This is a genomic window from Sphingobium sp. DEHP117 (assembly GCF_030867385.1).
Lineage (GTDB): Bacteria > Pseudomonadota > Alphaproteobacteria > Sphingomonadales > Sphingomonadaceae > Sphingobium.
The window spans coordinates 1-56,336 of sequence record NZ_JAPFBJ010000005.1 but is presented as its reverse complement, the minus strand read 5'-3'; the positions used below and the strand labels follow the sequence as shown (position 1 = coordinate 56,336).

General features: G+C 62.4%; 54 protein-coding genes and 3 pseudogenes. 33 read left to right on the top strand and 24 right to left on the bottom strand.

Annotation, left to right across the window (positions count from 1 at the left end; translation table 11 throughout):
- Window positions 1-139 precede the first annotated feature (139 nt).
- From OOT33_RS17725 to OOT33_RS17690, 8 genes are all read left to right on the top strand, one after another.
- Window positions 140-907, top strand: a complete 768-nt coding sequence (locus tag OOT33_RS17725) for a helix-turn-helix domain-containing protein (RefSeq protein WP_006954207.1) — start codon at window positions 140-142, stop codon at window positions 905-907.
- Between the two features lie 339 nt (window positions 908-1,246).
- Complete coding sequence (locus OOT33_RS17720) at window positions 1,247-1,660, top strand: antirestriction protein (RefSeq protein ID WP_006954205.1); 414 nt, start codon at window positions 1,247-1,249, stop codon at window positions 1,658-1,660.
- 104 nt (window positions 1,661-1,764) lie between these two features.
- The gene (locus OOT33_RS17715) at window positions 1,765-2,028 is read left to right on the top strand and encodes a hypothetical protein (protein WP_006954203.1); all 264 of its coding nucleotides are present in this window, start codon (window positions 1,765-1,767) and stop codon (window positions 2,026-2,028) included.
- A gap of 105 nt (window positions 2,029-2,133) precedes the next feature.
- A complete protein-coding gene (gene kleE / locus OOT33_RS17710; protein ID WP_006954201.1) occupies window positions 2,134-2,463 on the top strand; it encodes a KleE stable inheritance protein in 330 nt (109 codons plus the stop codon).
- 4 nt (window positions 2,464-2,467) lie between these two features.
- Window positions 2,468-2,755 (top strand): TrfB-related DNA-binding protein, encoded by a 288-nt coding sequence (locus OOT33_RS17705; protein ID WP_006954199.1) that lies wholly within the window; start codon window positions 2,468-2,470, stop codon window positions 2,753-2,755.
- A complete protein-coding gene (locus tag OOT33_RS17700) occupies window positions 2,752-3,498 on the top strand; it encodes a ParA family protein (protein ID WP_019053943.1) in 747 nt (248 codons plus the stop codon). Before OOT33_RS17705 ends, OOT33_RS17700 begins: the two co-directional genes overlap by 4 nt.
- Before the next feature lie 2 nt (window positions 3,499-3,500).
- Complete coding sequence (locus OOT33_RS17695) at window positions 3,501-4,523, top strand: ParB/RepB/Spo0J family partition protein (RefSeq protein ID WP_006954195.1); 1,023 nt, start codon at window positions 3,501-3,503, stop codon at window positions 4,521-4,523.
- Window positions 4,524-4,640: 117 nt separating this feature from the next.
- Window positions 4,641-5,273 (top strand): IncP plasmid survival protein KfrC family protein, encoded by a 633-nt coding sequence (locus OOT33_RS17690; protein ID WP_019053941.1) that lies wholly within the window; start codon window positions 4,641-4,643, stop codon window positions 5,271-5,273.
- Window positions 5,274-5,303: 30 nt separating this feature from the next.
- Here the strand turns inward: OOT33_RS17690 and OOT33_RS17685 are convergent, their stop codons facing one another.
- The 3 genes from OOT33_RS17685 to OOT33_RS17965 are packed head-to-tail and all read right to left on the bottom strand — an operon-like array spanning window position 5,304 to window position 6,846.
- Window positions 5,304-5,744 carry a hypothetical protein gene (locus OOT33_RS17685; protein ID WP_019053940.1) on the bottom strand — a complete coding sequence of 147 codons (441 nt, stop codon included), beginning with the start codon at window positions 5,742-5,744 and terminating at the stop codon, window positions 5,304-5,306.
- Window positions 5,744-6,469, bottom strand: a complete 726-nt coding sequence (locus OOT33_RS17680; protein ID WP_026149851.1) for an ArsA-related P-loop ATPase — start codon at window positions 6,467-6,469, stop codon at window positions 5,744-5,746. Before OOT33_RS17680 ends, OOT33_RS17685 begins: the two co-directional genes overlap by 1 nt.
- Window positions 6,466-6,846, bottom strand: coding sequence for a TraK family protein (locus OOT33_RS17965; RefSeq protein WP_158011146.1), 381 nt, complete (start codon window positions 6,844-6,846; stop codon window positions 6,466-6,468). Before OOT33_RS17965 ends, OOT33_RS17680 begins: the two co-directional genes overlap by 4 nt.
- A gap of 319 nt (window positions 6,847-7,165) precedes the next feature.
- On the opposite strand from OOT33_RS17965, the gene OOT33_RS17675 reads away from it, so the two are divergent.
- Genes OOT33_RS17675 through OOT33_RS17645 form a run of 7 tightly spaced genes read left to right on the top strand, consistent with a single transcriptional unit; the run spans window position 7,166 to window position 18,142 of the window.
- On the top strand, window positions 7,166-7,552 hold the full coding sequence (locus tag OOT33_RS17675) for an IncP-type oriT-binding protein TraJ (RefSeq protein ID WP_006954189.1): 387 nt from the start codon (window positions 7,166-7,168) through the stop codon (window positions 7,550-7,552).
- Window positions 7,553-7,568: 16 nt separating this feature from the next.
- On the top strand, window positions 7,569-9,887 hold the full coding sequence (gene traI / locus OOT33_RS17670) for a TraI/MobA(P) family conjugative relaxase (RefSeq protein ID WP_307751201.1): 2,319 nt from the start codon (window positions 7,569-7,571) through the stop codon (window positions 9,885-9,887).
- Window positions 9,888-9,908: 21 nt separating this feature from the next.
- A complete protein-coding gene (locus OOT33_RS17665; protein WP_145206858.1) occupies window positions 9,909-11,801 on the top strand; it encodes a type IV secretory system conjugative DNA transfer family protein in 1,893 nt (630 codons plus the stop codon).
- Window positions 11,798-12,331, top strand: a complete 534-nt coding sequence (gene traF / locus OOT33_RS17660) for a conjugative transfer signal peptidase TraF (protein WP_006954186.1) — start codon at window positions 11,798-11,800, stop codon at window positions 12,329-12,331. Before OOT33_RS17665 ends, traF begins: the two co-directional genes overlap by 4 nt.
- Window positions 12,332-12,335: 4 nt before the next feature.
- A complete protein-coding gene (locus OOT33_RS17655; RefSeq protein ID WP_019053936.1) occupies window positions 12,336-14,516 on the top strand; it encodes a DNA topoisomerase 3 in 2,181 nt (726 codons plus the stop codon).
- Window positions 14,513-14,764 (top strand): hypothetical protein, encoded by a 252-nt coding sequence (locus OOT33_RS17650; RefSeq protein WP_006954184.1) that lies wholly within the window; start codon window positions 14,513-14,515, stop codon window positions 14,762-14,764. The genes OOT33_RS17655 and OOT33_RS17650 overlap by 4 nt, the downstream gene beginning before the upstream one ends.
- A gap of 18 nt (window positions 14,765-14,782) precedes the next feature.
- Window positions 14,783-18,142, top strand: a complete 3,360-nt coding sequence (locus tag OOT33_RS17645) for a zincin-like metallopeptidase domain-containing protein (RefSeq protein ID WP_145206857.1) — start codon at window positions 14,783-14,785, stop codon at window positions 18,140-18,142.
- A 1-nt stretch (window position 18,143) separates the two neighbouring features.
- On the opposite strand, the gene OOT33_RS17640 is transcribed toward OOT33_RS17645, so the two are convergent.
- Window positions 18,144-18,545, bottom strand: a complete 402-nt coding sequence (locus OOT33_RS17640; protein ID WP_019053934.1) for a hypothetical protein — start codon at window positions 18,543-18,545, stop codon at window positions 18,144-18,146.
- 26 nt (window positions 18,546-18,571) lie between these two features.
- Here OOT33_RS17640 and OOT33_RS17635 point away from each other — a divergent pair, with 26 nt between their 5' ends.
- Window positions 18,572-18,817, top strand: coding sequence for a helix-turn-helix domain-containing protein (locus OOT33_RS17635; protein WP_019053933.1), 246 nt, complete (start codon window positions 18,572-18,574; stop codon window positions 18,815-18,817).
- 147 nt (window positions 18,818-18,964) lie between these two features.
- The gene (locus OOT33_RS17630; protein ID WP_006954178.1) at window positions 18,965-19,114 is read left to right on the top strand and encodes a hypothetical protein; all 150 of its coding nucleotides are present in this window, start codon (window positions 18,965-18,967) and stop codon (window positions 19,112-19,114) included.
- Between the two features lie 10 nt (window positions 19,115-19,124).
- Here OOT33_RS17630 and OOT33_RS17625 read toward each other — a convergent pair whose 3' ends face one another.
- From OOT33_RS17625 to OOT33_RS17615, 3 genes are all read right to left on the bottom strand, one after another.
- Window positions 19,125-19,289 (bottom strand): hypothetical protein, encoded by a 165-nt coding sequence (locus OOT33_RS17625; protein WP_019053931.1) that lies wholly within the window; start codon window positions 19,287-19,289, stop codon window positions 19,125-19,127.
- 217 nt (window positions 19,290-19,506) lie between these two features.
- The gene (locus tag OOT33_RS17620; protein WP_014194362.1) at window positions 19,507-20,211 is read right to left on the bottom strand and encodes a DNA adenine methylase; all 705 of its coding nucleotides are present in this window, start codon (window positions 20,209-20,211) and stop codon (window positions 19,507-19,509) included.
- A 148-nt stretch (window positions 20,212-20,359) separates the two neighbouring features.
- Complete coding sequence (locus OOT33_RS17615; protein ID WP_307751200.1) at window positions 20,360-21,274, bottom strand: hypothetical protein; 915 nt, start codon at window positions 21,272-21,274, stop codon at window positions 20,360-20,362.
- Window positions 21,275-22,265: 991 nt separating this feature from the next.
- On the opposite strand from OOT33_RS17615, the gene istA reads away from it, so the two are divergent.
- From istA to OOT33_RS17600, 3 genes are all read left to right on the top strand, one after another.
- A complete protein-coding gene (gene istA, locus OOT33_RS17610) occupies window positions 22,266-23,717 on the top strand; it encodes an IS21 family transposase (protein ID WP_307751208.1) in 1,452 nt (483 codons plus the stop codon).
- Window positions 23,714-24,481: an IS21-like element ISSsp5 family helper ATPase IstB gene (gene istB / locus OOT33_RS17605; RefSeq protein ID WP_063142326.1), complete on the top strand. Its 768-nt coding sequence runs from the start codon at window positions 23,714-23,716 to the stop codon at window positions 24,479-24,481. The genes istA and istB overlap by 4 nt, the downstream gene beginning before the upstream one ends.
- A 168-nt stretch (window positions 24,482-24,649) precedes the next feature.
- Complete coding sequence (locus OOT33_RS17600) at window positions 24,650-26,995, top strand: TonB-dependent receptor domain-containing protein (RefSeq protein WP_307751199.1); 2,346 nt, start codon at window positions 24,650-24,652, stop codon at window positions 26,993-26,995.
- 269 nt (window positions 26,996-27,264) lie between these two features.
- Here the strand turns inward: OOT33_RS17600 and OOT33_RS17595 are convergent, their stop codons facing one another.
- A complete protein-coding gene (locus OOT33_RS17595) occupies window positions 27,265-27,453 on the bottom strand; it encodes a hypothetical protein (RefSeq protein WP_307751198.1) in 189 nt (62 codons plus the stop codon).
- Between OOT33_RS17595 and OOT33_RS17590 the strand changes: the two genes are divergently transcribed.
- A complete protein-coding gene (locus tag OOT33_RS17590; RefSeq protein WP_373690599.1) occupies window positions 27,433-28,323 on the top strand; it encodes a hypothetical protein in 891 nt (296 codons plus the stop codon). The genes OOT33_RS17595 and OOT33_RS17590 overlap by 21 nt on opposite strands.
- A 10-nt stretch (window positions 28,324-28,333) precedes the next feature.
- Entirely contained in the window at window positions 28,334-29,035 is a 702-nt protein-coding gene (locus OOT33_RS17585) for a DUF6118 family protein (protein WP_307751197.1), read from the top strand.
- 263 nt (window positions 29,036-29,298) lie between these two features.
- Here the strand turns inward: OOT33_RS17585 and OOT33_RS17580 are convergent, their stop codons facing one another.
- Complete coding sequence (locus OOT33_RS17580) at window positions 29,299-30,021, bottom strand: IclR family transcriptional regulator C-terminal domain-containing protein (protein ID WP_307751196.1); 723 nt, start codon at window positions 30,019-30,021, stop codon at window positions 29,299-29,301.
- Window positions 30,022-30,148: 127 nt separating this feature from the next.
- Between OOT33_RS17580 and OOT33_RS17575 the strand changes: the two genes are divergently transcribed.
- The 6 genes from OOT33_RS17575 to OOT33_RS17550 all read left to right on the top strand — a co-directional run bounded on the left by OOT33_RS17575 (window position 30,149) and on the right by OOT33_RS17550 (window position 35,075).
- Window positions 30,149-31,399, top strand: coding sequence for a Rieske 2Fe-2S domain-containing protein (locus OOT33_RS17575; protein WP_307751195.1), 1,251 nt, complete (start codon window positions 30,149-30,151; stop codon window positions 31,397-31,399).
- The gene (locus OOT33_RS17570; RefSeq protein WP_307751194.1) at window positions 31,396-31,905 is read left to right on the top strand and encodes an aromatic-ring-hydroxylating dioxygenase subunit beta; all 510 of its coding nucleotides are present in this window, start codon (window positions 31,396-31,398) and stop codon (window positions 31,903-31,905) included. Before OOT33_RS17575 ends, OOT33_RS17570 begins: the two co-directional genes overlap by 4 nt.
- A gap of 11 nt (window positions 31,906-31,916) precedes the next feature.
- Entirely contained in the window at window positions 31,917-32,909 is a 993-nt protein-coding gene (locus tag OOT33_RS17565; RefSeq protein WP_307751193.1) for a 4-hydroxythreonine-4-phosphate dehydrogenase PdxA, read from the top strand.
- Window positions 32,906-33,919 (top strand): 2Fe-2S iron-sulfur cluster-binding protein, encoded by a 1,014-nt coding sequence (locus OOT33_RS17560; RefSeq protein ID WP_307751192.1) that lies wholly within the window; start codon window positions 32,906-32,908, stop codon window positions 33,917-33,919. Before OOT33_RS17565 ends, OOT33_RS17560 begins: the two co-directional genes overlap by 4 nt.
- A gap of 87 nt (window positions 33,920-34,006) precedes the next feature.
- A complete protein-coding gene (locus tag OOT33_RS17555) occupies window positions 34,007-34,771 on the top strand; it encodes an IS6 family transposase (RefSeq protein WP_006949122.1) in 765 nt (254 codons plus the stop codon).
- A gap of 61 nt (window positions 34,772-34,832) precedes the next feature.
- Complete coding sequence (locus tag OOT33_RS17550) at window positions 34,833-35,075, top strand: hypothetical protein (protein ID WP_307751191.1); 243 nt, start codon at window positions 34,833-34,835, stop codon at window positions 35,073-35,075.
- 243 nt (window positions 35,076-35,318) lie between these two features.
- Here OOT33_RS17550 and OOT33_RS17545 read toward each other — a convergent pair whose 3' ends face one another.
- Window positions 35,319-35,912, bottom strand: coding sequence for a helix-turn-helix domain-containing protein (locus OOT33_RS17545; RefSeq protein ID WP_307751190.1), 594 nt, complete (start codon window positions 35,910-35,912; stop codon window positions 35,319-35,321).
- A gap of 46 nt (window positions 35,913-35,958) precedes the next feature.
- Here OOT33_RS17545 and OOT33_RS17540 point away from each other — a divergent pair.
- Window positions 35,959-36,765: pseudogene (locus OOT33_RS17540) on the top strand (glycosyltransferase); the annotation flags it as partial.
- Window positions 36,766-36,777: 12 nt separating this feature from the next.
- Here the strand turns inward: OOT33_RS17540 and OOT33_RS17535 are convergent.
- The 14 genes and pseudogenes from OOT33_RS17535 to OOT33_RS17470 all read right to left on the bottom strand — a co-directional run bounded on the left by OOT33_RS17535 (window position 36,778) and on the right by OOT33_RS17470 (window position 49,376).
- On the bottom strand, window positions 36,778-38,184 hold the full coding sequence (locus OOT33_RS17535; protein ID WP_307751189.1) for a DUF3089 domain-containing protein: 1,407 nt from the start codon (window positions 38,182-38,184) through the stop codon (window positions 36,778-36,780).
- Window positions 38,185-38,207: 23 nt separating this feature from the next.
- Entirely contained in the window at window positions 38,208-38,333 is a 126-nt protein-coding gene (locus OOT33_RS17530) for a hypothetical protein (RefSeq protein ID WP_307751188.1), read from the bottom strand.
- Window positions 38,334-38,373: 40 nt separating this feature from the next.
- Window positions 38,374-38,547 (bottom strand): annotated as a pseudogene (locus OOT33_RS17525) (fatty acid hydroxylase family protein); the annotation flags it as partial.
- 229 nt (window positions 38,548-38,776) lie between these two features.
- On the bottom strand, window positions 38,777-40,132 hold the full coding sequence (locus tag OOT33_RS17520) for an IS1380-like element IS1247 family transposase (protein WP_006473457.1): 1,356 nt from the start codon (window positions 40,130-40,132) through the stop codon (window positions 38,777-38,779).
- A gap of 68 nt (window positions 40,133-40,200) precedes the next feature.
- Window positions 40,201-40,827, bottom strand: a complete 627-nt coding sequence (locus OOT33_RS17515) for a hypothetical protein (protein WP_307751187.1) — start codon at window positions 40,825-40,827, stop codon at window positions 40,201-40,203.
- The gene (locus OOT33_RS17510) at window positions 40,794-42,167 is read right to left on the bottom strand and encodes an MFS transporter (protein WP_307751186.1); all 1,374 of its coding nucleotides are present in this window, start codon (window positions 42,165-42,167) and stop codon (window positions 40,794-40,796) included. The genes OOT33_RS17515 and OOT33_RS17510 overlap by 34 nt, the downstream gene beginning before the upstream one ends.
- Before the next feature lie 122 nt (window positions 42,168-42,289).
- Window positions 42,290-43,054, bottom strand: coding sequence for an IS6 family transposase (locus tag OOT33_RS17505; protein WP_006949122.1), 765 nt, complete (start codon window positions 43,052-43,054; stop codon window positions 42,290-42,292).
- Entirely contained in the window at window positions 42,966-43,727 is a 762-nt protein-coding gene (locus OOT33_RS17500) for a sulfatase-like hydrolase/transferase (protein WP_307751185.1), read from the bottom strand. Before OOT33_RS17500 ends, OOT33_RS17505 begins: the two co-directional genes overlap by 89 nt.
- 18 nt (window positions 43,728-43,745) lie before the next feature.
- On the bottom strand, window positions 43,746-44,927 hold the full coding sequence (locus tag OOT33_RS17495) for a serine hydrolase (protein WP_307751184.1): 1,182 nt from the start codon (window positions 44,925-44,927) through the stop codon (window positions 43,746-43,748).
- 119 nt (window positions 44,928-45,046) lie between these two features.
- A complete protein-coding gene (locus OOT33_RS17490; protein WP_006949122.1) occupies window positions 45,047-45,811 on the bottom strand; it encodes an IS6 family transposase in 765 nt (254 codons plus the stop codon).
- Window positions 45,723-46,484, bottom strand: coding sequence for a sulfatase-like hydrolase/transferase (locus OOT33_RS17485; protein ID WP_307751185.1), 762 nt, complete (start codon window positions 46,482-46,484; stop codon window positions 45,723-45,725). Before OOT33_RS17485 ends, OOT33_RS17490 begins: the two co-directional genes overlap by 89 nt.
- An 18-nt stretch (window positions 46,485-46,502) precedes the next feature.
- Window positions 46,503-47,684: a serine hydrolase gene (locus tag OOT33_RS17480; RefSeq protein WP_307751184.1), complete on the bottom strand. Its 1,182-nt coding sequence runs from the start codon at window positions 47,682-47,684 to the stop codon at window positions 46,503-46,505.
- Between the two features lie 119 nt (window positions 47,685-47,803).
- Window positions 47,804-48,574 carry an IS6 family transposase gene (locus tag OOT33_RS17475; RefSeq protein WP_307751207.1) on the bottom strand — a complete coding sequence of 257 codons (771 nt, stop codon included), beginning with the start codon at window positions 48,572-48,574 and terminating at the stop codon, window positions 47,804-47,806.
- 37 nt (window positions 48,575-48,611) lie between these two features.
- Window positions 48,612-49,376 carry an IS6-like element IS6100 family transposase gene (locus OOT33_RS17470; protein WP_001389365.1) on the bottom strand — a complete coding sequence of 255 codons (765 nt, stop codon included), beginning with the start codon at window positions 49,374-49,376 and terminating at the stop codon, window positions 48,612-48,614.
- 28 nt (window positions 49,377-49,404) lie between these two features.
- Between OOT33_RS17470 and OOT33_RS17465 the strand changes: the two genes are divergently transcribed.
- The 4 genes and pseudogenes from OOT33_RS17465 to OOT33_RS17450 all read left to right on the top strand — a co-directional run.
- Window positions 49,405-51,969, top strand: a complete 2,565-nt coding sequence (locus tag OOT33_RS17465) for a Tn3 family transposase (protein ID WP_307751183.1) — start codon at window positions 49,405-49,407, stop codon at window positions 51,967-51,969.
- 142 nt (window positions 51,970-52,111) lie between these two features.
- Window positions 52,112-52,978: a recombinase family protein gene (locus OOT33_RS17460; RefSeq protein WP_006961816.1), complete on the top strand. Its 867-nt coding sequence runs from the start codon at window positions 52,112-52,114 to the stop codon at window positions 52,976-52,978.
- Between the two features lie 29 nt (window positions 52,979-53,007).
- Complete coding sequence (locus OOT33_RS17455; protein ID WP_307751182.1) at window positions 53,008-55,992, top strand: Tn3 family transposase; 2,985 nt, start codon at window positions 53,008-53,010, stop codon at window positions 55,990-55,992.
- 101 nt (window positions 55,993-56,093) lie between these two features.
- Window positions 56,094-56,336: pseudogene (locus tag OOT33_RS17450) on the top strand (IS110 family transposase); the annotation flags it as partial.

Sequence of the window (56,336 nt, the reverse complement as noted above, 5' to 3'; positions counted from 1 at the left end):
TTAGTGGGACAGTGCGCCAACACTGAACCTACAGACAATTTCCCACTTAGCGGTTTTCGGACTTCGGTTCAAGGGCGCTTGATTCGCGCAACGGGATTTTTTTGCCTGTCTCCCGGCCCTTCGCAAAGGAGGGACGACGATGAGTGACACCAGAAGAAAAGGGCCGCTGGCGATCGGGGAGCTGACCCAGCAGCTTTTCGGCCGAGCCTATGGCGACCGTAGCCGGGGCGGGAAGCACATCACCAAGGCCCGCGTGCGCGGCGGCAGCAAGGAAGCCGGGAGCGACGTAGAAAAGGGCTTCCTCGCGGCGCGAGACACCAAGACGCGCAAGGGATGCTGGCGTGCGATCAATCTGGCGTTTGAAAAGGGCCGCGCCCTGCGCGCGGAGCTGCGTCGCGAGCCGCGCGAGATAACGCAGTTCGAGCACTATTGCATGAGCATCACCAATTCCACGATCCGGGTGTATCAAGCCCTGTTGCGGATGGAGGAGCGTTTCAGGGGCAACGTGGTGCCCAGCTATGAAATGATAGCCGAATGGGCGACCGTCTCTAGGGCCACCGTCGCAAGGGCCTTGAACGCCCTTACCAGCATCGGCTTGCTGGCGCGCCTGCGGCGCTACGTCCACACCGTCACAGAGGACGGGGCGCGATCAGAGCAGACCTCCAATGCCTATCGGGTGGAATTGCCGAGGATGCTTCTCGAATTGCTCGACCGGCGCAAGCGCCCTGCCCCGGTGCCCGACGACGAGGCCCAGCGCCTACAGGACCGGCTTGAAGATGAGGCTTGGATGCTCTCCCGGTTGAGCAAGGCCGATTACATACGGGAGACGACGACATGCAAGGCCACAGCGGAGGCCCTAATCAGCCTATGGAACGGCATTTGCGCCCGTGATGGCGTTGTTGCCTAGCCGTGAGTCTCATAATGGTTCTGAACCTCCCCCTGAGTTTATTTATCTAAGGTGATGCGGAGTTGCGCTAGTCGCGCAACGCTTAATTGAGACTGTTTGAACACCAAAAAGGGGGTAAGGCTCCGATTTGGGGAGCTGACATGCGTGTCCATTCGGGGCGCGGATAGCGGCACTCTGTAAAACTGCGGGGCAGCGACCAAATATGCCTTGCGATGGAGGCCATTTTAGCGGCTAAAAGATTTTCATGGCGGGCGAGCGTAACTTGACAGCAACCGGGAAACTTCCAATATATCGGATATGGCCGGGCTATGGTGCCAAGGTCGAAACCGGAGAAGTCCGATGAGCAACAGAGAGAGAATTGCCGCCGTGCTGGTTGGCGAAGAAGACCGGATTATGTGCCTGCCCCGGCTGTTCGGGCTGGCGCGCATGATCGAGGTCGAGGCCGTCACCTATGGCTATATGTCCAAGCTATCCGCCGACTACACGGGCGCATATTGGCATTTCTACACCCTATCGAACGGCGGGTTCTACATGGCCCCCGGCGATCAGCCCCAATATCGTCTGGAATGGGACGGCAACGGCTTCTCTGGCGACGTTTCGGCCGACGCGGCGGGCCTTATAGCCACCCTGTTCATGCTGGGGCATATGCACGAAAAATACGGCGAGGATCAATTTGCCCAGCTCTATGCGTGGGCATCTGCCTATGCCGCCCAACATTCGGAAGCGGGGCCGATCGGTGCCGCGCTCGACTAGCGCCACAGGGGGGCAGCGTGCCCCCCTTCCCTTCCCTGCCTATCGGGCATATTCCTCATTCGGCCGCCATGAGGAGCAACGCCAGCGAAGGAACAGACGCGCGCATGATTGATGTTCGGCCAGATTGCCTATTGCCCGCCGATCAGGGGTGGCAGCAGCCGACGCCGGATGAGGTAAGGGCGGTCCTCAAAGCAGCGGACATGACAGGGGGCAGCGCGTCCAAGTTTCTAGGCTTGAGCAATACCCGCGTTATTCGGCGCTGGACGGGCGGCGACGATCAGATTCCCTATTCGGCATGGGCGCTGTTGTGCGCGGCTGCGGGCTTGGGAAATATTTGGGAACACCAGAACGACGATTTTAGCGGCTAAAATTATTGCCGTTCAGACTTTACGGGGGCTTGACACGGTTCGGGATGCTGTCATTATATCGGTTGTGACCGGGCAACCCGCCAAGGTCGAAACCGGAGTATTCCGATGAAGGCGAAAATTCCCCCGCTGCCCGCACGTTTTGCGGTCATGCGGCTTCCCAATCCTCCACCCGCATGGGAGGGCAACCGCGTGGATTACGTCATTGCGGCCGTTTGGACGTTCGGAGTCCTGATCTGGACCGTCGCGCGCTTCATCATCCCGCTTGTCGTCTTCTGGCAGTTCTGCCGGATGCTCTGGTATTGGAACACGCCGGATGTTCATGCCGGTTGGCAGTTCCTCGCCTATTATGCGGTCTATATCGCCCTCTACATCTTCCTTGGCGTCTATGAGCCGAAGCTATACCGCGAGAAGAATCGCGGCAGGCGCAATGGATAAACGCTTGAGCGCGTCGGCCTTTGAGCAAGCTGCTGGACGGCTCAATATCGCGGCGCGTCCGCTCGACATGGCGCGCGCCGTTCTGGTGGACGGCGAGGCCCAATCGGCCGTGGCGAAGCGCGAAGGCGTGTCCCGCAATGCCGTTTGTCTGGCGGTCAACCGGATTTGGAACGCGCATAGCGAGGTTCCCGAAGGTTTCGAGCGTGTGACGGCGATTTTACCGAAACATAAAGCCTTCCTTGTGCGGCAATGGCAGCGCGAGGCGGTGGAAAGATTGGACGCCAAACGATGAAAACACTTGTCATAGCGAACCAGAAAGGCGGCGTTGGTAAAACTTCGACGACCGTTCATCTTGCCTATTACTTCAAAGAACAGGGATTGAAGGTCGCAGTTATTGACTTGGACACCCAAGGAAATGCCAGCTTCACCCTTGGCGAATATGATAGCGGAGCCTTGGCGAGCGGCCTTTTCGATGCCGTGTCACAATTCGACCTGGCTAACGCCGGGGGGATCGCTGTCTTTTCCGCCGACGCGCGGTTGGCCGATCTTGAGAAACTAGATCTCGGTGCGGCTGCTGGCGCGTTCAAGCGCAGTCTGGCCGTGATCGAGGCGGAAGGCTTTGACGTGTGCCTGATAGATACCCCCCCTTCCCTTGGGGTCCGAATGGCAGCGGCGTTGCTATCGGCCGACTTCGCCGCCTCGCCCATCGAGCTTGAAGCCTACAGCTTGCAGGGCATTGAGAAGATGGTGACGACGATCGCCAATATCCGGCGCGCGAACCCGGCGCTGAAATTCCTTGGCATGATACCGAGCAAGGTTGATGGCCGGAATCCCCGTCACGGGCAGCACCTTGACGAACTGACCCGTGCTTATCCCCAGTTGGTCATTCCGACGCCGATCGGGAACCGGAGCAGCGTTGCGGACGCGCTGGCGTCGGGCGTGCCGGTTTGGTCGATCAAACGGACTTCGGCGCGGAAAGCGGCGCAGGAAATGCGAGCGATGGCCCGCCACATTCAGGAAAAGATGGAGATTTGACGATGGCCGACAACACCGAGGACAAGAAGCCGGGCAAATCGTCCACCAAAGCCGCGCAGAAGCCCGCGCAGAACGCGGGGCTAGGGTTGGAGGGGTTGGGCGACCTTTCGAGCCTCCTAGCCTCTCCTGCGGCCCCGGAGGGCGGTTCTGGCGCTCCGCTCGAATTGGAGCTGGCGCTGATTGACGAAGACCCGAACCAGCCCCGCAAGCAGTTTGACGAAAATTCGCTGGCGGAAATGGCCGAGACGATCAGGGAGCGCGGCGTGAAGACGCCTATTTCCGTTCGGCCCAATCCCAAGGTGGAGGGGCGCTATCTCATCAACCACGGCGCGCGCCGCTATCGCGCATCCCTGTTGGCCGAGAAAGTGACAATTCCGGGCTTCATCGACCCGGATTATACCGAGGCCGATCAGGTCATTGAGAATTTGCAGCGGGACGCTCTCACGGCCCGCGAGATTGCCGACTACATCGGCCGCGAGCTGGCCAACGGGAAAAAGAAGGGCGAGATTGCCAAGGCCATCGGGAAATCCCCGGCCTTTGTCACCCAGCACGCGGCATTGCTCGATTTGCCGGAGCCGATCGCCAAGGCGTTCCAGAGCGGGCGTTGCAAGGACGTGACGTTGATCTATGACCTTGTGGGCCTCCACAAGAAGCATAGCGAGGGCGTTGCGCGCTGGCTGGCCGATGCCGATCAGGAGATTACGCGCGGATCGGTGCGGCTCTTGAAGGAGTTCCTTGAGTCCGGCTTGAGCGGCGAGGCCGAGGAGGAATCGGGCGACGACGAGGGCAACGGCGGCGCTAGTGACGACGCCGGGGCCGGAGAGGAGAAGGAACCGAAGGAGGAAGACCCGCTAAAGCTGAAAAAGGCCATTGTGCAGGTTTCTCATAACAAGCGCCCTGCCCGTCTGATCCTGAATAAGCGGCCCTCGCGCGATGGCGTGGCGTGGATCAAGTATGAAGACAGCGGCGAGGAAACCGAGGCCGATCTTGGAAAAGTGCAGCTTCTTGCGCTTCTTGAAGGATAGTCCCCTCCCCTGCCCAGCCTTACAGGCCCCGCTTGTGCGGGGCCTTTTTTATGGCGCGAGAGGTAAGAAAATCGGATATAGTGCAAGCTAGAAATTTTAGCCGCTAAAGGAACGGCCATGCAGGACACGCCGATTGCAGACCCGGACAAGTTTTCGCTGGACGAGGGAACGGGCGACCCACAGGCCGACGCCGACCGGCTGTTAGACGAGGCGCGCACGCTGGATAGTCAGGAAACGGCAGCTATCGCCACCGCGCCAACCGAGGAAACCTATAACGCCCAGCTACAGACGGTCATTGAGGAGAAGGTTGAACAGGCGAACCAGATCGAGGACCGCCTAGAAAGCATGATGGAGCAGCAAACCGCCCGTTTGCAGCAAATCCAGCAGCAGCCCCCCGGCTTCCTGTCCCTGCCCGGCAAGCGCCAAGCATGGCAGGCGCGGATTGCCAACGCGCAAGCGGCCGTGCAGCGGATCGCTGTAAGGCTGGAAGCCGTGCGCGAAATCCGCGACGGCATGGCCGTTCATGGCCCGCGCGTGGAGACGATCGCAGCGGCGAAGCTCGAATATCGAGAGCCGAAACTTGTCGATGATTTCGAGGAGCTGATGCAGGCACGCCGGTTGCATGAGCTGCACATGCGCGCGGAGCGGGAGAAGGAACAGATCAGGGAAAAGACGGTCGAGCGCGGGGCGGACGATCGGAAACCGGCAGGGCGCACGCTCGCGCGCGGATTGGCGAGAGACGGGGGATAGCGCGACATGGGGGAGGGGCCTTCGCTGGCGTCAATGATGGAACAGGGCAGCGGCCAACACTACCAGCGCCGCGATCAGCGTCAGGCCCGACGCTAGGAGATTACGGTTAGCGACGGCCCGGCCATCGTTCAGGGGCTTTTGCAGCCCCGTCCCGATATGCTCCCCCACTTCCTTGATGATCGCCTTCGCTGCGGCCTCCATGCGCTCGTTCATGGCGGCTTCCGAGGCATCCAGCGCCGCGTTCAGCACCGATTCTGCCTTGTCGGTGATGGCAATCGACCAACGATTGCTCATGTCTTCCAGCTCGCTTTTGAACGCCTTTAGTTGCTCCTCCTGCGCATCGGCGCTTTCGCCCAGCAACATCGCGTTGATGGTTTGGAGGATCATCAAGGGATCATCGGCGGACAGCGTGACCCCGTGCTGGCGCGAGATTTCCGCGATCAGCGCCGCGATTTTTTCGTGATCGGCCATTACACGACCTTAGCCTTGTCGAGTTCGGCAAAGACCGCATCACGAACGCGGCCGAGGCGGTGACGCTGCATCAGGGCTATGTCGCCATCGGCAAGCGTTTCCTCAAAAGTCTTGCGCGCGGCCAGCATGTCCCGAACGTCCGCCCCGAAGGTTTCCTTTTTCAGATCGGGAAGGGTGACGATCGCGGCGACCCGATCCTTTAGCTCCCGGTAGGCTTTGAGCTGTTCAAAGCTCTTGCCCTCTGCCTCCACAGGCCCATGATAAGGGTTGAGCCACACGACGATTGCAGCCGGATCGGGGAAGGCTTCGGCTACCGAGGCGAAGCCTTGAAGCGTGTCGATCAGCGATTGCCCGCCCACGATAATAGTGTGCAGGATGAGCTTATGGCCCAGATCGGCAATCACGTCTGGCGCGCCGTTGTCGAACATATAGGAGGATAGGGCGCTGTAGCTGCTCGCGCCGCTGTCAATGACCACCGATTCCTTGGAACCGGCGATCATTTCCATCATCGCATCGAATTTGCGCGGGTTTATGTCGCCGTTTTCCAGCAGCTCGACCTTGGACACGTTGAGGGACTGGAACCCGGCGAGGGTGGCGTTGATCGGATCGGTATCAATGCAGAGCGGGCTTTCCCCCCGCTTGGTCAGATATTGGGCGAGCATCGAGGCGGCGAGCGATTTGCCGACGCCTCCCTTGCCCTGCAAAACTATGTGGACGTTACTCATACCAAATCCTCTTTGTTCGGAGTGGCCGGGTGATTGAAGCGCGCCGGTTTGGGCCGGGGCGGCGGATCAGCGTCGGCCGAGGCCGCCGCTGATCGGGAAGGGGAGGGGGGCGCTGGCGCTGCCTTGGGCGGTTCCCCGGTAGCTGGCGCGCGATACCGGCGAACGAATTTGGCGAACCACGCATAGCCGAAGCTAATGCGGCCTTCCTCCGTCAGCAGCTCCCATATGCCGCGCACCGGCCATCCTTCCGCAAGGGCTGCATCTATGTCCGATCGAGCCGCGAGGAATTGTGCGAGGTTCCGGTTTTTGCCCCCCGGCTCCCGTGAGGCCGCCCGTTCGCGCAATCGCTCCGTGAAGGATTTTCCGCTGTCTGTCATTTCCACCTACGATATTTTCGGCGCACAATCGGCTATAAAGCGTTCATAAACCGGCTACGATCCGATGAACTCCCGCTATATCCTATTTTTCTGCCAGATTGGGCCGGGTGGCGCTAGATATTTTCGGGGGTGAACGATATATGATCGTTCCAGCAACAGTTTCTATTTGGCGTCTAAACGTCGAAGACGGGGCAGGATAGGTAATGGAGGCATCCACGCAAGCGCGGACACCCCCATTACTCCCCTTATTCGCACCGGGGGCGCTCAACGGGAATCCTGCTCTGCGAGGCCCGCCGCTACCGCGTCGAAAGGGAGAGAGTTGAACGACAAGCCCAAGGCCAAACGCGAGCGGCACCACGTCAAGATATGGTGCAGCGCGGAGGAGAAAGCGGAGATCGAAGCCGCCGCGCAGGCAACCGGCTTGAGCGCATCCACCTATCTCCGCGTCCTTGGATTAGGGCATGAGCCGCGCCCTCTGATCGACATAGAACAGGGGCGCGAGTTGGTGCGCGTGAATGGCGACCTTGGCCGCCTTGGCGGCCTGTTGAAGCTATGGCTTACCGACGACGCCAAGTTGGAGGAGATGGCCCCGGAGCGGATGCCGGTTATCATCCGGGGCGTGCTGGCCAAAATCGAGGCCAATCAGGAGGAGTTATCCGGCATCATTCGGAAGGTCTTGCGCTCCCGGCAAGATTTTAGCGGCTAAAAAAGGGGCCGCGCCGGTGATCGCAAAACACGTCCCCATGAAGGCGACTTCCAAGAGCGATTTTGGCGGGTTGGTGCGATACATCACCAGCGCGCAGGGACGTGACGAGCGCGTGGGTCTGGTGACTGTCACCAACTGCAACGGCCATACGCCAGAAGATGCTGCGCAGGACGTTATGCTTGTCCAATCCGCCAACCAGCGGGCGGCGTCGGATAAGACCTACCACTTGATTATTTCCTTCCGGCCCGGCGAGAATCCCAGCGCCGAGGTTATGCGTGACATAGAGGAGGCGGTATGCGCCGCGTTGGGCTTTGCCGAGCATCAACGGGTTAGCGCCGTCCACCACGACACCGACAACACGCATATTCATCTAGCGATCAACAAGATTCACCCTGTCCGGCACACGATCCACGCGCCGTTGCGGGATTATCAAACCCTTGCCGCTGTTTGTGAGCGGCTAGAGGTCAAGCACGGGTTAGAGCCGGATAATCATGCGGCCCGGCAGCGCGCGGGAGAAGCACGCGCGCGCGACATGGAGCAGATCGCGGGCACGGAAAGCCTGATAGGTTGGGCGCAGCGGAATTGCGCCGAGCCATTGAAGGCCGCCGCGAGTTGGGCCGAGTTGCACCAGATCGCGGCCAATTTCGGCTTGTCGGTGCAGGCGCGCGGCAACGGCCTGATATTTGCGGCGATGGACGGAACGACCGTAAAGGCCAGCTCCATCGCGCGCGAGCTGTCAAAAGGGGCGCTAGAGAAACGCTTGGGAGCCTTCCAGAGCGCACAGGGAGGGGAGGGGGCACCGAAGGCCCGTCAGACCTATGAAAAGCGCCCCGTGCCCTCCCGTATCGACACCAGCGCCCTATTCTCCGCCTACCGCGAGCAGCAGGGCACACGCGCCAAGCGCCGAAAGGTCGAGCTGGCCGAGGCCGCAGCCAAGCGCCGCGCGGCCATTGAACAGGTGAAGCGCATCGGGAGGACGAAGCGGGCGGCGATAAAGCTGCTAGGTGGCGGCCCGGTTGTTAAGCGCCTCAATTACGCATTGGCGGCCCGCTCCACCAAGGCCGCCATTGCCAAGATTGTCGCCGCCCACGGGCGGGAACGGGAGCGCATTGCGTCGCGCAATTCCCGGCGCGGGTGGAATGACTGGCTACAGGAGCAGGCCAAGGCAGGCGACCAGACCGCCCTTGAGGCCCTGCGCGCGCGGGAGGGGCGGCGCACAGCCCCCAATGACGCGCTGCATATAGCCGCCATGCCGACCGCAGCGCATCCCGCAGCGATCAGGCAAGACCACATCACTAAGCGCGGGACGATCATCTACCGCACCGCCAATGCAGCGGTGCGCGATGATGGCCAGCGCCTGCATGTATCGCGCGGGGCGCAGATCGAGGGCGTTGTTGCCGCCTTGCGGCTTGCGCACGAACGCTATGGCGACAGGCTGGCGATTAGCGGCAGCGATCAATTCAAGGCCCTTGTGGTGGAGGCCGCCGCCCGTTCGGCCATGCCCATCACTTTCGCGGACCCCGATCTAGAGGCCCGCCGTCAAAATATCAGGCAAGAGGAGCGTGCGCGTGACAGACAAATCATTGGACGAGGAGATAGAGGCGGCGCTGGCGTTGTTGGGCGAAACGCCGTCAATGGCGCTGGACGAGACGCCAGCGCCACAGCACCAGGTCGAAACGGGACATTCCGACCCGGTGCCGTCAGCGCCGGAGGAACCAACGCCGGAACCGGACTTGCAGCCGGAGGAGCCAGCACCGCCGCCGTTGGAGTTGGTCACGCACAGCCCGCCAGAAATGGACATTCTAGCGCCGGAGGAGCCGAGGCCCCCAGCGAGCGCGCCGTTAAGCCCAACATTGGCCGCGTTGGACGAGAGCCGCCGCCCGAAAGCCGAGGTAGTTTGCGCGACCTGTCCCAACTCGGTCTGGTTCAGCACGCCGAGCGAGGTCGCTTGCTATTGCCGCGTGATGTTCATTCAGACGTGGACGACCAAAAAGCCCGGCCAGATCGTGTTGTGCGACGGGACGACGATCGGCCGCGAATGAGCGACGATCAGGCCATAGCAGCGGATAAATACATTGCGGAACGTAATGCGAAGCGTCACATTGGAATGGATATACCGGCGCATCGGCTGTTCACTGGCGATCATGGGCCGCTGATTTACGCCGGGACGCGACAAATCGAAGGGCAGAAATTGATACTCCTAAGAGATGGCGCTGACATGCTTGTGCTGCCCGTGGACGCGCGTAGCGCCGCCCGCGCGGGCAAGCTGGCGATTGGCGCGCCGATCGAGATTGCCAGCAATGGCACCGTCAAAAGCAAGGGGCGCAGCCGGTAACGGCCGCGAGAAGGGCAAAGCATGGCAAAGAAGCGCAACACAGCCATCGGGCCGCAAGTGCGGGAGCGCGGAAGCAAGGGCGATAATCGTCCGTTGCTGGCGGCCCTTGTGTCCGGTTCTGCCCTTGGAGGCTTATGGAGCGCAACGCAGATGTTCGCGCACCAGATGGCCTATCAGGCAACCTTGGGGCCGAGTGCGGGCCATATCTATGTCCCGTGGCGTTTCCTGCAATGGTTCAGCAAATGGAGCGAGGTTCCGGCGCTGAAACCCGCCTTCGGGCAAGCCGTGGGCGTGGGCACCGTGGTTTTCGGCGTGGGCGTCCTGATAACCGCCGCTGTCAAACTGGCGAAATCGAACGCCGGGAAGGGCAATGCCTATCTGCATGGATCGGCCCGCTGGGCCGACATGGAGGACATTCGCGCGGCCAGCCTCGTTGAAAATGATGGGGTCTATATTGGCGCTTATCAGGAGAAGAACGGGAAGACGGTCTATCTACGCCATTCCGGCCCGGAGCATTGCCTTACCTATGCCCCGACCCGATCGGGGAAGGGCGTGGGCCTTGTCATCCCGACGCTGCTTTCGTGGCCGCATAGCGCCGTCATCACCGATTTGAAGGGCGAGCTATGGGCGTTGACCGCCGGTTGGAGGAAGCAACACGCCAACCAGATCGTCATGCGATTTGAACCGGCCAGCTCGCGCGGCTCCGCCCACTGGAACCCGCTGGACGAAATCAGGGTAGGGACTGACAACGAAGTCGCAGACGTTCAGAATCTCGCTACGCTGATAGTGGACCCGGACGGGAAGGGGGTCGAAAGCCACTGGCAAAAGACCTCGCGGGCGCTTCTGGTAGGCGTGATCCTGCATGTCATCTACAAAGCCAAGCATGGCGGCAACGCGGCGACCTTGGCCGAAGTGGATGCCGTGTTGGCCGATCCGGTTCGGCCCGCGCAGGAAGTTTGGGAGGAAATGCTTACGTTCGGCCATTTGCCGGGCGGCAAAAATCATCCCGTTGTCGGCAAAGCCGCGCGCGCCCAGCTCAATCGTCCCGATGATGAGGGCGGATCGGTTCTATCGACCGCGCAGAGCTATCTAGAATTATATCAAGACCCGGTTGTGGCCGCGAATACCGCCACTTCCGATTTTCTCATTCGTGACCTGATGAACAGCGAGAGGCCGGTTAGCCTCTACATCATCACCCAGCCCACGGATAAGGACCGACTGCGCCCGCTTGTCCGCGTCATGCTCAACATGATGGTGCGTATCCTCGCGCCCAAGCAGGAGTTCGAGGAGGGCCGGGTGGTTCAGAGCTACAAGCACCGCGCGCTATTTATGATTGATGAGTTTCCCAGCCTTGGGAAACTTGGAATCATTCAGGAGTCCTTGGCGTTCGCCGCAGGCTACGGCCTGAAATTCTATCTCATTTGTCAGGACACCAACCAGCTTAGGAGCCGGGAAACCGGCTATGGGCCGGATGAGCTGATAACCTCCAATGCTCATATCCAGAACGCCTATCCGCCCAACCGCGTTGAGACGGCCGAGCATCTTTCCAAACTCACCGGGCAGACCACCGTTCTTAAAGAGCAAATCACCAAAAGCACGGGACGCGGGGGCGGGGGGTTCTTTGGTGGCACCGTGTCCAAGACCGTGCAGGAAACCCAGCGCCCGCTTTTGACGCCGGATGAGTGTATGAGGATGCCGGGGCCGAAGAAGACCCCGGACGGAGATATTTCGGAAGCGGGCGACATGCTGATTTATGTCGCAGGCTATCCCATGATCTACGGCCGTCAGCCCCTCTATTTCCAAGACCCGACCTTTAGTGCCCGCGCCAAGATTCCCGCGCCGGATCGGAGCGACACGATCAGGGGCAATCAAGCGCCGAAGCCGCCCGAAGGGGGCCGGAGGATCAAACTATGAAGCGGCCGAGCTTCGCCAAGGTCAGCCGCTATGCGGTTTGTGGCGTGGCGGGGGCCATGATCGCCATGCTTGGCGCGAAGGCGGCGGGCCTTCGCTTCAACGCTACGCCGAGCATCCCGCTAGGCGTCTATCGGGCGACGGGCGGGACCGCGCAAAAGGGCGATCTTGTGGCGTTCTGTCCGCCCGCAGCGCCGCCCTTTTTGGAGGCGTTGCGTAGGCGCTACATCGAACCCGGCGACTGCCCCAGCGGAAGCTATGAAATGATGAAGCGGATTTTAGCCGCTAAAGGCGACCGCGTTCAGATTGGCGGGCAGGGCGTGCGGATCAACGGCCGCCTTGTCCCCGACAGCGCCCCGCAACTTGCCGATGGGGCAGGGCGGGCCTTGCCCCGGCTCAATGCCGATTGGACGCTAGGCGACGGGGAAATCCTTGTCCTTGGCGATGGCGCGGCCTCTTTCGACGGCCGCTATTTCGGGCCGATCAGCGCGCGGCAAGTGACCGCCCCTATCAAACCCGTAGTGACGTGGTGACGGCATGAGCGGGGAGATCATTGTCATTGCTGAAAAGCCCGAACTCGCGCGGGCCATTGCCGAGGGCCTTGGGGGAGGGGCGCGACAAGACGGCTTCATAGATTGCGGCCGTCATTATGTGACATGGGCGATCGGCCACATGCTTGAGCTGGTGGACCCGCAAGACCCGTGGAACATGGCCGCGCTGCCGATCAGCTTCATCCCGTGGGAAAAGCGGCCCGTCGCCAAGACGAGCGCCCAGCTCCGCACGATCGGCAAACTTCTCAAATCGGCGCGGAGCGTCATTCACGCGGGCGACCCCGACGATGAGGGCCAGCTTATTGTTGACGAGATTCTGCAATGGGCCGGGAGCCGGTTGCCGGTCCAACGCCTGCTAATCAATGACAACAATCTAAAGGTTGTGCAGCGGGCCTTGGCGTCCATGCGGGATAACCGTGAATTTGCCGGGTTGTCCGCATCGGCCGAGGCGCGCAGCGTGGGCGACTTGCTCTATGGCGTGAACATGACCCGCGCTTATACCCTCGCGGCGCAGGCGCGGGGGTTTCAGGGCGTTCTTAGCGTCGGCCGCGTGCAGACCCCTATCTTGGGCCTTGTCGTCCGCCGTGACCGCGATTTTGAGGCGCACACCAAGAGCTATTATTACACGGTTTCGGGCCAGTTCAGTTTCGCCGGGCTGACCTTTCCCGCGCGCTACCAGATCGGGGAGGGCGACCCGGTTGATGAGCAGCGCCGCTTGATCGACCGCAATTTTGCGACGGCGGTAGCCGGGGCGGTGCAGGGGCAACCGGCTCGCATCGCCAGCGCCAAGACCACGGCGAAAGAGGCAGCGCCGCCGCTGCCCTACAACCTCTTGAAGCTGCAAACCGATGCCGCACGGAAATTCGGCTATAAGCCCAATCAGGTGAAGGACATTACGCAGGCGTTGCGGGAGAAGCATCGCCTTATCACCTACAACCGCAGCGACAGCGAATATTTGAGTGATGAGCAGCACGCGGACGCCCCCGGCGTGCTGGCGGCCGTCGCCGCGACGGTCCCGATGCTGGCGGCGATCGCGCAGCGCGCGGACCCGGCGATAAAAAGCCGGGCCTTCAACTCGCAGAAGGTTTCCGCGCATCACGCCATCATTCCGACCGAAGCCACGGCCGATTTTGCCGCGCTGACAGAGCCGGAGCAGCGAATCTATATGCTGATCGCGCGCGCCTATGTCGCGCAGTTCTGGCCCGCGAACCAATATGACCAGACCGAAATCGAGATAGAGGTTGCGGGTCACGCCTTTGCCGCGCGGGGCAAGGTTGTGACCAAGCCGGGTTGGACGGTTCTCTATAAGAACGATGTAGGCAATGAGGACATTGCCGAGGACGAGGACACCCTTGCGGCCGATTTGCGTTCGATCGCGTCGGGCATGGCCGGGCAATGCCTTTCCGCCAGCGCCGACCAGCAGGAAACCAAGCCCAAGCCGCTCTATACGATGGCCACGCTTTTGACCGACCTAACGCGGGTGGCCAAATATGTTCGGGACGAGCGGCTTAGGAAACTCCTGATCGAGAAGGACAAGGGGAAGGCGGGCGAGCATGGCGGAATTGGAACCCCGGCGACCCGCGACAGCATCATAGCCACGCTTTTCGATCGCGGCTTTTTGATCGAGAAGGGCAAGAATATCGTCAGCTCCCCGCAGGCGCGCGGCTTCTATGACGCCTTGCCGGATCAGGCGAAATTTCCCGACATGACCGCCATTTGGCACGAACAGCAGCGCGCGATTGCCGAGGGCAAGAGCGATGCCATGACATTCGTTCGCGGACTGGCCGATTATGTCGGCCGCGAGGTCGCGCGGGTGAAAGAGCAGGGCCTTGCCATAGCGATCGACGCGCCGCCTTGCCCGTCATGTTCCAAGCCGCTGCGCCGGATCAAAGGGAGCAAGGGCTATTTTTGGTCCTGCACCGGCTATGCCGACGGCTGTAAATTCACCGCCAATGACAAGGCGGGCAAGCCGGAGCTGGTGAAGGCTCCCGCGCCCGTGCCGTCGCAGCAGCACAAATGCCAAGCGTGCGGCGCTGGCCTAGTGCGGCGTCCTTCCGCGAAAAAGAAGGGGGCCTTCTGGTGGAGTTGCAGCGCCTATCCCGGTTGCAAACAGACCTATTTCGACAACAAGGGACAGCCCGATTTCAGCAAAGGAGAACGAGCATGACGGATCAACCCAATGCGCAGGACGTGCCCACCCTTGACGAGCTGGTGACGCGCAAACTTGCCGACGCCGAGACGCCCGGCGCGGTTGTGGAGTTCGACCCGGAGGAGGCGGAGCGGGCGGGGGCCTTTGTTGAGGATGCCATGAGCGAGGCCGACGCGCGCGAGGCCGAGGAAGGGCTTGATGGTGACGCGGAGCCGATCGCCACGGGACGCGGCGAATTGATCGCGGCAGCGCGCAACGCCGACTAATCGGGAGGAGGCGAGGATATGGCCGAGGGCAAGATACCTTTTCACCAGCGCGTTGCCGACAAGCTGATAGAGCAGTTGAAGCAGGGCACCGCCCCTTGGCAAAAGCCTTGGGAGGCGACGGGCAGCAGCGGGTTGCCGTTCAACCCCACCACGGGGAAACGCTATCGCGGCGTCAATGTCCTCAATCTCATGTCCGAGGGCCGGGCTGATAATCGCTGGCTGACATACAAGCAGGCCGCAGCCCAAGGCGCACAGGTGCGGAAGGGCGAGAAAGGCTCCCTTGTCCAATACTGGCAGTTCGAGGAGGAGCGGGTAGTTCGGGACGAGAGCGGTAAGCCCGTTCTGGATGCCGAGGGTCGCCAGAGGAAAGAGAAGGTCGAGCTTGAGCGGCCCCGTGCGTTTTATGCCGTGGTGTTCAACGCCGAGCAGATCGACGGGCTTGCCCCGATCGTCACCACTACGCACGAATGGAATCCGGTGGAGCGGGCCGAGGCCATCTTGCGGGCGTCGGGCGCGAAAATCACCGAGGAAGCGGGCGACCGCGCCTATTATCGGCCTTCGACCGACAGCATCACCTTGCCGTTGCGGAGCCAGTTTCCGAGCGCGGATCGGTTCTACGCCACGGCGCTGCACGAGCTGGGGCACTGGACTGGCCACCCCAACCGCCTTGACCGGGATTTGGCGCACCCGTTCGGTTCGGAAGGCTATGCCCGCGAAGAATTGCGGGCCGAGATTGCGAGCCTCATAACCGGGCAGGAATTGCAGATCGGCCACGACCCGGAGCAGCACGCGGCCTATGTCGGATCATGGATCAAAGTCCTTGAGGAAGACCCGCTTGAGATTGTCCGTGCCGCATCGGACGCCGAGAAGATTCATACCTATGTTCTGGCGCTGGAACAAAAACAGGTTCAGCAGGTCGAGCAGGCACACGACCATACGCAATATTTCGTCAGCAACGAAAATACGCTTTGCTATCAGCAGCCGGGCATGGCGATGTTGGGCGTTCTTGCCAGCAATATAGACGGGCGCAACCCGATTAACGGGCCATTCTATGCCAGTCCGCTAGATCAAATCCGGCCTGCCACGCGCGAGGATTTTGACAGGTTCCGCGTTACTCTACCGCCAGACTTCCAGCAGGCGCAGGAGTATCGCCAGAATGATCTTGATGAGGGCGATCGGCTTGCGGTCGCGGACATGGCCAAGACTGTTCAAGCCTATGAGGAGTGGCAGAACGGCCCCCATTTCGAGGGGAACGAGGAAGCGGACCTAGTAATATCCGACGACCTCAATATGGAGCTGGACGAGCGTATAAAGGCCGCCTTCGCCAGACCGGGGCTTGCGGCGGCGCTCAATGCCTCCGGGTTTACGGTCGAGCGGCTGACAGACCATAGCGGCGACAGATGGGCCGCCGCAGCCGGGGCCGTTGCCGCCATAGGCGATCCTATACCGGAGCCGCAGCAGCACTATTCCGACCGCACTTTGCGCGCGCTGATCGACAAGCACGGTTGGGAGCCGGTTGATAGTGGCGGGCCGATGCACACCGTTCGACGGCAATTTGAGGGCGTCGGGCCGATCGGCACGATGATAACCCCGAACGGCGAGCGAAACCTTATGGCGGGCTATTCCGCAGATAGCGAACGCCGCCGCTATATCGCCTTGTCGCTTGGGCCGAACCAGATCACCGATTTTGACGGCCGCGACCAGAACCCGGAGGACGTTGCCCGCCTTGTCAATTTGAAGGCCGAGCAATATGCCGATGAGCGCCGCGAGCGGCAGGGCTTGGCCCCTCTCTATGCGGTCAATTCGCCGCCCTTGGGCATCGCCGCGACCGACCAGCGGGACGCCGCGCCAGAGCCTTCCACCCGCACATATCTTGCGGTCCCCTATCGGGAAAAGGACGAGGCGAAAGCCTTGGGCGCGAAATGGGATAAGGCCGAAAAGTCATGGTATGTTCCGGCAGGCGCTAATGTCGAGCCGTTCCAGAAATGGCTTTCAAGCGCCGTAGAGGCACCCGCAGGAGATCTAGGCCAATCGCTCCCCGGCGAGCGCGCGCAGCGCCCCACGGCCCCGGAGCAGCCGCAGGAAGGGCAAACGATGCAGGAAACCCCGCGACAGGCACGCGAATATCTGGCGGTGCCTTATGGCGAACGAACCCTTGCCAAAGCCAACGGCGCGAAATGGGATGCCGCTCGCAAGAGCTGGTATGCGCCGGAGGGCGCGGACCCGGAGAAGCTGGCGCGCTGGAAAATAGACAATCAGCCGCGCCAGAAGGAGGCGAAAAGCCCGGAGGTCGAATTTGCCGACGCGATGAAATCTCTTGGCCTTGAGGTTCCCGCAGGGCACCCGATGATGGACGGCAAGACCCACCGCGTTCCGGCACAGGGCGATGGAAAGGGCGAGGCGGCGGGTTTCTATGTCGCCTTCACCGATGGCCACCCAGCGGGCTACATCAAGAACAACCGTTCGGGGCTGGATATGCGATGGAAAAGCACCGGCTACACGTTGAGCGAGGAGGAAAAGGCCCGGTTGAACGCCGAGGCCGCCACCAAGCGAGAGGAGCGCGAGCGGGAGCGGGCGGCGACATATGATGCGACGGCCGAGCGCGTGCAGCAGCGCGCCGCGCAATGCCGTCAGATCGAGCAGGCAACGCCCTACATGGAGAGGAAGGGTATTGCGCCGACGATCGGCGCGCTCGCCAGCGCCAGCGATACTACAATCCACCTTCCGGCGATCGACACCAGCGGCAAGCACTGGACGACGCAATATATTCAGGAAGACGGCACGAAGCGTTTTGCGAAGGAGAGCCACAAGGAAAGCTGTTTCCATGTGGTCAACGGGGGCGTGACGCCGCAGGCCGCACTAGCCGCGCTCGACAAGGCCCCGCGCATTATGATTGGCGAAGGCTACGCGACGATGGCGACCGTCTCTAGCGTGGTGGACCATGCGACCGTCGCGGCGTTCGATTCCGGCAACCTCCCCGCCGTCGCAGCCGCGTTGCGCGAGCGTTACCCCGACAAGCCGATTTTCATCATGGGCGAGGACGATCAGCGCGTCTTGGAGAAATTCGGCTACAATCCCGGCAAGGAGAAGGCGACCCAAGCGGCGCAGGCCGTGAACGGCGTTCCGGTCTTCCCGACCTTCGCCCCCGGCGAGCAGCAGGCCGACCCGGCACGCTTCACCGACTTCAACGACTTGCAGCAGAACAGCCGCTTGGGCCGTGAAGGCGCGGTGCGCCAGATCAGGGCGGCGATCGAGAACCCGCGTCAGCAGGAGCGGGAGGCTCCCCGGATCAAGCTGGACGACGAACGCGAAAGGAAGCGTTCCGGGCCGGTTATCGGAGACGATCAACCGGCCCAGCGCCGCAGCGTTCGACGCTAGATCAAGCGGAAACCAACTTCCTAGAATAGTCGAGGGAACGGAGCGCGGTTTTGAGATGGAAGGCGGTTATGTCGTCGTCCATCTCCACCGCGATAACGAGGCTTTCCCGTGCGAGGTCTATAGCGTGGAGGAGGCGGCGATATTGTTCATCGCTCAAGTCCGTGTCTCGCATTGTTCTCGCAGTTCGCGGGGCCTTCGCTTCATCCACGGTCAGGGTGACAGGCTCCCGATCGTCATGGCCTTCGGCCTCTAGCTCGCTAATGTAATGCAGCGAATGGAGCGCGTGTTTCAGTTGGAAGGCTGATAGATCGTCGCCCAGCTCCGCCGCGATAGCGAGGCTTTCGCGCGTGAGGGCTATAGCATGTTGGAGGCGGTGATATTGTTCGTCGTTCAAGTCCATCATCACCCGACTCCGAAGCAGGTTCCAGAATGGCAATATACCTACGTTTGGACGATATGGCGCACCCGTTGAGCAAATTATTCGGGAAGCGGTTGAGGGCGCGGAGGCAGGCCCTCAAAATGTCGCAAGCGATGCTGCATGAGCAAACCGGCGTCACGGCTTCCTACATTTCGTTTATCGAGAACGGGAAGGCCAATCCGACCTTGGATGTTATGGCGCAGCTCGCGGACGCGATCGGGTGCCCTGTCTCGGAAATGTTGGCCGCTGAAGCATAGTCGCCGCTGTCTATGTGCTGCAGCATAGCCGCCCGCGTCTATGTCGCCGGTGGCATAGACGTTCCCGTCTATGATGCGGGCCGGTGAAGCCTCCTTGCTGGCTTAGGAGGTTGCAGCATCGAGCCGGAGCCGTAATCATCCGGTGCCATGAAGGAATGGCCCGATCCGAACGACGATACCGGCAGCGACTTGCTTATCCACATCGAGTTTTGGGGATTGCTGGCGCTTACCGGGCTTGCCTTCCTCGCGGGCGTTGGGCCGCCGATCGTCCGCTTTGTCCGTTCAGTCATCGGATAGGCGCGCACGCCTATGATGCTGTCCCGTGGCGGGGAACAATGTAGGCCCATATGCCGCCTTGGCTCGCCCACTCTGGATGCGAATAATTATAGGCCATCATGGCGAGCGTGAACAGCAGCAGCAGAAGCGCCGACAAATCGCCGCGCGAAAAGGGCCTGTTGTTATCGCCGTTCATCGCCTCTTTTGACACAGGAGCGGTAATCGGACCCTTGCCCGCCTTGGTTAAATGTTGGTGGACGAGCTGGGGGCGCAAAAAGATGGACCCGACAGCTAATGCAGCCGGGTCCAGTGAAAGAACCTAAATGATCGAGAAAGGTTCTTCGGGTCGCAGGGCTGATCTAGGATGCTTTGGTTAATCATTTCACAACGGCAACGAGTGCGGTGCTGGCCTGCTATGAGTCCACTTCCAGCAGCGCGGCGAGGATCGCAATTCGCTCGCCCGCAGGCAGCTCGCTAAACATGCGTTTCCAACGTGCCGCCTTGCGCTTGATCCTCTGGCGATCGGTGAAATCCACCCCGGCATGGGTGGCCCAATGCGCCGCATCGGGCGCATAGTTCATCCATAGACATTCGGTGCGCGGCCCGCCTCGCGTCATGGCCTGATAGGACAGGACGCGCCAGCGCGGCGCGGGCAGCAGCTCGCTATACAGGGACGAGGGATAGCCTGAAATCATCACCGAGGCGGGCAGCGCATCGAGGACGGCCAGCAGTTCCCTATGGTCCGCGTCCGTATAGTCATAGCGGTAGCGCGTGCCCGGATGGGAGCGCGTGGCGAGGACATAGGGCGGATCAGCATAGATCAGCACGCGCCCAGCGGCCGAAAAGTCGAAATCGCGCAGGAAGGCGAGGCAATCGACGTTGTAGGTTTCGACGGCCGCGCCATCGAACGCGCTCGATTCCTCTGCCGCGATCGAGCCGAAGCACTCAAAGGTAGCCGGATCAATTTCGAGGCCGATCGAGCGGGCAGCGGGAGGCTTGCGCCGGAGGACGATGCCGGAGCCTAGATGCGTCTCAATGTAGGTATCGTGCGGCGGCATATTGGCAATCACAGCCTGATATGCGCCCGAAACCTGTTTCGAGCCGAGATAGCCGGTCATGGCACCTACTGGAAAAGAAGGGGCAGGCGGGGGAAGCGTCCCCCTGCGATCGGGCCGCCCAGCGTCCCGCTCGACCCCCACAGCAAGGGGCCAGCCCCTCGCAACGCTCCCCGGCTAACACCAAACGGAAGGTTGGGGCTGGGGGCGTTCATCTGGAACGCCGGGGCGACGGCGGCTTAGGCAGGCCGTGGCCGATTTCGTTGGATTTGGTTTTGCCGTCGCCTTCGCTCTGGCCTGTTTTGAGGGCGTCGGAGAGTCCGGCGAGCGAGCTTCCCCGCGCCGCGTTCAGGAGAGACGTTCGGCCACTTTCCGGCGTAGCTTTTCGTCCGTCGCCATGTGCGAGGCTCCCACCAACATCAGGGCCTCCAATCGCGTAAAGTTGCCCGTGGGGAGACTGTCCTTTGAATTGGAGGGCGCAATCGGCGCTGACGCGGCCGAGCTGGTTGAGCCGGTCGAACTCTCTTTCAAGCCTTTCTTGGACAGGTCCATTTTCCAATTCCTTCCGCCAGATATTTACACCGTCCATGCCTTCTAGGCGATGAACATTCGCACGATCGCGCACGTCATGGACCGCAACCGAAATCTGATCGCCAAAGCGACCTAGAAGGGCCTCTAGGCCGTCAGGCGTGCCCTCCTGAATACGCACCATCACGGCCGCGCTCGCGCCCCTGCCCAGCTCCTCAAAGCGTTGGAACGTGTGCGCAAGCGCCTCCTCTGGCCGAGGCAACACCGCTATTACCCCGACTCTGCATCCGGCGCTCAATGCCTGTTCGACCTTGGCGATGCTCGCTTGCGGATCGACAAGCTGGCCCTCAAAGATCGCGCGCACGTCACGGCCGAGCCGGTTTCCTTCATGCAGCGCCGCATACTGGATTTCAGAGGTTTTCCCGGCCCCCGGCATCCCGGTTACGAACAGCACCAGGTTGCGGGCCGGATCGGAGCTGTCGGCTACTACGCGCCGGTATTGTTCGGCCGCCAGAACGGCCGCGGCATTGTGGACGGGCGCGTTGTATCGGCCGCGGGCCTCTCTTGAGGCGGTATATTCGGGAAGCAGCTCCTTCATGGCGTCCGCACAGACGTAGCGCCCCCCGAAAGTGCCGGGTCGGGCCGCATAGTCTGTCAGGAACCGTTCGGGCGCAGCTTGCACGGCATCGACCACGCGCCGTTGCACGTCCGCGCGATCGGCGTCCGCGAACTCCAATACCCTGATAGGTTCCAATGCCATCCCGCTTCCTCTGTCAGATCCGGCATAGACGCAGGCGTCTATGAGAACCAGAACTATTTGTTGGAGCGTGGTCTAGCACGAATATAAGAAAGCCCGACACAGGGCCGGGCTTTCGCACTTTCGGACACAACGGCGGGTTGTGCGCGACCCGAAAGCAGAGTTGTTGCAGATCGGCGCAGGATCGCGGACACGCCATGACGTTGCGACTTCGTGGCCCTTTCGACCTGTGAGGTTGCTAAGCCATGACAGACCGCAGGCATGGTCCGCTCCGCACGACGCTTGCAATCACGCGGTGCTGCCTCCAGTCGAAGGCGACGTGCTCACGATGCTGCAGCGAAAGGACGGGTGCGAGATGACCGATGCCAACCGGATCGCTGCCGCCATTAACCTGCGGGTCCGCCAGCTTGAAGCGCAGGGAATCACCGGGATCGCGCTGGCCAATCATATGATCGGCCACATGCAGGACCTGCACGCCATCTACACCACTGCAAGCGACCGGGCGTTACGCGATCTGTGTGACCGCTTTCCCGGGTTTGAGCGTTATGCCAGAATCATGGAGGAGGTTTCGGAACGGAACCAGGCCATGATGGCCTCCGGCAGCCATCCCCATGGCGATTTACCCGAGTTGCCTGAGCCCATGAAAGCAAAGCTCGTGCACGTGCTGCGCGCTGCCGCCGAACTCGAGCGAGAGGCCCAGGCAGCCGTTGATGGTCGCACAGGCGACCTGTCGGAGCGATTGACGGAGTTGAGGCGAAGTTGGGCCGACGGCTGCGCGCGATTAGTATCCGAATTCAAATCCTCGGATTTACCGCTCGGTTCCCAGGCTTTGGTGGAACAGGTGCTCAAGGCGAAGCGTTTCAATGTGTCGCGCGAAACGGTACGCAAGATGCTGTCGTTTTCATCGCCGCCGGGTTACCGGCGCCAGTCCGTACCGCAGCGCCCGAAGCTGGACGGGTTTGTGGCGATCATTGATGGATGGCTTGAGGGTGACCGCAGTGTCCCGCGCAAGCAACGCCATACGGCGAAGCGGGTATTCGACCGTTTGCGCACCGAGCATGGTTTCACCGGCGGCTATACGATCATCAAGGATTACATCCGGGAGCGCGAACAGCGCAGCCGGGAGATGTTCGTGCCGCTGGCGCACCCTGCGGGAGATGCGCAGGCCGATTTCGGGGAAGCGCTGGTGGAGATCGGCGGGGTGGAGCAGAAGGCCTACTTCTTCGCGCTCGATCTGCCGCACAGTGATGCCTGCTATGTGCGGGCCTATCCGGCGGCGGTGGCGGAGGCCTGGGTGGACGGACACGTGCATGCCTTCGCGTTTTTCGGCGCGGTACCGCGCTCGATCGTCTATGACAACGATCGCTGCCTTGTGACGAAGATCCTGCCCGACGGCACGCGGCAGCGTGCCACGCTGTTCAGCGCTTTCCTGTCACATTACGTGATCCGCGACCGCTATGCTCGCCCGGGCAAGGGGAACGAGAAAGGCAATGTGGAGGGGCTGGTAGGCTATTGCCGGCGCAACTTCATGGTGCCGATCCCGAAGTTCCCGACCTGGGAGGCGTTCAACCTGTGGCTGGAGGAGCAATGCCGCAAGCGCCAGCAGGACAAGGTGCGCGGGCAGAGCGAGACGATCGGTGAGCGGCTGCAGCGCGATCTCGCGGCCATGCAGCCTCTGCCCGCTACACCCTTCGAGGCCTGCGATCAGAAAGGCGGGCGGGTCTCCTCGCAATCCCTGGTGCGCTACAGGACCAACGATTATTCGGTTCCGGTGGCCTGGGGCCATCAGGAGGTCTGGATCAGGGCCTATGTCGATGAGGTGGTGATCGGCTGCCGCAGCGAAGTCATCGCCCGTCATCCTCGTTGCTATGCCCGCGAGGAGGTTGTCTTCGACCCGCTCCATTATCTCCCGCTGATCGAGCAGAAGATCAACGCATTCGACCAGGCTGCGCCTTTGCAGGGCTGGGACCTGCCCGAAGCGTTCACGACACTGCAGCGGTTGATGGAAGGGCGCATGCACAAACATGGCAGGCGCGAATATGTGCAGGTACTGCGCCTGCTGGAAACGTTCACCCTCGCCGATCTCCAGGCGGCGGTCGAACAGGCCATCGATCTTGGCGCCATCGGCTTCGATGCCGTCAAGCACCTCGTCCTGTGCCGGATCGAACGCGTACCGCCCAGGCTGGACCTGGACGTCTATCCCTTCCTGCCACGCACCACGGTCGAGAAGACCTTTGCCAGAGCCTATCTGAGCCTGCTCTCCGACCGGCAGGAGGCCGCATGAGCGATCAGGCCCCGGAGATCCTTCTCGCTCACCATCTCAAGGCGCTCAAGCTGCCTACGTGCCTGCGTGAGCATCACAATCTCTCGCGGCAATGTGCCGCTGAAGGCGTCGATCATATCCGCTTCCTCGCCCGCCTCGTCGAGATGGAAATGATCGACAGGGAGCGTCGCATGGTCGAGCGGCGCATCAAGGCCGCGCGCTTCCCCGCCGTCAAAAGCCTCGACAGCTTCGACTTCGCCGCCATCCCCAGGCTCAACAAGATGCAGGTGCTCGAGATGGCGCGCTGCGAGTGGATCGAGCGGCGTGAGAACGCCATCGCTCTGGGGCCATCAGGCACCGGAAAGACGCACGTAGCGTTGGGGCTCGGACTGGCAGCATGCCAGAAAGGACTGTCGGTGGGCTTCACCACCGCGGCAGCGCTGGTCAGCGAAATGATGGAGGCCCGCGACGAGCGCCGTCTTCTGCGCTTCCAGAAGCAGATGGCCGGATACAAGCTGCTCATCATCGACGAACTGGGCTTTGTGCCGCTCTCCAAGACCGGCGCCGAACTGTTGTTCGAGCTGATCTCCCAGCGTTACGAACGCGGCTCCACCTTCATCACCAGCAACCTGCCCTTCGACGAATGGACCGAAACCTTCGGATCTGAGCGTCTCACAGGCGCGCTCCTCGATCGCCTGACCCATCACGTCAGCATCCTCGAGATGAACGGCGAAAGCTATCGCCTCGCGCACAGCCGGGCCCGCAAGGCCAAAACCAGACCCTGAAAATTACACCAATGCCGGGGGGAGTGGCCCTCGGGCTACGCCCTCACGCCACTCCCCCCGGCATGTAACACGATGGCCTGGTTTTACGCCGCCGAATGGCCGACTTTTGCTCCGCCGTTGACAAACCAGACCGAAACCGTATTTACGAGTTTCTGCAAGGAGGGGATTATGAATATGAAAGCCTTTGCCCTAATGCTGGGCGTGTCGACATGCGCTCTTGCCAGCGGTGCGCACGCGCAAACGACCGAAGAACCGGCATCAGGCACCGCAGCCGACGCACAGTTCGGCGACATCGTCGTCACGGCTCAGAAGCGCAGTGAATCCATAAATGATGTCGGCATGTCGATCACCGCCTTTCGGAGCGAGGATCTCGCAACGCGCGGCGTGGTCGATACGGCCGACCTCGTAAAGGTGGTGCCGGGCTTCAATTATACGCCGAGCAACTCGACAAATCCCGTCTACACCATCCGCGGGATCGGCTTTTTCGAGGCGACGCTTGCAGCGTCGCCGGCGGTCGCGGTCTATGTCGACGAAGTGCCCTTGGCCTATCCGGCGATGACCAAGGGTGCGGGGCTCGATCTTGAGCGGGTCGAGGTTCTCAAGGGTCCGCAAGGAACGCTGTTCGGGCAGAACAGCACGGGCGGCGCAGTGAACTACATTGCTGCCAAGCCGACTTCGACCCCCGAAGCTGGCTTCTCGGCAACCTATGCGCGGTTCAACACTTTCGATCTTCAGGGATATGCCAGCGGACCTTTGAGCGACACGATCGCAGTTCGCGTCGCGGCCCGCGGCGTTCTCGGCGGCGATTGGCAGAAAAGCTACACGCGCGACGACACAAATGGCGAGGAGCAGAAGATCGATGGCCGCATCACCATCGATTTCACGCCGTCGGACAGTTTTCGCCTGTCCCTGACCGCGAATGGCTTCTCCGATCGCGGCGAGACAGTTGCGGTGCAGGCCGTCAAGATCACGCCGCAGCGGCCGGCCACCGCATCGCCCGCCCTTCTCAATTACCCGCTCGCGCCGCCAAATGCCCGTGCTGCCGATTGGAAGCCCGGCCTGCCCGATCAGAACGATCGCTTTTACCAGTTTGCGGCGCGCGGAGAATATGACCTCTCGCCCGACATCACGCTCGTTTCGCTGACCGCCTATTCGCATTTCAAAACGGACTCGGCCTACGACCCCGACGGGCTTACGCTGAGTTCGGCGGACTATTTCACGAACGGCACCATCAGGTCGTTCAGCGAGGAACTGCGTCTCGCAGGGCAAACGGGGCCACTCACCTGGATCATCGGCGGCAACTACCAGAAGGACAAGGCCTTCGATCAGGTACGGATCGACGTGAGCCAGTCGTCGCAGACCCCGACAATACCTGGCGTAACGCCACAGATCAGCGAATACGTGCACTTTTCCGAACAGCGCGTCGAGACGATCGCGGGTTTTGCGAACGTCGAACTGCAGGTCAGCGATGCCCTCAAGCTCCAGGCAGCGGCCCGCTATACCAGCGCCAAACGGGATTTTGTGGGCTGTGTGCGCGGGGACGTCGGCCTTGAACGAACGCTTGAGACGATCCAGACGATCTTCAATAACGCGGTCTTTGGCACGCCGGCTTTCACGCCGATCCCGCGGGGTGGCTGCGTCACGCTCGGACCGGTTGGGACCACAGCCGCAACCTCGTTCATCCCGACGCTCGTCACCGGCAAGCTTGACGAGGATAATATCTCGTGGCGAGCCGGCGCCAGCTTCGATATTTCGCCAAGCGCCTTTCTTTATGCGAATGTGAGCAAGGGCTTCAAGTCGGGCAGCTTCCCGACCCTCACGGCTTCGGCATCGATCCAGTACCGGCCGGTGACCCAGGAATCGGTGCTCGCCTACGAAGCCGGGGTCAAACTGACCCTGCCGGAGGGCCTGGGTCAGCTGAACGGATCCGCATTCTATTATGATTACGCCGACAAACAATTTCTCGGGACGATCAAGGACCCTATCTTCAACGCCTTGGGAGCACTCGTGAATATCCCGAAGTCGCGCGTGCAGGGTGTCGAGGCGAGCGCGTCGTTGCAACCCGTTGACGGTTTGGTGCTCAACGTGGCCGGGACCTATATCGACGCGGTCATCAAGCGCGGGACCGGCTTTAACTCGTCAGCGCAGCTGATCGATTTTGCCGGGCGGGATTTCCCATATTCCCCCAAGTTCCAGTTCACTGCCGATGGGCAGTATCAGTGGCAGATGGGGACCTCGGGACTTGAACCCTTTGTCGGGTTCAGTGTGCTGCACAGCAGCAAGACCAATGCCAGCCTCGGGGGCGAAGCCGATTTCCAGCTCCCGGCCTATACGCTGCTTGACCTGCGCGCCGGCATCGAAAATCGCGACAAGGGTTGGAAGCTGTTGCTATGGGGCCGCAATGTCACGAACGACTATTACTGGGTGAATTCGCTGCGCCGTCAGGACGCGGTGGTTCGCTACGCGGGTCGTCCCGTAACATATGGCGTGACCTTCTCGAAGACCTTCCGCTAGTGGTAAGGCCGACAGCCAACCTCGTTTAAGCGGCAATGATACCAGCCGGGCTTTGCGAAACGGCCCGGCGGCGGATGGGGAGACTTCCTACGAAGGGGGTATGGAAGTCGCCCCATCCATAGTGCGCCCTCGTGTCGGGCGTGGCACCTTGTCTCGGATTTCCTGTCGTCGAGCAACGCCAGCAGCCGTCCCCGACCGTCCCCGACTTTCAGCCTCGAACAAATTTCTTTGCCGGCCGCGCGATGCGCGGCCGGCAAAGCTTCCTGTGGTCAGTCGTAAACGTGCCGGCCCATCGCATGGCTCGCAGCACCATATTCGCCGCGATATCCGTCAGTCCAGCCATAGCCGATCCGCATGCCGAGCATGGTGGAGAGGCCCGGATATTTCTCGACCAGCTCGGGAGATACCTGCTCGCGATAATTCTCCTGGGTTCTGAGATGCGGCCTGAAGAATGGCATGGCCGCGCCCCTGATAGTCGTGATCGCGATGCCGAGATTCGTGCCTTCGCTGATCGGCGCGGGCTTGCGGGCGAGATCCGCTTGCCGGATGCGCCCCGCGAGCCAGGGCGAGATCCGCGCGCGGAGATCTCGCCCGTAGAGCGTGGATCTTCGCCAGCGCCGGAACGGGGCATGTTCGCGGGGTTCACGCCGCGGCCGATCGAGCGCGAGGCCGCGGCCGAACAGAAGCCGCGGCGCGGCATGTTCGCCGGGTTGAAGCTGTCGGCCGAGGCGGCGAAGCCTGCGCCGGCGCGTGCCGATCGCGGCGAGGACCGTGCTTTCACGCGCGCGGTCGAGCGGGCATCGCGTTCGGCCGAGGCGGTGTTGCAGGCGCGGGCGTCGGGAGGGCCGGTGCTGGAGCATCAGAAAGTCGCGCTCGAGCGCACGACGGAGACGCTGGACCAGTTGAGGCCGGGAGCCTCGCGCGACCTCGCATCGGCGATGCAGCGCGATCCTGCCCTGTTGCGCGAGGCGGCGGCGGGGCGCAGCGGCTCGATGCTCGACGCAATGGCGCAGGAGGCGAGGGTGCGGGCCGATCCGAACTTGCGCGCCGACAGGTTCGTGGAACGCTGGCAACAGCTCTCCCAGGACCGTGACCGCCTCTATCGCGCCGGCGACATGGCGGGCCGCGAGAAGGCGGGCAAGGAAATGGCGGGCATGGCGAAAAGCCTTGAGCGCGATCCACAGGTGGAATCGATCCTGCGCGACCGCACCCGCGATCTTGGCCTTGAGATCGGCATGAACCGGGGCCGAGAGATGGGCGGGGGCGAGCTGGGCCGTCAGTTGACGCAGGAGCTTGGGATAGGCCGGGATCGCGGCATGAGCCGATAAGGAGACGAATATGGACGAGGATGATCGGGAGAGCGAGGACGGCGCAGCGCGGGCGTTCGGACAACTCACGCGCGAGGTGTCGTTGCTGCGCGCCGCCGTCGAGGGGCTGACCGCCGCCCGCGAGTCCATCGACATTCCCGATTATCAGCCGACGCTTGAGCGCACCGAAAAGGTGCTGGGGGTGTTGGCGCAGCAGATCGCCGCGATGCGGAAAAGTCCCGCGCTGGCGATGGACCCGGCGCATATGGCGGGCGAGATCGCCAGCGCCGCGTCAGGTGCGCGCCGCGAGGATCAGCGCCTTGTCACCGAGGCGCGCACGGCGCTGGACCAGGCCGCCCGCGAGATCGGCAACCGGCTTGCATCGGCGCGCCGGGGCGACCAACAAGATCGCTGGCTATATGTCATGGCCGCTTGCGGCCTAATGCTGGGGCTGTTGCTCTATGCCTTGCTCGCCGGCCCGATCGCGCGCACGATGCCAGCAAGCTGGCACTGGCCCGAGCGTATGGCGACGCGCGCGCTTGGCGAGCCGACGCGATGGGAGGCGGGACAGCGGTTGATGCAGACGGCCGCGCCGGAGAGCTGGCGGTTGATCGTCGCGGCGGCACCGCTCGCCGATAGCAACCGCGAGGCGATCCAGGCATGTCGCGAAGCCGCGACCAAGGCCAGGAAGCCGGCACGCTGTACGATCGAGGTGAAGGCGGCGACGGAATAGGTGTATCAACTATTGCTCCACCACCGCACCCGCGATCAGAAATTGTTCCACTGCGCCTATATTTGTTCGGACAAGTCGCCGGATCTTGGGGCGACTAATCCACAGGATTTGCGCCATGAATTGCGCGCTTCCATCATTTCCAATGCCCGTCGAACTGGCGGCGTTCCTCGGTGCGCCGATGAACAGACCAAGCGCGTCGGGTGCCCTCGCGCATCACCCACGTGTCAAGCGCAAAGCGCTGGCGCTGTGGCTCAACAGGATGATTATATTCCGGCGGCTGTAGCACGCAGCAGCGGCAGGTAACGCTCGTGCATTTCCTTCAATGACACGCGCGCGGCGGATGTGCTGAGGCTGCATGCCGCGATGATATCACCAACGGAATTGAAAACCGGCACCGCCATGGAGCGCATTCCAAGTTCCAGTTCCTCGTCCGAGCAACTGAATTTTTCTTCCCTCGCCCGAGTGATCAACGCGCGCAGTTCATCGGGGTCGGTTACCGTCTTGGACGTTCGCCGCAGCAGCGCGGTCCTGTCGAGATAGGCGTCGATCTCCACCGGTTCCAACCCGCCAAGCAAGACGCGTCCCGTTGCGCTGCAATAGGCCGGAAGGCGCCCGCCGAGCCCGACACCGGTCGACACGATGTGGGTCGCCTCGGCGCGCGCGACGAAAAGCGAGTCCATATTGTCAAGCACCGCGAGCGAAATCGGTTCGTTGAGTTCCTCGCAAAGCTGCTCCAGCAGCGGCTGAGCGCGCCCCGCCACATTGTCAACATAGGTGGATACGCCGCCTAGGCGGCGCAGGCGCGCGCGGGGCGTGAAATATTTTCCGTCATGCTGGACATAGCCCAGCGCCTCCAGCGTCAGCAGGCAGCGCCGCGCCGCGGCACGCGTCATCCCAGCACCGTTGGCGGCATCCGCCACCGTCAGCTGTGGCCGCTCGATGCCGAACAGTTCGATGATCGCCAGACCCTTGGCCAGGCCGCCCATGGTTTCCTCTCGGCGAGGGGATGTTGGAGAAGAACTTGACATTGGACAAAAACTTTCGATACTAGTTCGAATAACGCACATATTGTGCGAATAGCGAACAAAACGTCAAAAGCAAGAGGAGATGGCAATGGGATCGAACCCAATGGCGGTGACGCCGCCCACGCAGTGGACCCCCGATCAACTGACTCGTATCCCTTACTGGCTGTTCCAGCGGGAGGATGTGTACGCGCGCGAACAGCAGCGCATCTTCCGCGGTGAAAGCTGGAATTATCTGTGCCTTGAAGCCGAGCTGGTCGAGGTTGGCGATTTCGTGGCGACCCATGTGGGCGATCAGCCCGTCGTGGTGACTCGGGGACAGGATGGTGAAATCTATGCGTTCGAAAACCGCTGCGCCCATCGCGGCGCGCTGCTGGCCCTGACCGATCGCGGTAATGTCAAGGATTTCACCTGTGTCTATCATGCGTGGAGCTATAGTCTTGAAGGGGATCTGACGGGCGTTGCGTTCGAAAGCGGTGTCGGCGGTACAGGCGGCATGCCCCCATCCTTTTGCAAGAGCGCGCACGGTCCGCGCAAGCTGCGCGTGACGCGGCTGCTGGGGCTGGTGTTCGGTAGCTTTTCGAACGACGTGCCGGGAATCGAGGAATATCTGGGCGAAGAGGTGCTCAGCCGCGTTGAGCGCGTGCTGGGCGGCCGGACGCCGGTGGTCATCGGCCGGTTCACTCAGATGCTGCCGAACAACTGGAAACTCTATTTCGAGAATGTGAAGGACAGCTATCACGCATCCATCCTGCATCTGTTTTTCACGACGTTCGAGCTTAACCGGCTGTCGCAGAAAGGCGCGATCATCGTCAGCCCCGACGGCGGCAACCATGTCAGCTATTCGGCCATAGATCCCGCCGCCGAGCGCGACCGGCACTATGCCGAACAGAAACTCCGTTCCGAAAGCGGATACCGGTTGGCCGATCCCTCTCTGCTCGAGGGGTTCGACGATTATGGCGACGGGGTCACGCTTCAGATCCTGTCGGTCTTTCCCGGCTTCGTTCTCCAGCAGATCCAGAACTCGCTGGCGGTGCGGCAGATCCTGCCGCGCGGCACCGACCGGACTGAACTCAACTGGACCTATATCGGTTTCGACACCGACACGCCCGAACAGCAAAAGGTACGGCTGAAGCAGGCCAATCTCATCGGCCCGGCCGGCTTCGTTTCGATGGAGGACGGCTGTGTCGGCGGCTTCGTGCAACGGGGCATCGCCGGCGCGCAGGATGCGCAATCGGTGATGGAGATGGGCGGCGACGACGCTTCGTCGAGCGCCAGCCGAGTGACCGAGGCGTCGATTCGCGGCTTCTGGAAAGCCTATCGGCGGGAGATGGTGCTGTGAGCGCTGCAAATGCCGTCAACACCGCGAGCGCCGTGAACATCGACGCCCTGTTCCGCAAGCTAGGCGACTTTCACGCCATCTATGCGCGAATCATCGATGACGAGGCCGCGGCCGGCTGGCCCGATCTGTTCGCGCGGGACTGCCTCTATGTCGTTACCACCGCCGACAATCACCGGCGCGGCCTGCCGGCGGGCCTCATCTATGCCGAAGGGCGCGGCATGCTGCGCGACCGGATCGCGGCGCTCAACGAAGCCAATATCTACGAACAGCACAGCTATCGCCACCTGATCGGGCAACCCTTGATCGCTGTCGATGCGCAGGGCGGGATTTCGGCCGAAACCGGCTTTCTGGTCGCGCGGATCATGCGCACCGGGGAAACGAGCGTCTTTGCCACCGGCCGCTATCTCGACCGCTTCGTGGAGGAGGGCGACGGGGTGCTGCTCCAGCAGCGGATCGTCGTGTGCGACAGCAATCAGACCGACACATTGCTGGCGCTGCCGCTGTGAGAGAAGAGATCGTGGCGGGTGAACCCGTGATCGGCGTGACTCTGGGCGATCCCAACGGCATCGGCCCCGAAATCGCCGTGGCGGCGGCGATAGCGCCCGCCGGCCCCCGGTTGCTGCTGATCGGCGATGCCGCCCCGGTCGAGCGCTACGCGCGCGGCGCGACGGTGCGCCGCGTCGATGCGGGTGCGCTTCCCCAGGCGGTGCCCGGCACGATCGATCTGGTCGCGGTCGATGCGCTGGCGGACGGGGATTTCGCGCCGGGGCACTGCAACGCCGCGTCGGGGCGGGCGATGATCGCCTATACCGAACAGGCCCTGACGCTGTGCCGGTCGGGGCGGATCGATGCGATCGCCGGCTGCCCCCACAATGAAACCGCCGTGCATGCCGCCGGCATAGCCTTTTCGGGATATCCTTCCCTGATCGCCCGGCTGGCGGGCCTGCGCGAGGACGAGGTTTTCCTGATGCTCGTCGGCGGGGGCCTGCGGATCGTGCATGCGACGCTGCACGAGCGCCTGGCCGATGCGCTGGCGCGGCTGGACGCCGCCCTGATCCAGCGAGCGGGCCGCGCGGCGCGCGGCGCGCTGCGCCAGCTGGGGATCGCGCATCCCCGGATCGGGCTGTTCGGCATCAATCCCCACGCGGGCGAGGACGGGCTGTTTGGCGACGACGATGCGCGGATCACCTTCCCCGCAGCGCGGATGCTGCGCGCGGAGGGGATCGATGTGGCGGGACCGCTTGGCGCCGACCTGATGCTGATGGAGCGCGGATGCGATGCCTTCATCGCTGCCTATCACGATCAGGGGCATATCCCGATCAAGCTGCTCGCCGGCCGCGCGAGCACGGCGCTGACCATCGGCACCGGGTTCGTGTTCGCGAGCGTGGGCCATGGCAGCGCCCCCGATATTGCCGGCCGGGGCGTTGCCGACGCCGAACCGCTGCGGCGGACATTGGCGCTGCTCGCCGGCATGGCCACCCACAGACCCCTTGCCGGAGTGCAGGCATGACGACCGACAGGATTCACGTCGCTGGCAGCGACATCGCATTTCCCTTCGAACCGGGCGAAACCGTGCTCGACGCGGCCGAGCGCGCTGGCTTCAGCATGCCCTATTCCTGCCGCAAGGGCGTGTGTTCCAGCTGCAAGGGCGGGCTGGTCGCCGGCGATGTGATCACCGGCCGCGCCTCGCGCCTTTCGGGGCGGCATGAGGACGTCCTCTATTGCATCGCCCGTCCGCAGGGCACGGTCGAAATCGCGCCCAAATGGATCGTATCGAGCAAGGCGCCCGATCGCCGCCGTTTCACGACCCATGTCCACCGGATCGAGCGGCCGGCAAAGGACGTCACGATCCTGCACCTGCGCCTGCCGATCGGGCGGCGGATGCCATTCCGCGCCGGGCAATATGCCCGGGTCTTCCTGGACGAGGGCAGCAGCCGCAACTATTCCCTGGCCAATCCGCCGCACGACAACGACATGGCGGTGCTGCATGTGCGCCGGGTGCCGGGCGGCCGCTTTTCCGACCGGCTGATCGGCACGATCGAAACGGGCGGCACGCTGGATATCGAGCTTCCCTACGGGCTGTTCTCCCTGAGCGAAGACGACGGCGTGCCGGCGGTGATGCTGGCGACGGGCACCGGCTTCTCGCCGCTTTGCGCGATGATCGAGGATTTGATACGCCGCCGGTCGGGGCGGCCGGTGCATCTTTTCTGGGGCGGCCGGACGCTTGACGATCTCTATGCGCTCGACCGGGTGCGGCGATGGGCGCAACGGCATGCGTGGTTCCGCTTCACGCCCGTGCTCTCGCGCCCCCACCCGGAATGGAGCGATGCCGCCGCCCATGTGCAGCAGGCCGCGATCGCCCGCTATCCCGATCTTCGCGGCCACGAAGTCTATGCCTGCGGCAACCCCGACATGGTGGAGGACGCGCGCGCGCTGATGACGGCTTCGGCGGGCCTGGCCGAAGACAATTTCTACGCCGATCCCTTCGTGCCCGCCGGGGACCCGGTGCCGCCGCCCTAGCGGCTGGTGGCGCGGGGCGCCGGGCTCTGTTGCAAACTCTGACACGGTTTCCAAGATTGGGCTCATGTACTGTCAAGGTCAGTTGCGATGAACGATTTCAAAGGACGGCATTTTACCGGCGAGGTCATCCTATGGGCGGTGCGCTGGTATTGTCGATACGGCATCAGCTACCGTGATCTCGAGGAAATGCTGTCCGAGCGTGGGATCGATGTCGATCATACGACGATCTATCGCTGGGTGCAGCGCTACGCGCCGGAGATGGAGAAGCGTCTCCGCTGGTTCTGGCGGCGCGGCTTTGATCCGAGCTGGCGTCTGGATGAGACCTACGTAAAGGTGCGGGGCAAATGGACCTACCTGTACCGGGCGGTCGACAAACGGGGCGACACGATTGATTTCTATCTGTCATCGACACGCAGCGCCAAAGCGGCGAAGCGCTTTCTGGGCAAAGCTCTTCGTGGCCTGAAGGACTGGGAAAAGCCGGCCAAACTCAATACCGACAAGGCACCCAGCTACGGCGCAGCAATCGCTGAGCTGAAACGCGAAGGCAAACTGGCGGCGGAAACCGAGCACCGGCAGGTGAAATATCTGAACAACGTGCTCGAGGCCGACCACGGCAAGCTGAAGATGCTGATCAAGCCGGTACGTGGCTTCAAGTCGATGCCAACGGCCTACGCCACGATCAAGGGCTTCGAGGTCATGCGCGCCCTACGCAAAGGACAGGCCCAGGCATGGTGCCTGCAGCCAGGTATCATGGGGGAGGTGCGCCTGGTTGAAAGAGCATTCGGAATTGGACCCTCGGCCCTGACCGAAACCATGATTATGCTCAATAAGCATTTCGCCAATGCTGCCTAATCCCCCAACTGGGTGACGCCGCGCGGCCGTGCCCCATGTTTGCAACAGAGCCAGCCCGCGTATGTCGTTTGCCCCCGAGCTCCGCAGCGCATCGCTGTTAACGGCGCTGACGGCAATTGGGATGTTCGAGAGCCGTTCTGACCGCCTGGTTGCGGTCACGACGATGTCGGCGATGTTCTGCTCCGACGTGGCTGCCTCGGCCGGCTCTGCGGGCGTGGTAACTTGCGCCATGGCAGGCAGAGCAATCACGGCTGAGACGCTCGCGAGCATGATGTTGGTCAATCGCATTCTATTCCTCCCCTAAGTTTCTGAGCGTTGCTGCTCCTCGGCGGCAAAGTTCGGCCGGCGGACCGTCTCGGCTTCAACCTGTCGTCAACATTGTGCTTGGAGCAGTAAGTTCTCCGATTGGATAAATACATCGACACCCGAAAGCTGTCCAGACGCTTGTTGGCGCTGGTCAGCCAATGGGAATGATGGGGCGGGCGAATCCTAGATTTTGGCGGAATTCAGGGAAGGGCTGAAGCGGCCAATCCACGGGCCTCGCCGGTCAAATGCCCATCGCGAGGGCGATGGCTGGATGCTCACTCGGACTGTGCCCGGACCACCGACGGAAGGCACGGCGGAACGTGGATGCGTCGTGATAACCGAGGAGCGAGGCCACTTCGGACACGGGCAATGATTGAAGATAGAGCAGTGCCAACTTGAGCCTCGAATCGTCGGCCAAAACCGCGAAACTTGTGCCCGCCGAACTCAGCCGGCGCCGAAGAGAACGCTCCGATACGTTGAGGATCCGTGCTGCCTCCGACGCGTCGAGCGAAAGTCCTCCAGGACCATCAAGAATCTGCCGGACGCGATCGACGATACTGCGCTCGGTCCTCACCTCGTCGAGGGTGAGCTCGGCGAGTCGCAGGTGCGCGTCTATCCTTGACACGAAGCGCGCCTGCAGGGGGGCCGAGACGACCGAGGTCGGCCCAGAGAGGCGATTGCGCGAGCACCCGCAGCGGACCGGAACCCCGATAATGGCCTCGTAAGCAGCCATATTTGATGGCTTGTGCATTACCTCGACCTCGAAGCCGCGCAATGCTGGATCAGTGATCTGTCGGATCTGCTGAAGCGCCGTGGCGATCCACAGGTCCGTCATGAACGTTGCGGACGACGGCAGGATCACGGGATCGCTATATTCGAGCCCCGATGGGCCCGCCGCCGTGGCGCTGGGCCGCCGATTCGGCGTGCCGGTATCGATCAAGGCGCGCGGTGCCGACGTGCATTTCTGGGGGCGACAGCCCGCGACCGCCGCACAGGTGCTCGCCGCGGGCCGCGCCGCCGACGGGCTGCTCGCGGTATCGGCGGCGATGCGCGACGACATGATCGCGCTGGGCATGCCCGGGGAGCGCATCGCCGTCCATCACACCGGGATCGATCATAGCCGGTTCGCCCCCGCCCCGCGCGCGCCGGCCAAGGCCGCGCTGGGGGTGACGGGGCCGCTGGTCGTATCGGTCGGCGCGCTGATCCCGCGCAAGGGGCATGACCGCGTGATCGGCGCGGTGGCGGCGCTGCCCGGCGTCAGCCTGATCGTCGCGGGCGAAGGCCCGGAACGCTCGAACCTGGAGGCGATGATCGCGGCGGAGGGGCTGGGTGATCGGGTCCGCCTGACGGGCGCGGTGGCGCATGACGCCATGCCGGGCCTGATGGCGGCGGCCGATGTGATGGCCCTCGCCTCCGCCAGCGAGGGCCTCGCCAACGTCTGGGTGGAGGCGCTCGCGTGCGGTACGCCGATCGTGGTGCCCGACGTCGGTGGCGCGCGCGAGGTGGTGACCGATCCCGCCCACGGCCGGCTGGTGGCACCCGATCCCGCCGCGATCGCCGCAGGAATCGCCGACCTGCTCGCCGCCCCGCCCGATCCCGCAGCGGTCGCGACCGGCGCCGCCCGGTTCAGCTGGGAAGCGAATGCCGCCGGCCTCTACGACCACCTGAGGTCGCTGGGCGGTCGCTGACCCCCCAGGCGATTACTTCCGCTTCGACTTGCGCGGGACGCCGCGCCACGCCCCCGCCTGAGCATCCGACAGGTCGACCAGGTCGCCCATCACCACCGGCATGTCGATCAGGTGCAGGCCCCATTCCTTCAGCACCTGGCCATTGACCACGACGTCGCCCGTCAGCGTATCGGTCCGCGCGTCCGAAGGCGCGGCATTGACCGAAACCGCGAGATAGCCCGCACCTCCGCTCGACACGCATTCGGTGGAGATCATGCCGGGAACGGAAACGAACGGCGTCGTCACGGGGGCGCCGTCCTTTGTCCACGGCCCCTGCTGCTCCAGGCTGAGCATCGCGCCCTTCGCGCTCAGAATCGCGTCGGCCGTCGCCCTGCCACCGCCCAGCGCCGCAGGATTGGTACAGGCCGCGACCATGCCCGGCATCTCGACATGGCCGAACCGGGCATCGGTCGGCGGCGGCGAATCGGCGCGGAAGCTGACATAGGTGACCACGCAGCCATAATCATCGGCCGAACGGCACAGCTTGATGGTCTTGAAGTCGCCGCCGACATCGGCGCCCGGCGGCACCGCGACATTCGTTCCGATCAGATAGGCGGCGACCAGCTTGCGCTTCATCGCCGCGTCCTTCTCGATCACCTCGGCCAGCAGGCGCTTGAGGATGCGCGCCCCCTGGCTATGCCCGATCAGGACGACACCGCGACCGGCATTGTCGCGGGCCAGATATTCGTGCCACGCCGCCTGCACGTCCAGATAGGCGAGGTTGCGGTCGGCGGTGGTCGGCTGCCCCGTCATCGCGGCACGCAGCGCGGTCAGCGTGGCCTGACGATACATGGGCGCGAAGACACGGCAATGCTGTGCGAAGCGCGCCGCCTGGCTTGCCGCGACCGCCTTTTCCTCCGGCCCGATATCGAGGTCGCTGTTCGGCGTCGGGTCGAGCGACACCGTGGGATAGACGTAGAAACAATCGAAGGCCGGCGCCTTTTCCGCCTGGAACCGAGCGATCTTGCGCTTGCCGTTGGCGGCGATGACCGTGACGTCCTGATCCACCGCGCAGGCATCCTGCCGACCGGGGCGGCACAGCCAGGCGGCATCGGTCGTATAATCGGGCGCCGGGATCGGAGCGAACTGCGGCGCTGTGGGCACAGGTGGCGCAGCAGGTAGGGAGGGCGGGGGTGTGGGGCTGGTTTGCGCTGTGGCCGGCATCGCCGCCATGGCCAGGACAAAGTTCGATCCTTCGTAATCGGGCATGTACACGCCGCCGACGCCGACCGTGACCGAGGTGCGATCGGCAGCGGGATCGGCCGGGCCTGCGGGCGTGGCGGGCGCGGTGCCGTCGTCCTGCGCGAAAGCGGGGGCGGCGGACAGGCCGGTGGCGGCCAGCACGATCGGCAGGCCGATCAGGAGGGGGCGAACTTGCACGATGATACTCCTTTTTACGAACGTCATGATTTTACGGACTTCAGGAAACGCGTCGGCTGGCAACGCGCTGTGTCGCGATTTTGCTCCCGCCCGGGGCTGATGGCGGCCAGCACGATCGGCAGGCCGATCAGGAGGGGGCGAACTTGCACGATGATACTCCCTTTTACGAACGTCATGATTTTACGGACTTCAGGAAACGCGTCGGCTGGCAACGCGCTGTGTCGCGATTTTGCTCCCGCCCGGGGCTGACGTTTCCGTCACCCTGTGGCCGCCCGGCAACGGCGGAAACGCGGCGATCCCCGCGTCGGTGCCGCACAGCCGGTCCCAGAAACGGAAATAGAGGCCGTAATTGCAGCGGTAATGGCTGTGATCCTGCATTCCCCAAGTGGCGTGGCGTTTGAGGTGAAGATCGCCTGTATCCGAGCGCTAGACAAGGATTTTCTGCCGCAAGCGGCACCTGCGGTCGCGCAGACTGCTGGATCTGGACGGATCAGACCGCGAAGCCGCTGTTTCCTTGCCCAGGGGCGGCGTTTTTCAGCGCAGCGGACAGATCTGTCCAGCCGCTTTCGTTCAGTTTGAGCGTGGATCGCGATCATGCGCATAGCGGTGGCGCTCGCAATCGGCGGATAGCGGCGAGGATGGCGCGTACCATCGTGCCGGTGACAGCGACCTCGGCCAGCTGGAAGGTGATGGTGCGGGCGTGACGGACCACACGTGCCCCGATCTTGATCAGCTTCAGTTGCAGGCTGGTCAACGACCAGTCGGCCATGGCCTCGGGCAGCTCGATGCAGCGCAAGAAGGTGGCCAGGTTGTACGCCAGGGCGTGCAGTTGCAGCCGCACCTCATTGTCGCGGAACTTCCGGCACGACAGCCGCGTCCAGCGAAAGGCGTATTTGCCCTCTTTGATGTGCTGCTCGGCGGTGCCGCGCTGGTTGTAGAACCGCACCACCCAGTCCGGCTCCATCGGCAGGTTGGTGACGATGAAGCCGACACGCGGGAACAGTTCGCCCGGATGCCATTCGATCTTGGCGATCACCCGGCGTTCCTTGTCCCAGGACGCCGCCTGATACTCGAATTCCTCGAAGAACCGCTTGACCTTGGTCAGTGACGGCCGCCCGACAGGGCGCGTTAGCCGATGCGCGATCTTGTCCTTGAGGACCGCGTTTGCGGGCAGCCGGATGGCGTAGAAGAACCGCGCTTCTTCCAATCGCTCATAGATCGCCGGGATCGCGTAGGCAGCATCGGCCCGGAAGAACCTGCCACCAAGGTCGCGCTCCGCGTAGCGCGCAATGACGGGGTCGAGAACATCACGCCAGCCATCGGCGCTGTGGACGTTGCCATGGCGCAGGGCGCAGCGTTCCAGCATCCCGAACTGGTTGAACAGAAAGTTGGGGTGATAGCAGCTACAGTCGAAATGGCCATTCCAGGCGGACCCTTCCTGGTCGCCATGGGTCGGGCTGACCGAGCTGTCCATGTCCAGAACGATGTACTTCAGCCCGTTACGGTCATGGAACCGGTCGATCCATTGCCCGTTCAGGTCGGCCAGCGCGGCACGGTTCCCGGCCAGAGCCAGCGTCTCGGTCTCGAACCGTCCCATCTGCGATGCCGAGGCCGCTTGTGCATCGACCGCTCTGCCGCCGACAACTTGGCGCATGACCGGATCGCAGGCGAGACGGTTGGCGTCGTTGACATCCTCGTATCCGGCCAGCCGCCCAAAGACTGATTGCCGGAACAGGCCGTCGAGCCGATGGACCGTGTTCTTGCCAGAGCGAGTATCGCGCAGCGCCGCTGACGCCAAATCGGACAACCCGAGCGCGTCATCAAGCTCGCGCATCACCAGAAGGCCGCCGTCGGAACTGAGCTGCGTGCCGCGAAATTCCAGCCGCACGCGAGGGTCGAAATCCACCCGATCTGCCCGTTGCAAGCCCGCACCCTCTGGGTGATCCATGAAACGCGCCCCTCGCAGCCTTCAACACCATGTTTTATATAGGAAATATAATGGTCAGGACAGCGAAATCAGCGCCTTACTTGGGAAATGTGGGCGAACAATTGCTGGATCGCCAGGTCGTTGCGCTGGTTGGCGTTGATCGGCGAACTGCCCCATTGCTGGCCGCTGGCGATTTCGCCGTAGACCCGGACATGCTCGCCCAGGTGAAGGTCGGCGCCGGCAAAGGTGCGCAGCAACAGATTGTCCTGCAACGGCACCTCGCGCAGCCCGCGGTTGCTGTAGGTTTCGTACCGCAACCGCGATTGGCCGTTCAGCGTGAGATAGGCCGAACCGTCCGCGTCGAACGGGATATATTTGAGCGGATCGAACAGATCCTTGCGTTTGGCCCGATCCCGCAGGAACGACCAGTCCTCCGCCCAACGCGAGGTAGCGTATCGCGGCCCCATGCGCGGACCAAAGCCATCCTCCCCTGGCGGAAAGCGATTGGTCCCGGTCGGCGCCGGCGGGGTCGCGGGTGCTCGCGCGGGCGGCAACGGCGGCGCCCCGTCGTCGGGCGGCCCCTGGACGGGGGCGGATGCCGGCGGCTCTGGCTGGGGCTCTGGCTGGAGCGCTGGCGGCGGTATCTGGGCAGGAGCGGAGGACGTCCAGACAAGAGCCAGGGTCAGCGCGGCCGCGGTGGCTGCGCCTTTATGCATGCCGATTTTCCCCCCGCGCGCGCCGCCCCCTTGCCGCGTGCCTGGCCATAGCGGCCGTTCAGCAGCAGCATCGCTGCCGCCATTACCAGCATCGGTATCGCCAGCAGGAAGAACACGCCGCCCGGCGACAGGCCGGCACCCAGGCCGGCGCCGACGATCAGCGGCCCGCCGATTCCCCCGACGCGGCCGATGCCCAGCGCCCAACCGATACCGGTCGAACGAATTTCCGCGTCGTAGAACACCGCCGCAAGGGCAATGACGCTCTTCTGGCCGCCGCTGACACACAGGCCCGACAGAAAGCTGACCGCCAGCAGCGCCGCCGCGCCCGCGTCCAGCAACAGCCCGATCGCGCCGACGAACAGGAATCCCGTCCCATATACCAGCGCAAGCGCCAGATAGGGGCTGATCCTGTCCATCATCGGCCCGACGATCAAGGCCGCGACGATGCCGCCGACGGTGAAGATCGTCGTTGTCGCGACGACGGTCGAGGTCGGATGCCCGAGATCGGTGAGGATCGTCGGCATCCAGCTCTGCATCGCATAGAAAGTGCCCAGATTGATGATGAACACGACCCACAGCAGCAAAGTGCCCATGCGCAGATTCTGGCTGAAGATCGCGCGCAGCGGTGCCTTGCGGACGGCTTTGCCGGGTCCTGCCGGCTGGGCGGGGGGAAGGTCCTCGTCCCGGAACGTGGGGTCGAGCCGGCGAAACTGGCCGATCGCGACCGCGCGGTCGGCGCCGGGCCGGGTCAGCGTCGAAATCGCTTCGGGCAGGAAGAAGATCAGGAACGGCACGAGAATCAGGGGCGCCGCCGCCCCGATCCAGAACAGCGAGCGCCAGCCATGAGCAGGGATCATCCACCCCGCCATCAACCCGGCGAACACGAAGCCAAGCGAGAATCCGCAATAGATCGCCAGGACAAAGGACGCGCGCCAGCGCTTCGGGCTATATTCGCTGGTCAGGGCGATGGCGCTCGGCGTGGCCGCGCCCAGGCCGATGCCAGTCACGAAGCGCAGCGCCATCAGCGTCGTCACATCCGACGCCACCAGGCAAAACAGGGTCGACGTGGCAAAGGACAAGGTGCTCCACACCACCATCCGTTTATGGCCGAACCGGTCCGACAAGGGCGAAAGGAGCAGATAGCCGACCATCAGCCCGGCCAGGGCAGCGGAGAAAATCGGTCCCAGCATGGCGCGCGGGAGGTTCCATTCGCTGGCGATATGCGGGGCCATGTAGCTGATCGACTGGGTGTCGAACCCGTCGAGGAACATGACGAAGCCGCACATCAGAACCGTGGCCCATTGTCGCGGCCGCACCGGCTGTTCGTCGATGAGCGACACGATCGATCGCGATCCTTCTTTCATCAACTCTCTCCTATCTGTTTGTCGTTATCGTGTCGGTGCGGCGCCCGGCTCTGTTGCAAACATGGGGCACGGCCGCGCGGCGTCACCCAGTTGGGGGATTAGGCAGCATTGGCGAAATGCTTATTGAGCATAATCATGGTTTCGGTCAGGGCCGAGGGTCCAATTCCGAATGCTCTTTCAACCAGGCGCACCTCCCCCATGATACCTGGCTGCAGGCACCATGCCTGGGCCTGTCCTTTGCGTAGGGCGCGCATGACCTCGAAGCCCTTGATCGTGGCGTAGGCCGTTGGCATCGACTTGAAGCCACGTACCGGCTTGATCAGCATCTTCAGCTTGCCGTGGTCGGCCTCGAGCACGTTGTTCAGATATTTCACCTGCCGGTGCTCGGTTTCCGCCGCCAGTTTGCCTTCGCGTTTCAGCTCAGCGATTGCTGCGCCGTAGCTGGGTGCCTTGTCGGTATTGAGTTTGGCCGGCTTTTCCCAGTCCTTCAGGCCACGAAGAGCTTTGCCCAGAAAGCGCTTCGCCGCTTTGGCGCTGCGTGTCGATGACAGATAGAAATCAATCGTGTCGCCCCGTTTGTCGACCGCCCGGTACAGGTAGGTCCATTTGCCCCGCACCTTTACGTAGGTCTCATCCAGACGCCAGCTCGGATCAAAGCCGCGCCGCCAGAACCAGCGGAGACGCTTCTCCATCTCCGGCGCGTAGCGCTGCACCCAGCGATAGATCGTCGTATGATCGACATCGATCCCACGCTCGGACAGCATTTCCTCGAGATCACGGTAGCTGATGCCGTATCGACAATACCAGCGCACCGCCCATAGGATGACCTCGCCGGTAAAATGCCGTCCTTTGAAATCGTTCATCGCAACTGACCTTGACAGTACATGAGCCCAATCTTGGAAACCGTGTCAGAGTTTGCAACAGAGCCCGCTCGCCCAGTAGGTCGGTGAGATAGCCGTCTTGTTCGATCGGTACGTCCTGATCCCACAGGTCGGCCCCGCCCATGCCGGCGTGGGTGAAATAGTCGACCCCGCCGGCGCGGTAACCCCAGAAATGCTCGTAGCCGCTTTGCAGCGGGCCATAGTCTGCCAGCCGACCAAGATGCCACTTGCCCACCAGCGCGGTGCGGTACCCCGCCTGCCGCAGCAGAGAGGGGAAAGTCGGCTGGGACGGTGGAAGTCCAACGGGCCGCGAGGACAGCGGTTCCTCCAACCCCACCGGCAAACGATATTGATAGCGACCCGTAATCAGCGCGGTGCGCGTGGCCGAACAGACCGGCGAATTGGAATAGGCGTCGAGATAGCGCGTGCCCTCGGCCGCCAGTCGGTCGAGATGCGGCGTTTCGTAGTCGCGCCGACCATAACACGAAAGGTCGGCATAGCCGAGATCGTCGGCCATGATGAAGACGATGTTGGGGCGGCGGTCGCCCGTCCGCGCTTCGAGCCGATGCACGCAGGCCGAAGTCATCAGCGCGCCGGAGCCGACAACGAAAGTCCGCCGGGTAACGGAGTCGGTAAAGGGAGCGGCCCTCGTCATCCCTGCTCCTACTTTGCCTCAGACCAGCGACTGGTAGAACATGTGCCGGATATCCTCGCACACCGGCATCTTCTGACCAAGGTACTGGCTCATCACCACGCCGGTGATATCGTTTTCCGGGTCGAGCCAGAAGTAAGTCGTGGCAGCGCCTTCCCAGCCGCACTCACCATTGACGCCATAAAATGGCGACTGGGCCGCATTGACCATCACCCGTCCGCCCAGACCATAGCCATAGCCATAATATTTGGGCAGGTTGCCGATCGAGATCGGCAGCTGACTTGCGGGCAGGCGGTTGCTCCACAGCGCCCGGATCCCGGCCTTTGAGATTATACGGTTCTCGGCCGCATCGGTCCCGGTCAGCAGGAAGCGGGCGGCCTTGGCGTAGTCGGCGACGGTGGAAAATAGACCCAGTCCGCCGCGTTCGAACATGGGATTTTCAGCAGTGTAGATCATATAGGGCGCGCCGTAATGAAGCTGACCGTCACCGGCGACCTTCGGCTTGGCGACACCCGGCGTGAGCACGGCGTCGCCGAAGACCGGCAGCAGTCGGTCGCGCTTTTCCTCGGGCACGAAGAAGGCGGTGTCGACCATGCCGAGCGGATCGAAAATCCGCTCTTTCAGGATTAGCGCAAGAGGCTTGCCCTCGATCACCGAGATCAGATGGCCAAGCACGTCGGTCGACAAGGAATAGTGCCAACGCGTGCCCGGCTCGGCAAACAGCGGTAGCTCGGCGAGGCTGTCGACCAGTTCCGCCAAGCTGTGCTGCTCGGCCAACTTGACCTTTTCGAGATAGAGCGGGGCTACCGGATTGCCCTGCTGCCATTGGTAGGTGATACCCGAGCGATGGGTGAACAGATGTTCGACCAACATGGTGTTCTGCGCCGGGGCGAGATTGCCGTCAGCGTTCATCACCTGCATCTCGGCAAACCCGGGCAGGTGCAGGCCAACCGGATCGGACAGGCGCAGTTTGCCCTCGTCAAGCAGCATCACGCCGACCGCGGAAACCAGCGGCTTGGTCATCGAGAAGATGCGATAGATCGGGTCCTTGGGCAGCGAGGTGCCGGTGTTGACGTCTGCCAGCCCGACCTGCCCGTTCGACAGCGTCTTGCCGCCCCGCTCGATGTGCCATTCGAGCGAGGAATAGTCCTTGGCGTTGATATAGGCTTGGGCCCGATCCCGTACGCGTTCTGGATGATACATTGTAGCCGTTTCCTTGATTGGTTGTGCCAGACCGCGAGTGGTCCGGCCCTACTTGTATTCGAAACCCGGCTCTGTTGCAAACATGGGGCACGGCCGCGCGGCGTCACCCAGTTGGGGGATTAGGCAGCATTGGCGAAATGCTTATTGAGCATAATCATGGTTTCGGTCAGGGCCGAGGGTCCAATTCCGAATGCTCTTTCAACCAGGCGCACCTCCCCCATGATACCTGGCTGCAGGCACCATGCCTGGGCCTGTCCTTTGCGTAGGGCGCGCATGACCTCGAAGCCCTTGATCGTGGCGTAGGCCGTTGGCATCGACTTGAAGCCACGTACCGGCTTGATCAGCATCTTCAGCTTGCCGTGGTCGGCCTCGAGCACGTTGTTCAGATATTTCACCTGCCGGTGCTCGGTTTCCGCCGCCAGTTTGCCTTCGCGTTTCAGCTCAGCGATTGCTGCGCCGTAGCTGGGTGCCTTGTCGGTATTGAGTTTGGCCGGCTTTTCCCAGTCCTTCAGGCCACGAAGAGCTTTGCCCAGAAAGCGCTTCGCCGCTTTGGCGCTGCGTGTCGATGACAGATAGAAATCAATCGTGTCGCCCCGTTTGTCGACCGCCCGGTACAGGTAGGTCCATTTGCCCCGCACCTTTACGTAGGTCTCATCCAGACGCCAGCTCGGATCAAAGCCGCGCCGCCAGAACCAGCGGAGACGCTTCTCCATCTCCGGCGCGTAGCGCTGCACCCAGCGATAGATCGTCGTATGATCGACATCGATCCCACGCTCGGACAGCATTTCCTCGAGATCACGGTAGCTGATGCCGTATCGACAATACCAGCGCACCGCCCATAGGATGACCTCGCCGGTAAAATGCCGTCCTTTGAAATCGTTCATCGCAACTGACCTTGACAGTACATGAGCCCAATCTTGGAAACCGTGTCAGAGTTTGCAACAGAGCCCGCTCGCCCAGTAGGTCGGTGAGATAGCCGTCTTGTTCGATCGGTACGTCCTGATCCCACAGGTCGGCCCCGCCCATGCCGGCGTGGGTGAAATAGTCGACCCCGCCGGCGCGGTAACCCCAGAAATGCTCGTAGCCGCTTTGCAGCGGGCCATAGTCTGCCAGCCGACCAAGATGCCACTTGCCCACCAGCGCGGTGCGGTACCCCGCCTGCCGCAGCAGAGAGGGGAAAGTCGGCTGGGACGGTGGAAGTCCAACGGGCCGCGAGGACAGCGGTTCCTCCAACCCCACCGGCAAACGATATTGATAGCGACCCGTAATCAGCGCGGTGCGCGTGGCCGAACAGACCGGCGAATTGGAATAGGCGTCGAGATAGCGCGTGCCCTCGGCCGCCAGTCGGTCGAGATGCGGCGTTTCGTAGTCGCGCCGACCATAACACGAAAGGTCGGCATAGCCGAGATCGTCGGCCATGATGAAGACGATGTTGGGGCGGCGGTCGCCCGTCCGCGCTTCGAGCCGATGCACGCAGGCCGAAGTCATCAGCGCGCCGGAGCCGACAACGAAAGTCCGCCGGGTAACGGAGTCGGTAAAGGGAGCGGCCCTCGTCATCCCTGCTCCTACTTTGCCTCAGACCAGCGACTGGTAGAACATGTGCCGGATATCCTCGCACACCGGCATCTTCTGACCAAGGTACTGGCTCATCACCACGCCGGTGATATCGTTTTCCGGGTCGAGCCAGAAGTAAGTCGTGGCAGCGCCTTCCCAGCCGCACTCACCATTGACGCCATAAAATGGCGACTGGGCCGCATTGACCATCACCCGTCCGCCCAGACCATAGCCATAGCCATAATATTTGGGCAGGTTGCCGATCGAGATCGGCAGCTGACTTGCGGGCAGGCGGTTGCTCCACAGCGCCCGGATCCCGGCCTTTGAGATTATACGGTTCTCGGCCGCATCGGTCCCGGTCAGCAGGAAGCGGGCGGCCTTGGCGTAGTCGGCGACGGTGGAAAATAGACCCAGTCCGCCGCGTTCGAACATGGGATTTTCAGCAGTGTAGATCATATAGGGCGCGCCGTAATGAAGCTGACCGTCACCGGCGACCTTCGGCTTGGCGACACCCGGCGTGAGCACGGCGTCGCCGAAGACCGGCAGCAGTCGGTCGCGCTTTTCCTCGGGCACGAAGAAGGCGGTGTCGACCATGCCGAGCGGATCGAAAATCCGCTCTTTCAGGATTAGCGCAAGAGGCTTGCCCTCGATCACCGAGATCAGATGGCCAAGCACGTCGGTCGACAAGGAATAGTGCCAACGCGTGCCCGGCTCGGCAAACAGCGGTAGCTCGGCGAGGCTGTCGACCAGTTCCGCCAAGCTGTGCTGCTCGGCCAACTTGACCTTTTCGAGATAGAGCGGGGCTACCGGATTGCCCTGCTGCCATTGGTAGGTGATACCCGAGCGATGGGTGAACAGATGTTCGACCAACATGGTGTTCTGCGCCGGGGCGAGATTGCCGTCAGCGTTCATCACCTGCATCTCGGCAAACCCGGGCAGGTGCAGGCCAACCGGATCGGACAGGCGCAGTTTGCCCTCGTCAAGCAGCATCACGCCGACCGCGGAAACCAGCGGCTTGGTCATCGAGAAGATGCGATAGATCGGGTCCTTGGGCAGCGAGGTGCCGGTGTTGACGTCTGCCAGCCCGACCTGCCCGTTCGACAGCGTCTTGCCGCCCCGCTCGATGTGCCATTCGAGCGAGGAATAGTCCTTGGCGTTGATATAGGCTTGGGCCCGATCCCGTACGCGTTCTGGATGATACATTGTAGCCGTTTCCTTGATTGGTTGTGCCAGACCGCGAGTGGTCCGGCCCTACTTGTATTCGAAACCCGGCTCTGTTGCAAACATGGGGCACGGCCGCGCGGCGTCACCCAGTTGGGGGATTAGGCAGCATTGGCGAAATGCTTATTGAGCATAATCATGGTTTCGGTCAGGGCCGAGGGTCCAATTCCGAATGCTCTTTCAACCAGGCGCACCTCCCCCATGATACCTGGCTGCAGGCACCATGCCTGGGCCTGTCCTTTGCGTAGGGCGCGCATGACCTCGAAGCCCTTGATCGTGGCGTAGGCCGTTGGCATCGACTTGAAGCCACGTACCGGCTTGATCAGCATCTTCAGCTTGCCGTGGTCGGCCTCGAGCACGTTGTTCAGATATTTCACCTGCCGGTGCTCGGTTTCCGCCGCCAGTTTGCCTTCGCGTTTCAGCTCAGCGATTGCTGCGCCGTAGCTGGGTGCCTTGTCGGTATTGAGTTTGGCCGGCTTTTCCCAGTCCTTCAGGCCACGAAGAGCTTTGCCCAGAAAGCGCTTCGCCGCTTTGGCGCTGCGTGTCGATGACAGATAGAAATCAATCGTGTCGCCCCGTTTGTCGACCGCCCGGTACAGGTAGGTCCATTTGCCCCGCACCTTTACGTAGGTCTCATCCAGACGCCAGCTCGGATCAAAGCCGCGCCGCCAGAACCAGCGGAGACGCTTCTCCATCTCCGGCGCGTAGCGCTGCACCCAGCGATAGATCGTCGTATGATCGACATCGATCCCACGCTCGGACAGCATTTCCTCGAGATCACGGTAGCTGATGCCGTATCGACAATACCAGCGCACCGCCCATAGGATGACCTCGCCGGTAAAATGCCGTCCTTTGGGCTCTGTTGCAAAGATTGGCGGCAGTCAGAGGTAGGCTGTCGCTCTGCGCCGATCAGGCGGCTGCTGCGAAATGGTGGTTGAGCATGCCCATGGCCTCCGTCAGCGCCGAGGGCCCAATGCCAAAAGCTCTCTCCACAAGGCGCACCTCGCCCCTGATGCCGGGCTGCAGGCACCAGGGGCGAGCCTGTCCTTTGCGCAGGGCTCGCATGACTTCGAATCCCTTGATCGTGGCATAGGCCGTGGGGATCGATTTGAAACCGCGCACCGGCTTGATCAGTATCTTGAGCTTTCCGTGATCGGCCTCGATCACGTTATTGAGATACTTCACCTGCCGGTGGGCCGTCTCCCGGTCCAGCTTTCCTTCGCGCTTCAATTCGGTGATCGCTGCACCATAGCTCGGCGCTTTGTCGGTATTGAGCGTGGCAGGCTTTTCCCAGTGCTTCAGGCCTCGCAGGGCCTTGCCCAGGAACCGCTTCGCTGCCTTGGCGCTGCGGGTCGGCGACAGGTAGAAATCGATCGTGTCGCCCCGCTTGTCGACTGCCCGGTACAGGTAGGTCCACTTGCCCCGCACCTTGACGTAGGTTTCATCCAGGCGCCAGCTCGGATCAAAGCCACGCCGCCAGAACCAGCGCAGCCGCTTCTCCATCTCCGGGGCGTAGCACTGGACCCAGCGATAGATCGTCGTATGGTCGACCGAAATGCCGCGTTCCGCCAGCATTTCCTCAAGGTCGCGATAGCTGATCGGATAGCGACAATACCAGCGCACCGCCCACAGGATCACATCACCCTGGAAATGGCGCCACTTGAAATCCGTCATCGTTCCGTCCGTCCAATCTCCGCCAAGCATGCTCAAGCTTCACGATTTTTGCAACAGAGCCCTCGAGCATGTTTTCCTGTGGTGCCGCGACCGCCGTATCTATGGGCCGTCGCGCAAGGAGCTGGAACGCCTCGTCCGTTCGCAACGACACCTCTATCTGGAGGCCCTGTTGGCCCGAGTCCGCGATCGGCTTGCGCCGGATGCGGTCGCCTTGCTGGAAGCCTCGCTCGCCGATCCCGATGGCCCGACCGGCTTCAACACGATGAAGGGGGATGCAGGTCAGGCGACGCTCGAAAACATTCTTGGCGTGACCGCCAAACTCGCCTTTATCCAACGGCTTGCTCTTCCCCGAGATTTCCTATCGGTCACGGGCAAGGCATGGGTCGATCAGATCGTTCGCCGGGTTGCCGGCGAGAAAGCCTCGGAGATGCGCCGGCATGTACCGGCGCGCCAGCTCGGGCTCTATGCCGTTTATCTGATGGCGCGGGAAGCTCAGCTTACGGATGCGATGGTCGACCTGCTGATCGAGACGGTCCATAAGATCGGATCGCGCTCGAAACGCAAGGTGGTGGGCGATATCGCGAAAGACATCGAGCGGGTCTATGGCAAGGAGCGACTCCTGGTCGAGATTGCCAGCGCTTCGATCGACGATCCATCCGGGCGCATCTGCGATGTCATTTTCCCAATCGCCGGCAAGGACAAACTGGCGGCGATCATCAAGGAAAGCCAGGCAAAGGGCGCCTTGGATCGGCGGATCTACAAGGTGATGCGGAGGTCATGGGCCAATCATTATCGCCGTATGCTGCCAAGCCTGCTTTCGGCACTGGAGTTCCGGTCGAACAACGCCGTGTGGCGTCCGGTGCTGGCGGCCCTGGACTGGATCAGAAGCAAAGTGGATGATGGATGCCGCTACGTGCCGCCGCACGCAGTGCCGGTCGACGAGGTCATTCCGGCGAGATGGCGCAGTTCCGTCATTGATGAAGAGGGGCGCGTAAACCGGATCAGTTATGAGCTTTGTGTCCTCGCGCAACTGCGCGATCGCATCCGTTCTAAGGAAATCTGGGTTGTCGGGGCGGACCGATACCGCAATCCCGATGACGATCTTCCCAAGGACTTCGATGCGCGGCGAGAAGCATATTACACAGGATTGAACCTGACGGCGGATGCGCGTGCATTTTCAAGCGCCATCCGGGAAGAGCTTGCTCAGGAACTGTTGCTCCTCAATGCCAATATTCCCCGGAACGACAAGGTTCGGCTGCTGTGGCGCGGCGAGAACCGTATATCTCTCACCCCGTTCAAACCCTTGCCCGAACCCAGGGGTCTCGCCTCGATCAAGACCGAGATCGGCCAACGCTGGCCGATGACCGGGCTGCTCGACGTACTGAAGGAGGCTGCCCTTGATACGGGACTTCTCGAAGCGTTCGAAACATCGGCCTCGCGTGTTGCACTGCCGAAAACCGCGCTGGATCAACGTCTCCTGCTATGCCTCTACGGCCTGGGAACGAATGCCGGGCTCAAGCGGATCGCCGGCGCCACCCCCGATGTCAGCTATGAAGAGCTGCTGCATGTCCATCGCCGCTTCGTTCATGCCGCGGCGCTCAAGGAGGCGTGTGCCAGGGTTGCGAATGCGACCCTGGCAATCCGCAATGCTGCAGTCTGGGGGGACGCCGGCACGGCCTGTGCGTCAGATTCCACAAAGTTCGGAGCCTGGGATCGCAACCTGATGACGGAATGGCATGCGCGTTATGGTGGACGGGGCGTCATGATCTACTGGCATGTCGAACGACGCGCGACATGCGTCTATTCCCAGCTCAAGCGCTGCTCTTCCTCCGAGGTCGCCTCCATGATCGAGGGCGTGCTGCGCCATTGCACCGACATGGAAATCCAGCGACAATATGTTGATAGTCATGGCCAAAGCGCGGTTGGCTTTGCATTTTGCCGGCTTCTCGGATTTGAGCTTGCACCCCGCCTGAAAGCGATCGCTCGCCAGAAGCTGGCTCTTCCCGATGTCGGCATGCGAACGCGGCTTCCCCACTTGCAGCCGATCCTCTCCAGTCCGATCAACTGGGATGAGATCGAGCAGCAATATGACGAGATGGTCAAATATGCAGCCGCGATGCAGACAAAAACCGCCGACCCGGAGGCGATCCTGCGCCGGTTTAGCCGCTCCGAGGTGATGCACCCGACCTACAAGGCGTTGAGTGAGCTGGGCCGCGCGGTCAAGACGATCTTCCTGTGCCGGTATCTGCGCGAGGAGTCCTTCCGCCGCGAAATTCATGAAGGCCTGAATGTCGTTGAAAACTGGAACAGTGCCAATGGGTTCGTTTTCTTCGGCAAGGGCGGCGAGATCGCCACTAACCGCATCGATGAGCAGCAGCTCTCGGTCCTGGCGCTACATTTGCTGCAAGCGTCGCTTGTCTATGTGAACACCCGAATGCTTCAGAGCGTGCTGGTGGAACCGAAATGGACGGGCCGGATGACGCCGGATGATTATCGCGGCCTCACACCGCTGATTTACAGCCACGTCAATCCTTATGGCCGCTTCGACCTCGATCTGAATAGCCGGATCGATTTTGGGCGGCTTGCTGCCTGACCGGGGCCTTTCCGCTCGCACCATTTGGGTGCACCCGAACGTGACGATCGGAAGTGACATATACGACATGTCACAAAAGGGTGGTTCCGTCACCAATGTTACTGTACGAGGGCAAAGCCACCCTAATGTGACGGATTTGCCCATGACCCGCGTCGGCTACGCCCGCGTCAGCACCATCGACCAGGATCTCGACATCCAGGTTGCCCGGTTGAAGGCAGCGGGCTGTGAAATCCTCCGCTCCGAAACAGGCTCGGGCGCATCGCGCACTGGACGCACGGAGCTTGAGACGATCATGCAGTTCCTGCGCGCCGATGACGAACTCGTCGTCCTGCGTCTCGATCGGCTCGGTCGCTCCACACGCGATGTTCTCAATCTGGTTCATGAACTCGACCAGAAGGGAGCCTCATTGCGGGTGCTTGAGCCGGAGGTGACGACGGCCGGAAGCATGGGGCGGATGGTGATCACCATTCTGGGCATGGTCGCGGACATGGAACTGACGTTCATCAAGGACCGGCAGCGCGCCGGGATCGAGGCGGCGCGCGCCGAAGGCGTCTACAAAGGCCGGAAGAAAAACATCGATGACGATGAAATCCGACGCCGGATCACCGCCGGCGCGAGCAAGGCCAGCGTCGCGCGCGACCTCAAGATCTCAAGAATGACCGTCTATCGGGCGCTTGACGTCATTCCTTCAAGGATCGGGCTGCCGGAAAAGCCGCCTTCTGTCACCATCGCCCTGCATCTGACCATCGAGAACTTCAACAAGCATGGTCGTGGCAGAAAGCCCGCTCGCGAGCGCATTGAGGCGATGCTGGAGCGGGATTACCAGATGCAAAAGACCGGGAACTGCGATTACACGCTGACCGTCGCCTATGATCAGGGTGCCGATGGCGTCAGCCTCGATGATGAGATCGCATCTCTCCAGACAGAGATGTTCAACATCGCAGAGAGCTACAGGTGCTCGATCGAGACCGATGTTTACGAGATTGGAGGACAAGAGCGAGCCTGGTAGATCGCCATGTTCAATCTTTGTTCTTCAACATGGCCAAAATCGCAGCTTCGGGCCGACTGGGCCAACTCCTGACCGAGAGCGAACACGATCAGATCCTCGCCATCCCGACCGAGCGCGACCATCTGGCCCGACTCTATAGCTTCGAGCCTTCGGACATCGAGATCATCGGCGCACGACGGGAGCGACGGAACCAGTTGGGCGTCGCGCTGCAACTCGCGCTCTTACGGCACCCGGGCATCACACTGGCGCAGTTGATACAAGACAGGGGAGCGATACCCCATGATCTCGCCGCCTTCGTCGCGGAACAGCTTGGTCTCCACGTAACCGACCTGGCCAACTATGCGGCGCGGGATCAGACGATGACGGACCATGCCCGAGAGTTGGCCGCGCGCCTGGGACTGCGGGGGCCGACCCGCGCCGATATCCCCTTCATGATAGAAGCGGCCAGGAAAATGGCATGGGCGACTGACAAGGGGATGACGATAGCGACCGGAGTTGTCACCGCCCTTCGCGAGGCCCGGATTCTGCTGCCGTCAATCTCCACTATCGAACGTGCCAGCAGCGCGGGGCGCGCGCGTGCCCGCAAGCAGGCTGCCTATGCCTTGATCGCCGATCTCAGCACCGAACAGGTCCGCGCCCTCGACCAGCTCTTTGACGACGCCGGCGGCACGAGCCAGCTCGCTTCGCTCAAGACAATCCCCATCGCGGCCAAGCCCGATCACATCCGCCAGATTCTCGACCGCCTGCGGCAAGTGCGGAAGATCGGCATCTCCCCGGACGTGGCTGGCCGCATCCATGCGGACCGATTTCGGCAATATGTCAGGGAAGGCCGCGCTTCGCCTGCCTATATGATCGAGCGATATATTCCCTCCCGGCGGCGCGCCACGCTGGTTGCGCTCCTGGTCGATCTCGAGGAACGACTGACCGACAACGCCCTGGAGATGGCGGACAAGCTGATCGGCAGCATCTTCACCCGCGCGAAGAACGCCCAGGCGCGCAGCTATGCCACCACGTCGAAGAATGTGGCGCGACTGATGCTGATCTTTCGCAGGACGATCGACGCGCTGACCGATGCAGTCGATACCGGCGAAGATCCGATAGAGGCCCTGGACGCATCGGTCGGGTGGAACACCCTCCTGAGGGCCAGGCCGGAAGTGGCGACGATCGCGGCAACCGCTAGCCTTGATCCGCTGACGGTCGCGGCCGATCGCTACGCGACGTTACGCAAGTTCGCCCCCGATCTGCTGGAGGCGCTCCAGTTCAGGGCCGGAAAGGGAAGTGCGAAAACGATCGCCGCCATCGAGATGCTGCGCGACCTCAACAGGTCGGGCAAACGCGATCTGCCTGCCGACGCTCCGATGCCCTTCCGCAAGGAATGGCGGAAAATCGTCGTGGGCGATGACGGCAAGATCAACCGGCGGCTCTGGGAAATCGCGACGATCGCGCATCTGCGCAACAAGCTGCGTTCCGGGGATGTCTGGGTGGAGCGATCGGCGGGATACCGCCGGTTCGACAGCTACCTGCTCAGCGAACCGAAGGCGACGCCGATCGTGTCGGCTCTTGGCCTGCCGCCCACAGCCAGCGATTGGCTCGAACAACGGGGCCGCGAACTGGACTGGCGGCTGAAGAAATTTGCCCAGCGCCTGAAGCGCGACGCTCTGGAAGGTGTGCGATACCGCGATGACCGCCTCCAGATATCACCCGTTCGCACCATCGCGATGCCTGACGCCGAGATGCTGGCCGACCGGCTTGATGCCATGATGCCACGCATTCGCATCACCGAGCTGCTGCATGAGGTGGCGCAGGAAACCGGCTTTCTCTCGGCATTCACCAACCTGCGCACCGGCGAGCCGTGTCCCAATGAAAACGCCCTGCTCGCCACCATTCTCGCCGATGCGACCAATCTCGGCCTGTCGCGCATGGCGGCCGCGAGCCAAGGCGTCACGCGCGATCAGCTGCTGTGGACCCATGACGCTTATATCCGCGACGACAGCTACCGCGCGGCGCTGGCCGTCCTCATCAACGCGCACCACCGCCTGCCATTCTCGCGGATATGGGGCGACGGCACCACATCGAGTTCCGATGGCCAGTTCTTCAGGGGCGCGAAGCGCGGCGCGTCGGGCGGCGACATCAACGCCCGCTATGGCGTCGATCATGGCTTCAGCTTCTACACGCATGTTTCCGATCAGCGCGCGCCCTACCACGTCAACGTGATCTCAGCGGCGACGCATGAGGCGCCCTATGTCCTCGACGGCCTCACCAGCCACGGCACCGATCTGAAAATCGCCGAGCATTACACTGACACCGGCGGGGCGACCGATCATGTTTTCGCCCTGTGCGCCATGCTGGGATTTCGCTTCTGCCCGCGCTTGCGCGACTTTCCCGACAGGCGGCTCGCGCCGATCGCGCCGGTCACGGCCTATCCGTCCCTCACCCCGCTGTTGGGCAAGCGCATCCGCACCGACATTATCGGTGAGCAATGGGACGACGTGCTGCGCCTCGTAGGGTCGATTAAGGCCGGCCATGTCGCGCCATCGGTCATGCTGCGAAAGCTCGCCGCCTATGAGCGGCAGAACCAGCTCGACGTCGCGCTCCAGGAAATCGGCAAGATTGAGCGGACCCTGTTCATGCTGGACTGGCTCGAAAATCCTGATCTGCGCCGACGATGTCATGCCGGTCTCAACAACAGCGAACAACGCCATGCCCTGACGCAGGCGATCTACACCTTCCGCCAGGGCCGCATCATCGACCGTAGCCACGAGGCGCAGCAATATCGGGCATCCGGCCTCAACCTGGTCATCGCCGCAATCGTCTATTGGAACACGATCTACATGGATGCCGCAGTCCAGCATCTACGATCAACATCGGTCGCGGTGCCTGATGATCTCCTCGCACATACGTCCCCGGTAGGTTGGGAGCATATTGCTTTCTCGGGCGATTTCCTCTGGGATCGCGCAGCCGCTTCTGCTGGCCGCAAGGCCCTCAATCTGCCGCCGGATAGTCGCGCCGCCTAAGCGTTCGCTGATTGTTCGCCCTTAGACCCAATGACTGCCGGGAGCCATTTTGGCTCCGATCTGCGTTGCTCGCCTGGGGGTCAGAGCAAAGGAGATAGTCGATGGCAAAAGGTACCAAATACATCGGGCTGGACGTGCATAAGGAAACTGTCGCGGTGGCGGTCGCCGAAGGTGAGCGTGGCGGTGAGGTTCGCTTCTACGGTACGATCTCGAATGAGGATGATGCTGTGCGCGGTTTGGTCAAGCGGCTTGGCGGTTCCGGCACCACGCTCAGCTGGTGTTATGAGGCGGGGCCGTGCGGCTACGGGCTTCAGCGTCTCCTGACCAAGCTCGCTCAGCCCTGT

What these genes read in the sequence shown, in the direction of transcription:
- OOT33_RS17460 (WP_006961816.1), top strand. Translation starts at nt 52,112, where the DNA reads ATGACCCGCGTCGGCTACGCCCGCGTCAGCACCATCGACCAGGATCTC.
- OOT33_RS17590 (WP_373690599.1), top strand. Translation starts at nt 27,433, where the DNA reads ATGCGGCCTGAAGAATGGCATGGCCGCGCCCCTGATAGTCGTGATCGC.
- OOT33_RS17550 (WP_307751191.1), top strand. Translation starts at nt 34,833, where the DNA reads ATGTCGTTTGCCCCCGAGCTCCGCAGCGCATCGCTGTTAACGGCGCTG.
- OOT33_RS17600 (WP_307751199.1), top strand. Translation starts at nt 24,650, where the DNA reads ATGAATATGAAAGCCTTTGCCCTAATGCTGGGCGTGTCGACATGCGCT.
- OOT33_RS17615 (WP_307751200.1), bottom strand. Translation starts at nt 21,274, where the DNA reads ATGAAGGAGCTGCTTCCCGAATATACCGCCTCAAGAGAGGCCCGCGGC.
- OOT33_RS17690 (WP_019053941.1), top strand. Translation starts at nt 4,641, where the DNA reads ATGCAGGACACGCCGATTGCAGACCCGGACAAGTTTTCGCTGGACGAG.
- OOT33_RS17645 (WP_145206857.1), top strand. Translation starts at nt 14,783, where the DNA reads ATGGCCGAGGGCAAGATACCTTTTCACCAGCGCGTTGCCGACAAGCTG.
- traF (WP_006954186.1), top strand. Translation starts at nt 11,798, where the DNA reads ATGAAGCGGCCGAGCTTCGCCAAGGTCAGCCGCTATGCGGTTTGTGGC.
- OOT33_RS17465 (WP_307751183.1), top strand. Translation starts at nt 49,405, where the DNA reads ATGCTCAAGCTTCACGATTTTTGCAACAGAGCCCTCGAGCATGTTTTC.
- OOT33_RS17620 (WP_014194362.1), bottom strand. Translation starts at nt 20,211, where the DNA reads ATGACCGGCTATCTCGGCTCGAAACAGGTTTCGGGCGCATATCAGGCT.
- OOT33_RS17505 (WP_006949122.1), bottom strand. Translation starts at nt 43,054, where the DNA reads ATGAACGATTTCAAAGGACGGCATTTTACCGGCGAGGTCATCCTATGG.
- OOT33_RS17680 (WP_026149851.1), bottom strand. Translation starts at nt 6,469, where the DNA reads ATGAGTAACGTCCACATAGTTTTGCAGGGCAAGGGAGGCGTCGGCAAA.
- OOT33_RS17650 (WP_006954184.1), top strand. Translation starts at nt 14,513, where the DNA reads ATGACGGATCAACCCAATGCGCAGGACGTGCCCACCCTTGACGAGCTG.
- OOT33_RS17455 (WP_307751182.1), top strand. Translation starts at nt 53,008, where the DNA reads ATGGCCAAAATCGCAGCTTCGGGCCGACTGGGCCAACTCCTGACCGAG.
- istB (WP_063142326.1), top strand. Translation starts at nt 23,714, where the DNA reads ATGAGCGATCAGGCCCCGGAGATCCTTCTCGCTCACCATCTCAAGGCG.
- OOT33_RS17635 (WP_019053933.1), top strand. Translation starts at nt 18,572, where the DNA reads ATGGCAATATACCTACGTTTGGACGATATGGCGCACCCGTTGAGCAAA.
- OOT33_RS17665 (WP_145206858.1), top strand. Translation starts at nt 9,909, where the DNA reads ATGGCAAAGAAGCGCAACACAGCCATCGGGCCGCAAGTGCGGGAGCGC.
- OOT33_RS17625 (WP_019053931.1), bottom strand. Translation starts at nt 19,289, where the DNA reads ATGAACGGCGATAACAACAGGCCCTTTTCGCGCGGCGATTTGTCGGCG.
- OOT33_RS17490 (WP_006949122.1), bottom strand. Translation starts at nt 45,811, where the DNA reads ATGAACGATTTCAAAGGACGGCATTTTACCGGCGAGGTCATCCTATGG.
- OOT33_RS17695 (WP_006954195.1), top strand. Translation starts at nt 3,501, where the DNA reads ATGGCCGACAACACCGAGGACAAGAAGCCGGGCAAATCGTCCACCAAA.
- OOT33_RS17500 (WP_307751185.1), bottom strand. Translation starts at nt 43,727, where the DNA reads ATGACGAGGGCCGCTCCCTTTACCGACTCCGTTACCCGGCGGACTTTC.
- OOT33_RS17575 (WP_307751195.1), top strand. Translation starts at nt 30,149, where the DNA reads ATGGGATCGAACCCAATGGCGGTGACGCCGCCCACGCAGTGGACCCCC.
- OOT33_RS17725 (WP_006954207.1), top strand. Translation starts at nt 140, where the DNA reads ATGAGTGACACCAGAAGAAAAGGGCCGCTGGCGATCGGGGAGCTGACC.
- OOT33_RS17685 (WP_019053940.1), bottom strand. Translation starts at nt 5,744, where the DNA reads ATGGCCGATCACGAAAAAATCGCGGCGCTGATCGCGGAAATCTCGCGC.
- OOT33_RS17655 (WP_019053936.1), top strand. Translation starts at nt 12,336, where the DNA reads ATGAGCGGGGAGATCATTGTCATTGCTGAAAAGCCCGAACTCGCGCGG.
- OOT33_RS17515 (WP_307751187.1), bottom strand. Translation starts at nt 40,827, where the DNA reads ATGCATAAAGGCGCAGCCACCGCGGCCGCGCTGACCCTGGCTCTTGTC.
- OOT33_RS17965 (WP_158011146.1), bottom strand. Translation starts at nt 6,846, where the DNA reads ATGACAGACAGCGGAAAATCCTTCACGGAGCGATTGCGCGAACGGGCG.
- OOT33_RS17630 (WP_006954178.1), top strand. Translation starts at nt 18,965, where the DNA reads ATGAAGGAATGGCCCGATCCGAACGACGATACCGGCAGCGACTTGCTT.
- OOT33_RS17495 (WP_307751184.1), bottom strand. Translation starts at nt 44,927, where the DNA reads ATGTATCATCCAGAACGCGTACGGGATCGGGCCCAAGCCTATATCAAC.
- OOT33_RS17480 (WP_307751184.1), bottom strand. Translation starts at nt 47,684, where the DNA reads ATGTATCATCCAGAACGCGTACGGGATCGGGCCCAAGCCTATATCAAC.
- OOT33_RS17580 (WP_307751196.1), bottom strand. Translation starts at nt 30,021, where the DNA reads ATGGGCGGCCTGGCCAAGGGTCTGGCGATCATCGAACTGTTCGGCATC.
- OOT33_RS17700 (WP_019053943.1), top strand. Translation starts at nt 2,752, where the DNA reads ATGAAAACACTTGTCATAGCGAACCAGAAAGGCGGCGTTGGTAAAACT.
- OOT33_RS17560 (WP_307751192.1), top strand. Translation starts at nt 32,906, where the DNA reads ATGACGACCGACAGGATTCACGTCGCTGGCAGCGACATCGCATTTCCC.
- OOT33_RS17470 (WP_001389365.1), bottom strand. Translation starts at nt 49,376, where the DNA reads ATGACGGATTTCAAGTGGCGCCATTTCCAGGGTGATGTGATCCTGTGG.
- OOT33_RS17545 (WP_307751190.1), bottom strand. Translation starts at nt 35,912, where the DNA reads ATGACGGACCTGTGGATCGCCACGGCGCTTCAGCAGATCCGACAGATC.
- kleE (WP_006954201.1), top strand. Translation starts at nt 2,134, where the DNA reads ATGAAGGCGAAAATTCCCCCGCTGCCCGCACGTTTTGCGGTCATGCGG.
- OOT33_RS17640 (WP_019053934.1), bottom strand. Translation starts at nt 18,545, where the DNA reads ATGATGGACTTGAACGACGAACAATATCACCGCCTCCAACATGCTATA.
- OOT33_RS17595 (WP_307751198.1), bottom strand. Translation starts at nt 27,453, where the DNA reads ATGCCATTCTTCAGGCCGCATCTCAGAACCCAGGAGAATTATCGCGAG.
- OOT33_RS17720 (WP_006954205.1), top strand. Translation starts at nt 1,247, where the DNA reads ATGAGCAACAGAGAGAGAATTGCCGCCGTGCTGGTTGGCGAAGAAGAC.
- OOT33_RS17715 (WP_006954203.1), top strand. Translation starts at nt 1,765, where the DNA reads ATGATTGATGTTCGGCCAGATTGCCTATTGCCCGCCGATCAGGGGTGG.
- OOT33_RS17585 (WP_307751197.1), top strand. Translation starts at nt 28,334, where the DNA reads ATGGACGAGGATGATCGGGAGAGCGAGGACGGCGCAGCGCGGGCGTTC.
- OOT33_RS17485 (WP_307751185.1), bottom strand. Translation starts at nt 46,484, where the DNA reads ATGACGAGGGCCGCTCCCTTTACCGACTCCGTTACCCGGCGGACTTTC.
- OOT33_RS17555 (WP_006949122.1), top strand. Translation starts at nt 34,007, where the DNA reads ATGAACGATTTCAAAGGACGGCATTTTACCGGCGAGGTCATCCTATGG.
- OOT33_RS17520 (WP_006473457.1), bottom strand. Translation starts at nt 40,132, where the DNA reads ATGGATCACCCAGAGGGTGCGGGCTTGCAACGGGCAGATCGGGTGGAT.